The following is a 41,270-nucleotide window of genomic DNA, read 5'->3' as shown; positions in this document are numbered from 1 at the left end:
AAGGATCGCAAGTAAGACCGGCTGCCGGATTGCCCGCGGGTTGCATGACCCGAGCCTGCGGGCAAAGGGGGTAGTTGGTCGCTGACACGGGACCACTACCCCTTTTTCATACTTATATAGATTTCCCTACACCATGAATTCTGCAAACCGCAAACCGCTACCGGGCACCAAGCTGGATTACTTCGACGCGCGCGCCGCGGTCGAGGCCATCCAGCCGGGTGCCTACGACAAGCTGCCGTACACGTCGCGCGTGCTGGCAGAAAACCTGGTGCGCCGCTGCGATCCCGCCACGCTGACGGATTCGCTGAAGCAGCTGATCGAGCGCAAGCGCGACCTCGACTTCCCGTGGTTCCCGGCACGCGTGGTGTGCCACGACATCCTGGGCCAGACCGCGCTGGTGGACCTGGCCGGCCTGCGCGACGCCATTGCCGACCAGGGCGGCGACCCCGCCAAGGTCAACCCGGTGGTGCCGGTGCAGCTGATCGTCGACCACTCGCTGGCGGTGGAATGCGGCGGCTTTGACCCGCAGGCGTTCGAGAAGAACCGCGCCATCGAAGACCGCCGCAACGAAGACCGTTTCCATTTCATCGACTGGACCAAGAAGGCGTTCAAGAACGTCGACGTGATCCCGCCGGGCAACGGCATCATGCACCAGATCAACCTGGAGAAGATGTCGCCCGTTATCCACGCTGACAAAGGCGTGGCCTACCCCGATACCTGCGTCGGCACCGACAGCCACACCCCGCACGTCGATGCGCTGGGCGTGATCGCCATCGGCGTGGGCGGCCTGGAAGCCGAGAACGTGATGCTCGGCCGCGCCTCGTGGATGCGCCTGCCGGATATCGTCGGCGTCGAGCTGACCGGCAAGCGCCAGCCCGGCATCACCGCCACCGACATCGTGCTGGCCCTGACCGAATTTTTGCGCCGCGAAAAAGTGGTCGGCGCCTACCTGGAATTCCGCGGCGAAGGCGCCTCGAGCCTGACGCTGGGCGACCGCGCCACCATCTCGAACATGGCCCCGGAATACGGCGCCACCGCAGCGATGTTCTTTATCGACGAGCAGACCATCGAGTACCTGCGCCTGACCGGCCGCACCGACGAGCAGCTCAAGCTGGTCGAGACGTACGCCAAGACCGCGGGCCTGTGGGCGGATTCGCTGCAGAACGCCGAGTACGAGCGCGTGCTGAAGTTCGACCTGTCGAGCGTGGTGCGCAACATGGCCGGCCCGTCCAACCCGCACAAGCGTCTGCCGACCTCGGCGCTGGCCGAGCGCGGCATCGCCGTGGACCTGGACAAGGCCCGCGCGCAGGAGGCCGAGGGCCTGATGCCCGATGGCGCGGTGATCATCGCCGCCATCACCAGCTGCACCAACACCAGCAACCCGCGCAACGTGATCGCCGCCGCGCTGCTGGCGCGCAATGCCAACGCGCGCGGCCTGGCGCGCAAGCCGTGGGTCAAGTCGTCGCTGGCGCCTGGCTCCAAGGCGGTCGAGCTGTACCTGGAAGAAGCGAACCTGCTGCCTGATCTGGAAAAGCTCGGCTTCGGCATCGTCGCCTTTGCCTGCACCACCTGCAACGGCATGTCCGGCGCGCTCGATCCGAAGATCCAGCAGGAAATCATCGACCGCGACCTGTACGCGACGGCCGTGCTGTCCGGCAACCGCAACTTCGACGGCCGCATCCACCCGTACGCCAAGCAGGCCTTCCTGGCCTCGCCGCCGCTGGTGGTCGCCTACGCCATCGCCGGCACCATCCGCTTCGATATCGAAAAGGATGTGCTGGGCACGGACCAGGACGGCAAGCCGGTCTACCTGAAGGACATCTGGCCGACCGACGAAGAGATCGACGCCATCGTCCGGCAGAGCGTGAAGCCCGAGCAGTTCCGCAAGGTCTACGAGCCGATGTTCGCGCTGACCGCGTACACCGGCGAGAGCGCCGCGCCGCTGTACGACTGGCGCCCGCAGAGCACCTATATCCGCCGCCCGCCGTACTGGGAAGGCGCGCTGGCCGGCGAGCGCACGCTGCAGGGCCTGCGTCCGCTGGCGGTGCTGGGCGACAACATCACCACCGACCACCTGTCGCCGTCGAACGCGATCCTGCTGAACAGCGCGGCCGGCGAATACCTGGCCAGGATGGGCCTGCCGGAAGAGGACTTCAACTCGTACGCGACGCACCGCGGCGACCACCTGACCGCGCAGCGCGCCACCTTCGCCAACCCCACGCTGATCAATGAAATGGCCGTGGTCGACGGCCAGGTCAAGAAGGGTTCGCTGGCGCGCATCGAGCCGGAAGGCAAGGTGGTGCGCATGTGGGAAGCGATCGAGACCTACATGGACCGCAAGCAGCCGCTGATCATCATCGCCGGCGCGGACTATGGCCAGGGCTCGTCGCGCGACTGGGCCGCCAAGGGCGTGCGCCTGGCGGGCGTGGAAGCGATCGTTGCCGAGGGCTTCGAGCGTATCCACCGCACCAACCTGATCGGCATGGGCGTGCTGCCATTGGAGTTCAAGCCGGGCGTGAACCGCCTGACGCTGGGGCTGGATGGCACCGAGACCTATGACGTCATCGGCGAACGCCAGCCACGCGCGACGCTGACGCTGGTGGTGCATCGCAAGAATGGCGAGCGCGTGGAAGTGCCGGTGACCTGCCGCCTCGACAGCGACGAGGAAGTGTCGATCTATGAGGCTGGCGGCGTGCTGCAGCGGTTTGCGCAGGACTTTTTGGAGTCGAACAAGGCGGCGGCGTAAGCTGAAGCTGCTACCGAAGCCGGTGGTGTGCTCCCCTCTCCCGCTTGCGGGAGAGGGGGTGGGGAGAGGGCAGGCGTTTGCAAGCATGAGGTCGCGTCACTTCGTGGCTACGCCGCCCCTCTCCCCCGCCCCTCTCCCAGGGGGAGAGGGGAGAAAACAAGCGCTTCGCTTTGCTTCCCCGCATTGGATTTCCAATTTGTACAGAGGCCCCCGGCCTAACCAGGACTAAACATTCCCATGGCCCACGTACCCCAGATCAAGATCCCCGCCACCTACATCCGCGGCGGCACCAGCAAGGGCGTGTTCTTCCGCCTGCAAGACCTGCCCGAGCGCGCGCAGGTACCCGGCCCCGCCCGCGACGCGCTGCTGATGCGCGTGATCGGCAGCCCCGACCCGTACGGCAAGCAGATCGACGGCATGGGCGGTGCCACCTCCAGCACCAGCAAGACCGTGATCCTGTCCAGGAGCACGCGCCCGGACCACGATGTCGACTATCTGTTCGGCCAGGTCTCGATCGACCAGTCATTTGTCGACTGGAGCGGCAACTGCGGCAACCTGTCCGCCGCGGTCGGCCCGTTCGCCATCAGCGCCGGGCTGGTCGACCCGAGCCGCATCCCGCAGAACGGCGTCGCCGTCGTGCGCATCTGGCAGGCCAATATCGGCAAGACCATCATCGGCCACGTGCCCGTCACCAACGGCGAAGTGCAGGAAACCGGTGACTTCGAGCTTGACGGCGTGACCTTCCCGGCCGCCGAAGTGCAGCTCGAGTTTATGGATCCCGCCGCCGAGGAAGAAGGCGCCGGCGGCGCGATGTTCCCGACCGGCAACGTGGTCGACGACCTGGAAGTGCCGGGCGTCGGCACGCTCAAGGCGACCATGATCAACGCCGGCATCCCGACCATCTTCGTCAATGCCGAGAGCATCGGCTATACCGGCACCGAGCTGCAGGACGCCATCAACAGCGACACCAGGGCGCTGGCGATGTTCGAGACCATCCGCGCCTACGGCGCGCTGCGCATGGGCCTGATCAAGGACGTGGACGAGGCCGCCAAGCGCCAGCACACGCCCAAGGTCGCCTTCGTGGCCCGGCCGGTGGACTACACCGCCTCCAGCGGCAAGAAGGTGGCCGCGGCCGACGTGGACCTGCTGGTGCGCGCGCTCTCCATGGGCAAGCTGCACCACGCCATGATGGGCACGGCCGCCGTTGCCATCGGCACCGCCGCGGCCATCCCCGGCACGCTGGTCAACCTGGCCGCCGGTGGCGGCGAGCGCAACGCGGTGCGTTTCGGGCACCCGTCCGGCATGCTGCGCGTGGGTGCCGAGGCCCAGCAGGTCAATGGCGAATGGGTCGTAAAGAAAGCCATCATGAGCCGCAGCGCGCGCGTGCTGATGGAAGGCTGGGTGCGCGTGCCCGGCGACGCGTTCTGAGCTGGTTGCAAGCGAAAACGCCGGTGCCGGCGACAATCGGCCGGCCCGGCAAAGTATGCGCCTGAAGTTATGGCGAAGCCGGTTTTATGCCGAATCGGCATAACCCTTGCGCCGCCCTTCCACCGCGAATTTCTCCTCACGTATAGTCTCTGCCGCTGCCTGAACCGGACCCTGCACCCCAGGCCCGGCCGCGGCAGCCACCGACTGAACACGGACGGCACCATTCCACCCATAAGGTATGTCGTGCCGCTTCCAGTACGGGCCACACGTTCGTATAGATACCGAGGAGAACCATGAAACATTCCGCCCGCGTCACCACGCTGGCCGCTGCCCTGTTGTCGGCGAGCCTGATCACCGGCGCCGCCCACGCCCAGCTCGCGCCCGCGGCCCAGCCTGCCGCCGCCGCTGCCACGGCCCCGGCCCCGGCCGAAGCGCGCAAGGCCAACATCGTCATCATCGGCACCGGTGGCACCATTGCCGGCGCCGGCGCCGCGGCGACCAACACCGCCGCCTATCAGTCCGCCGTGGTCCCGGTCGACAAGATCATCGCCTCGGTGCCCGAAATCTCCAAGGTCGCCAACGTCAAGGGCGAGCAGATCTTCCAGATCGGTTCGGAAAGCTTCAACAACGAACGCCTGCTCAAGCTGGCCAAGCGCGTGTCGGAACTGCTCAAGCAGCCTGACGTCGACGGCATCGTGATCACGCACGGTACCGACACCATCGAGGAAACCGCTTATTTCCTCAACCTGACGCTGAAGAGCGACAAGCCGGTGGTGGTGGTCGGCTCGATGCGCCCGGGCACCGCGCTGGGTGCGGACGGCGCGCTGAACCTCTATGACGCCGTGCTGGTCGCCTCCAACCCGGCGTCCAAGGGCAAGGGCACGCTGGCGGTGCTGAACGACGAGATCCACACCGGCCGCGACGTTTCCAAGACCAACACCTTCAAGACCGAGACCTTCCGCTCGCCGTTCGGCCCGCTGGGCTACGTGGTGGAAGGCCGCACCCTGTTCTACCGCCTGCCGGCACGGCCGCACACGCTGCAGACGCAGTGGGACATCGACAAGATCGACAAGCTGCCGGAGGTCGCCGTGGTCTATGCCTACGGCAACGCCAACCCGGCCGCGGTCGACGCCGCGGTGAAGAGCGGCGCCAAGGCCATCATCTACGCCGCCACCGGCAACGGCAGCGTCGGCGACTACATGGTCGAGTCGCTCAAGGCCGCGCGCGCCAAGGGCGTGCAGATCGTGCGCGCGTCGCGCACCGGCAGCGGCGTGGTGGTGCGCAACGCCGAGCAGCCCGACGACAAGTACGACTGGATCGTCACCGACGACCAGCTGCCGCAGAAGGCGCGCATCCTGATGGCGCTGGCGCTGACGCAGAGCAACGACAGCAAGGCGCTGCAGCAGGTGTTCTGGAAGTACTGATCCAGGGCAGCACGGATCCGCGCGCCGCGCAGGGCTACACCCGGCGGCGCGCACCCCACCCTGATCAGCCGCGCCGCTGCGTCCCCGTGCTTCATCGCCTCCGCCACGACCGTGCCCGGCATACCGGCCGGCCGGTCGCGCCAGTGCAACTGGCGCGCTGAGGGTGAAGGCAAACGGTTGGCGGTTAATTGCGTTAATAGCAGCGAACAGCGCGCGCAGGTGCAGCGGCTCAGAACATGGCGCTGCTCATCAAGGCCCTGGCGACCAGCACGCCCTCGTCAGCCGCTTCGGCGTACACGGAAACGTCCGTCACCACTTGCCGGCGGCCGCGCCGGGCCACCGACGCCACCGCCCGCAGCGCGGCACCTTGCGCCGGCGCCAGGTACTGGATCGACAGCGCAGCGGTCGCCCCGCCCTTCACCTCGTCGGCACTGGCACCCGACGCCGCCGCGGCCGCGCCGGCGATGTCGATCAGCGTGGCAATGACACCGCCGTGGACGATGCTGCCGTGGGTCACGTTGGTCGGCAGGAACGGCATCTCCAGCTCGACATGGTCCGGCGCCAGGCTGGCCAGCCGCACGCCGAGGGCGCGCGCCACGGGAGATCCCTGCAGCACGTTATCGACCATGACGCGCATGCGCGGATCGACGCCGGCTGGTCGGCGGTCTTGGGAAAGGGGCACGGCGGCGATGGTCTGGGGCATGGCTGGACTCCTGAATAGGCGCGATTCCTGCCCCAGCGTAATGGCCCGTGCCGCGTGGCTCAATGACGTGCGAGGTAATCCCCGGTCCCACGGTGCGGCCTTTGGCCGGGCTGCCGCTCCGCTGCCGATATAATGGGCGGCCGTTTTACCCTCCGCCCTCCCGCCACCATGCCGTCACCTCTCGAATCCGCCGCGCTCCGCCCAGAACCGGACCACGGCAGCACGGATTCCACGTTGTCCGAGCGCCCGGACAGCCCCTGCATCGGCATCTGCTCGACCCTGTTCGACGAGGTGTGCCAGGGCTGCGGCCGCACCGCGGCCGAGGTCAGCAACTGGGTATTTTTCAGCGACGAGGAAAAGCAGCTGGTGTGGGAACGGATCACACGCGAAGGCACCGGCAAGCGATTCCGCCAGGGCTGAGCCGCGCTCACCCGTAGCCCGTCATTCGCCGGACAGGCGCCGCTCCATCGCTTCGACTTCACGCCGTTCCAGGCGCTGCCGTGCCAGCTTGCGCCAGCTCTCAGCCAGCGGCGCCAGGGCGGCCATTTCTTCCAGCGCGGCATAGTCGAGCCGGTCGACATACAGTACCTGCAGCAGGCGGTGCAGCGACCATTCGGGACAGGGCCGCGCCACCAGTTCCAGCCCATCGCCAGCGGCCACCTCGCCGGTTTCCAGCACGCGGTAGTACCAGCCGGTGCGCAGGCTCTGCTGCACGGCGCGCGACATGCCCGCATAGCCGAAGCGGTGATTGAGCTTCCAGCACGGCTGGCGCGCCTGCGACACCTCGACCAGCGCCGTGCCCAGGCGGAAGCGGTCGCCAATGCAGACGTCCGCTTCGGTCAGGCCCGTGGTGCTCAGGTTCTCGCCGAAGGCGCCGGGCGCGTCGAGGACGCCGTCGCCGGACGCTCCCTGCTCTTGCAGCGCCCGCCGCCACGCGGGGTAGTGGTCGAAGGCATAGTGATGCAGCGCCTTTTCCGGGCCGCCATGGTGCCGCGGATCGCCCTGCCCGTCGCCCTCGAGCCCGGTGGCGGTCACGCGGATGCGAGCGCGCGTTGCGGCCTTGGCAATGCCGCTGGGTACGCCCCCGGGGCCGAACGGGCGCACGGCGCCGGTCAGCACCGCATCGATCGGCACGCGGATGGCGGATAGCGGCTGGCTCATAGTCCGGCTTGCTCCAGCCAGCGCGCGAACATGCGTTCCCCCGCCGCCGCCACGGTGGCGCCGACCTGCGCGGTACGCGCGCGGATAGTGCGCGGATCGATGCCGGCCTTGCCCAGTTCGACGGTATGGCCGATCAGCCAGGCCTCGATATCGCGCGGCATGACCTCGGGATGGAACTGCAGCGCCAGCACCTGGTTGCCGATGGCATAGGCCTGGTTCGGCACCGCCGCGGTCGAGGCCAGCAGCTGCGCGCCGGCGGGCAGGTCAAAGGTGTCGCCGTGCCAGTGCAGGACTTCCCATTGCGCCGCAGCCAGCTCGGCCAGCGCCGAATCCTGCCCGGCCGGCGTGGGCGTGATCGGCGCCCAGCCGATCTCGCGCGGGCCGGGGTAGACCCTGGCGCCGGCGGCGCGCGCGATCAGCTGCGCACCCAGGCAGACGCCGATGAGCTTGCCGTCGGCGGCCAGGCGCTCGCGGATCAGCGCGATTTCCGCCTCCAGCCATGGATAGGCGTCGGTCTCGTAGACGCCGATGGGGCCGCCGAGCACCAGCAGCAGGTCGGCCGGCTCGCTGGCGATGGGGCCAAGATCATCGACGCCAGCCTGGAACACCCGCAGCGTGTGTCCGCGCGCGCGCAGGGCGTTGCCGATCACGCCCGCGTGCTCGAAGGCGACGTGCTGGATCACATGGGTGGTACGCGTTGTCATCAGGGGCTCCTGCCGGGACTGAGGGAGAGAAAGGCCCTCATGTTAGCGCCTGTCGCCAACTCCCGGCGGACGGCCTCGCCAGTTTGAGAACCTTCCCGGCGAGGCATGCCGCGGCCCGCGCTATTTTGTCGCAGGCGCCAGCACCAGGGCGTCTGCCGCGCCCTGCGGATCCCGGGTTGCCGCCGGCGGCATGGTGACGTACTCCACCGCCGCCCACTTGCCGATCCAGTCGCGGTAGCGCGGCAGCAGCGCATTGCCGGACTGCCCGGTGGAGTCCATGAAGCGCGACGCCGCCAGGTCGGACAGGTCATAGAGCGCGCGCACGCTGGCCGCATGGGTGTTTTCGAACGGCGCCTTGTCGTCGCGCAGGTTGTGCCGGCCGACGTTGACGGTGTAGGTGTCGCCACCGGTCGGCACGCGCAGGTTGAACAGCGGCGCCAGGTACCCGACCTTGCCGAACGGCCGGTGCTCCAGCCGCGCCGCATGGGCCTCGCCCCAGCGCCAGCGCGCGGGATCGTCGCCATAGCGGCGCGACAGGTCCGCCATGGCCTGGGTCCAGGCATCGGCCACGGCATCGTCGCAGCTCTCGGCCGGGCCGGTATGGGGACGGTCGCACCAGAACGCGCCCAGCTTGCGCGGATCGCGCAGGATGTTGAGCATGGGCTGCTGCACGTTGCGCTGGTCCCACAGGCGCACGAAGATCGCCTCGCCGGTCTTCTCCTCGAACAACCGGCGCGACAGCTCGCGCAGCCATGCCGTGACCACCAGCGGCTCGGCGCGCGCGGGGTCCATGGTGCCGTCCCACTGGCGCAATGCCTGCAGCAGCGCGCGTTCGCGCGTCGGGCGCGCGGCGTCGTTGCTGACCGGCGCGGCCAGCAGCAGCGGCAAGACATCGCGCACCGCCAGCGAGACCACGTCCTTCTGGATCGCGGCGAAGCTGTCGAAGGTATGCCTGGGCGTGGCCGCCAGCAGCGTGCGGATGCGGTCGAAGCGATACGGCACCGTCCATTCGCTGGTGATGAAGTACGGATAGTCGGGTGCGACGATGCGCTGGTTGGCCGTCACGATCACGCCCCCGGCGGGGTTGTACTGGTGCGGCAGCGCCTCGAACGGGATAAAGCCGGTCCAGTCGTAGCGCGCGTCCCAGCCGGGCGCCGGGGCCAGGCCCTTGAGGTCGTTGTCGGCGCGCCGCAGCGGCACGCGGCCCGGCGCATAGAAGCCGATATTGCCGTCGACGTCGGCATAGACGATGTTCTGCTGCGGCGAGTGGAAGTCGCGCAGCGCGTTGGTGAAGCTGTTCCAGTCGCGCGCCTGGTTCAGCCGCAGCCCCGCCAGGAAGGTGCCGTCGTCCGGGCGCAGCGCGGTCCACTGGAACGCCACCACGTATTGCGCGCCCAGCGGCGCCGCGGCGCTGGCGAGCGACTCGGCCACATCGGAAATCACCGGGCCGTGGCGCGTGCTGCGGACCTTCAGCGTCACGTCGGCGGCGCCCTTGACGCGGATGGTCTCGGTACGGGTCTCGAACGCGGCCCATCCCTGCGGCGTCTGGTACTGGGTGTCATTGCCCGGACGCACGCGTTCGATATACAGGTCCTGCACGTCCGGCGCGGTATTGGTCAGCCCCCAGGCGATCCGGTCATTGTGGCCCAGCACCACCAGCGGCATGCCGGGCAGCGTCGCCCCGGCCACCTCGAGCCCGGGCGCGCTCAGGCGCGCGAAGTACCACAGCGCCGGCGCCTGCAGGCCCAGGTGCGGATCGTTGGCCAGCATCGGCTTGCCCGATTGCGTGTGCGCGCCCGACACCACCCAGTTGTTCGAGCCCATGCCCTCGACATAGCCCGGCGGGGCCTTGTCGCCGACGCTGGCCATCGCACTCGCCAGCGGCGCCAGCTGCCGGTACAAGTGGCCGTAATCCATGGTGCGTACCGGCTGCTCGCCCGGATACGGCGCCAGCAATTCGCTGATGCGGGCCATTGGCAGCACCTGCGCCAGCCGCATGCGCAGCGTCTCCTGGGTCCAGTTGCCGCCCAGGTCCCATGCCATCATGGTCTGCCAGCCCAGCGTGTCGGCCGGCTCCCAGCGCTCCGGCCGGATGCGCAACAGCAGGAACTCCGGCGGCAGCGGGCCCTTGCGCTGGTCGATCCATGCATTGACGCCGTCGGCATAGGCCTGCAGCGCCGCGCGCGCCTCGGGCGAGGCCTGCGCGAAGATGGCCTCGGCGTTGCGCCGCACGCCCAGCGTGCGCAGGAACTTGTCGTTATCGACGGCAGACGGGCCCAGTATCTCCGCGAGGCGGCCGGCGACGATGCGCTTGTTCATCTGCATCTGCCACAGCCGGTCCTGCGCGTGCACGTAGCCCAGTGCGAACCACGCATCGGCCTTGCTGGCGGCGCGGATATGCGGCACGCCATGGCGATCGCGCACCACCGTGACCGGTTCGCGCAATCCGGCCAACACCTCGTGGCCCGACACCGGCGGCTGTGCCGCGTGGCGATACCAGGCCAGCGCGCCCGCGGCGGCCGTCACCGCCAGCCCCAGCAGCACTGCCAGCCATCTGGTCAGCCGACCGAACCCGCGCATCGTTGCTCCCCCTTTTCTCGTTGTCATGTTGTTCCGCGCACTGTCGCGCATTATCCGCGCATTTTCCACGTACTCCGCGCACGAAAAAAATGCCCGGACCGGCCGGGCATTTTCCACGCTGCGGTGCTGCTTGCCCGCGCGCCCGTCAGGCGGCGGACTTCTTCAGCTGCAACGACTTGTACTCGAGAAATTCCTCCAGCCCATACTTGCCGGCTTCGCGGCCGTTGCCGGACTGCTTGAAGCCGCCGAACGGCGCCTGCATGTTGAACGGTCCGCCGTTGATATCGACCTGGCCGGTGCGGATGCGGCGCGCCACGCGGATCGCGCGCGCCTCGTCGCCGGACCAGACGCCGCCGCCGAGGCCATAGATGCTGTCGTTGGCGATGCGTACCGCGTCTTCCTCGGTGTCATAACAGATGATCGACAGCACCGGCCCGAAGATCTCTTCCTGCGCCACGGTCGCGCGTGGCTCGACGTTGCCCAGCACGGTCGGCTTGACGAAGAAGCCCTGGTCCAGCCCTTCCGGGGTCTCGGGGCCGCCGGCCACCAGCTCGGCGCCCTCTTCCAGGCCGCGGCGGATATAGCCGGTCACGCGGTCCTTCTGCACCGCGGAGATCAGCGGGCCCAGCTTGCTGGTTTCCTGCAGCGGATCGCCCACGGTAAAGCCTGCCACCACCTGCTGCGCGATCGCCTTGACTTCGTCGTAGCGGGCGCGCGGCACCAGCATGCGGGTGTGCGCCGAGCAGGTCTGGCCGGAGTTGAGGAAGCAGGCATTGATGGTGCCCTTGACCGCCGACGGCAGGTCGGCATCGTCGAGGATCACCGAGGCCGACTTGCCGCCCAGCTCCAGCGCGACGCGCTTGACGGTCTGCGCCGCCAGCTCGGACACGCGCTTGCCGGCACGGGTCGAGCCGGTGAACGACACCATGTCGACTTCCGGATGGCTGGCCAGCACCTCGCCCACCACCGGGCCGTAGCCGGTCACCAGGTTGAACACGCCCGGCGGCAGCCCCGCGGCGTCGATCACCTCGGCCAGCACGAAGGCGTTGAGCGGCGCCACCTCGGACGGCTTGAGCACCACGGTGCAGCCTGCGGCCAGCGCCGGCGCGACCTTGAGCGTGATCTGGTTGAGCGGATAGTTCCACGGCGTGATCGCGCCGACCACGCCTACCGGCTCGCGCACCACCAGCGAATTGCCGACTTCTTCCTCGAAGCGGAAGCCCTCCACCAGCCTGGCGGCCTGGCCCCAGTTGTAGACCGGGCCGCCGACCTGGATCGCGCGCGCCAGCTTGATCGGCATGCCGACTTCGCCGGCGATCAGCTGGGCCAGTTCTTCGCTGCGCGCCTTCAGCCCTTCGGCGATTTTGGCGATATAGCCGGCCCGCACCGACGGCGGCGTGGCCGACCAGCCCTCGAAGGCGGCGCGCGCGGCCTGGATGGCGTCTTCGGCGTCGCGCGCCGAGCCTTCCGGAATGGTCCCCATCACCGCTTCGGTGGCGGAATGGATGACGTCGATCTTGCCGGTGCCGTGGGGTGCGACCCACTTGCCGTTAATAAAGAGTTTGTCTCGTTGTTGCATGGCCACAGTTCTCGGTTTGGTGAATTGGCGATTGCAATTTTTTGTTACTTTTATGGTGCACGCACATTGTAGAGCGGATTCCGGCCCATGTTATGGCGCTGCGGAAAATGGCGCCGGCCGCGCCTGCCGCTCGGCACAAGAAGCTGGCGATAATCGGCCGCGGGTGACAGACGGGAGACACGCGACTCGTGGGCGGGGAACGCCACGGCGCGCGCGCATAACAAGACTAAGGGGGCGAAGGCATGGTCGATCCGATCTACCGCAAGACGGAGGCGGGGCAGGACGAAATCCGCAGCCGCGCGCGCAAGCTGGACCACAAGCTGCGCGCGCTGCTGCTGATGGTCAACGGCGAGCGCCGCGAGCAGGCATTGCTGGCGCAGGTGGCGGGCATGGGGATCGGCCCCGAGGCCATGGCATCGCTGCTGGCCGAGGGGCTGGTCGAAGCCGTCGCCGAGCCGGCACAGCCGCGCGCCGCCGCGCCGCAAGAATCCGCGCGTGTCGCGCCGCCGGCTGCCGACACCAACCTGTTCTCGGTCTACGCGATGCGCCATGCACCACCGCCCGAGGTAGCGGCGCCGCCGCACACAAGTACAGTCGCCGCCCACTCGCCCGCCGAGATCCAGGCATACCAGCGCCTCTACCACTTCTATACCGACGTGATCGGGCAGCATCTCGGGCTGCGCGGCTACATGCTGCAGGTAAAGGTGGAGAAGGCCGCCGACCTGCCCGCGCTGATGGCGCTGCGCGAACCGCTGCACGCGGCGCTGCTCAAAGTGCGGGGCGACATCACCGCCCGCGCCATCATGGCGCAACTGGACCAGGTCCGCGACGGCAGCGCCGCCTGACACGCCACGCCAGACAGCAAAAAGGCCGCCCGGAGGCGGCCTTCAGCATGCAGCGGGGCGCGGCGCTCAGCCGTCGATGCCCTGCGACTGCAGGTACTCGTCGTACGTACCCAGGTAGTCGGTCAGCGTGCCGTCGGTACGGACTTCGATGATGCGCGTGGCCAGGCCGCTGACGAACTCGCGGTCGTGCGAGACGAAAATCAGCGTGCCCTGGAACTTGTCGAGCGCGATCTGCATCGACTCGATCGATTCCATGTCCATGTGGTTGGTCGGCTCGTCCAGCGCCAGCACGTTGTGGCGGCCCAGCATCAGCTTGCCCCAGATCATGCGGCCCTTCTCGCCGCCGGACAGCACCTTGACGTTCTTCTTGATGTCGTCGGCCGAGAACAGCAGGCGGCCAAGGGTGCCGCGCAGCGAGGTCTCGTCGTCGCCGGCCTGCGTCCACTGGCTCATCCAGTCCATCACGTCGCGGTCTTCCGGGAACTCCTCGTAGGTGTCCTGCGGCATGTAGCCGACGTTGGCGTTCTCGGCCCACTTGACCGTGCCGCGGTCGACCTCGACCCCGCGCTGCACGCCGGTCTGCACCGCGCCATTCAGCAGGCTGCGCAGCAGCGTGGTCTTGCCCGCGCCGTTCTCGCCGATGATGGCGACGCGCTCGCCGGCCTGGATCGCCATCGACAGGTTGTTGATGATCTTGCGGTCGTAGCTCTTGGTGATGCCTTCGACCTCGACCGCCAGGTTGTGCAGCTTTTTCTCGAACTCGAAGCGGATGAACGGGTTCTGGCGCGACGACGGCTTGATGTCCTCGACCTTGATCTTCTCGATCTGCTTGGCGCGCGAGGTGGCCTGGCGGGCCTTGGACTTGTTGGCCGAGAAGCGGCGCACGAAGTCCTGCAACTCGCTGATGCGCTCCTTGGCGCGCGCGTTGGCGGCCATCTGGCGCTCGCGGGCCTGCATCGACGCTTCCATGTATTCGTCGTAGTTGCCCGGATAGACCTTGAGCGTGCCGTAATCCATGTCGGCCATGTGGGTGCAGACCGAGTTCAGGAAGTGGCGATCGTGCGAGATGATGATCATGGTGGAGTTGCGCTCGTTGAGCACGGTCTCCAGCCAGCGGATGGTGTTGATGTCCAGGTTGTTGGTCGGCTCGTCGAGCAGCAGCACGTCCGGATTCGAGAACAGTGCCTGCGCCAGCAGCACGCGCAGCTTCCAGCCCGGCGCGACGTCGCTCATCGGGCCCTGGTGCTGGGCGGTCGGGATGCCCACGCCCAGCAGCAGTTCGCCCGCGCGCGACTCGGCGGTGTAGCCGTCGTATTCGGCGTACTTGGCCTCCAGCTCGGCGGCCTTCATGTAGTCTTCGTCGGTCGCTTCGGGGTTGGCGTAGATGGCGTCGCGCTCCTGCGCGGCGGCCCACATTTCGGTGTGGCCCATCATCACCACGTCGAGCACGCGCATGTCTTCATAGGCAAACTGGTCCTGGCGCAGCTTGCCCAGGCGGATGCCCGGCTCCAGCATGACGTTGCCCGCCGACGACTCGAGGTCGCCGCCCAGGATCTTCATGAAGGTGGACTTGCCGCAGCCGTTCGCGCCGATCAGGCCGTAGCGGTTGCCCTCGCCGAACTTGACCGAGATATTCTCGAACAACGGCTTGGGGCCGAACTGCATGGTGATGTTTGCGGTAGAAAGCACGTCTTGAACCTTGTCTGGAGATTGTGGCGCCGCGGCGCGGGCCGGAAGGATTCCGGCGGCCATGGCAGGCGCTGCGGCACGGGCCACGCCGGGTTCACGCGAGAACCCGGCAGGAAATCAGGAAATAACCGCGCATTCTATCATCCGGACGCATTCCTTGCGACCGTCGCGCGCGGCTACGGGCCGCTGGCTCAGGCCAGCGGCGGCAGCACCGGGTAGCCCGAGAACGCCATGCTGAAGCCGTCGGCGCGTGCCGACAGCCGCACCTGCGCACCGACCGGCAGGGTCAGCTTGCGGGCGCAATGTCCGAACGGCAAGCCGGTCAGCACCGGCACCGTCAGCTGCTCGCGCAGGTAGGCCACCACGGCGTCCATGTCGTAGCCGTTGTCGTAGTCGGTGACGCGGTAATTGGAGAAATCGCCCAGCACGATGGCCCGCTGCGCGCCCAGCACGCCGGCCTGCTGCAACTGGACCAGCATGCGCTCGACCCGGTAAGGAGGCTCGTTGATGTCTTCCAGAAACAGTACCCCGCCCTGAACTTGCGGCATGAACGGCGTGCCCAGCAGGCTGCACAGCATCGCCAGGTTGCCGCCCCACAGCGTGCCCTCGACGCTGCCGGAGAACGGCTGGCCGCCGGACTGCGGCGCGACGATGTCGACGCGGTAGGCAGGATTGCGCAGGATGCCTTCGAAGTGCTCCCACATAAAGGCATCGACGCCCTCGGCGCCAAAGTCGGCCAGCAGCATCGGTCCGGCAAAGGTGACGCCGCCGGTGGCCGCCAGGTAGGCCAGCTGGAATGCGGTGAAGTCGCTGTGGCCGACGATGGGTGTGCCGCTGGCGCGTGCCTGCCCGGCAATGCGGGCAAAGTCGACCTGCGCCAGCAGGCGCGCGATGCCATACCCGCCGCGCACCGCCAGCGTCAGTTCGTGCGGCACGCCAGTACCGATCGCGTGCAGGTCGGCCAGCCGCTCCGCATCGGTGCCGCCGAAGCGCAGGTAGCGCCGCGCCAGCACGTCGGGGTTGGTCATGTGGTAGCCATGGTGCTTGAGCCAGGCACAGCCGCGCGCGGCGGTGGCGACATCGTGCGGATACCCGGACGAGGCGATCAGTCGGACTTCGGTATGCGGCCTGCTGTTCGGCGTGCTCATGCTTCAGTGTCGTGGTTCTGGTCGGGTCCGGCGGCCGGCTGGCGTGCCGCCTTCTGTGCAGCCTTCTGCGCGCGGCGGCGGGCGCCGAAGAAATCCTTCAGCATCTGGCCGCAGTGCTCGGCCAACACCCCGCCGGTGATGCTGGTCTGGTGGTTGAGCTGGGCCTGTTGGAACAGGTTGACCACGCTGCCGGCGGCGCCGGTCTTCGGATCGCTGGCACCGAACACCACATGGCGCAGCCTTGCGTGCAGGATCGCGCCGCTGCACATGGCGCACGGCTCCAGCGTCACGTAGAGCTCGCACTCGGGCATGCGGTAGTTGCCGATGACCTGGGCCGCGGCGCGCAGCGCCTGCATTTCGGCGTGCGCCGACGGATCGACCGAGCGGATCGGCAGGTTGTGGCCGCGCGCGATGATGGTGTCGTTCCAGACCACCACCGCACCCACCGGCACCTCGCCCGCGGCTTCGGCCAGGCGGGCCTCTGCGAGCGCGGCGCGCATGTAGCGCGCGTCGCGCTCGGCGGCTTGCGCCGGATCATCCGGCAGCGCGCGCGGCGCGCGCAACGGCAGGGGTGGCGGCAGCGGCGGCGGCTGGGTCATTCGTCGCCCGCTCAGTCCTGCGCGGGCAGCACCACCGGCGCGCTGACCTCGGCCCAGCAGTTGGGCGTTTCGAACAGGACCAGCCTGGTCAGTTGCAGCTGGTGGCCGAAGCAATCCTTGAACACCGGCGCCAGCATGTCGAAGGCCACCTGGGCCAGGTTCTCGACCGTCGGGATCGCGTCCAGCACCACGGTCTTGTGCCCTTCCATCGATTGCAGGAAGTTCAGCAGCGCGGTGTCGCCGCGATAGATCAGGAAGGCATGGTCCCACTTGCTGACCAGGTGCTCGTTGGCGAGCGCCTTGATGTCGCCGAAATCCAGGATCATGCCGTCATCCGAGGCGCCCTCGCGATGCAGCACCTCGCCCGACAGCGTCAGGTCCAGCCGATAGCGGTGGCCGTGGATATTGCGGCACTGCCCGCAGTGGTTGGGGATGCGGTGGCCGGAATCGAACTCCAGCCGGCGGGTGATGGAAACTTGTTTGCTCATGTGTACCGGCGCCGGTGCCGGCCGCCTGCGTTGAAGCGGACGCCGCGCGTGCGTCCGAAGCCTCTATTGTGGACTGAATTGCCTGCGTGATGCTGGCCTAATGGCTGGCCTCGTGGCTCGCGCGGGCTGGCCCGCGGCACTGCCGCTCAGCGGATCCCCAGCAGCTTGTGGGTCTGCAGCGACAGCCGCCATTGCGGGTGGCGCTGGCAGAAGGCCACCGCGGCGGCGGTATTTTCGCGCGCCAGCGGACCGTCCATGGCCTGCACCAGGAAATGGCGGAAATCAAGCTTCTCGTATGCGGCAAAGTCCTGCCCTTCCTGCGGGATCACCACCTTCAGCTCGTCGCCGCGCGTGACCACCAGCTCCGAACCCATCTTGGGGCTGACGCAGACCCAGTCGATGCCGGGCGGCACGGCGATGGTGCCATTGGTCTCGATCGCGATTTCGAACCCGTGCGCGTGCAGCGCGTCGATCAGCGGCGCATCGAGCTGCAGCAGCGGCTCGCCGCCGGTGCAGACCACCAGCGGCTTGCCGCCGGCGCCTTGCGGCCACTCCGACGCGACCACCGCAGCCAGTTCCCCGGCGCTACGGTACTTGCCGCCGCGCGTGCCATCGGTGCCGACGAAATCCGTATCGCAGAACTGGCACACCGCGCTGGCGCGGTCCTGCTCGCGGCCGCTCCACAGGTTGCAGCCGGCAAAGCGGCAGAACACCGCGGCGCGACCGGCGTTGGCGCCTTCGCCCTGCAGCGTATAGAAGATTTCCTTGACGGCGTAAGTCATGCGTGGGGGTCTCTCTCGGACCGTAAACAGCGGTTCGGCAGCGCTTGCTGGCCGGGGTTCAGTAAAGGATGGGCAGGGCCGGAGCCGGACCTCGTGCCGCGTGGTCACATTGGCGCGTGGTCGCGCCCTCGATGTGGACCGAAACGTATCGATCGGGGCGGCTGTGCTGGCAGCGCGGGTGCTGCCGGGTGGGGCTGTCCTGGCCTGTCGCAGGCTGCGCCCGGCATTGGGCCGGACGTGCCGCAAGTATACCAGAGGCCCCAGGGTTTCCGCTTGGCCGGCGCAGCCCGGTCCGCCCCGGCACAGGTGATGTACAGCGCTCGCGCCGGGCCCACGCCGGCCCGGCCCGCGCCGGCCCGTTGCGTGCCTACTTCAGCCCGAGGTAGTCGCGCTTGCCGATCTGCACGCCCTTGTGGCGCAGGATGTCGTAGGCGGTGGTCACGTGGAAATAGAAATTGGGCAAGGCAAAGCCGAGCAGGTAGGACTTGCCGTCGAAGCGCAGCGGGCCCTGCGGCAGCTTCAGTTCGACTACGCGCTGTTCGCTGCCTTCCAGCTGCGCCGGCGTGATTTGCTCCAGGAACACGATGGTGCGGCCGATGCGGTCCTGCAGTTCAGCAAAGGTGGTTTCGGTATCGGCAAACGACGGCACCTCGATCCCGGCCAGCCGCGCGGCGCAGCCCTTGGCGGCATCGCTGGCGCGCTGCACCTGCGCCGGCAGCGGGTCCATGTCGGCGATCAGGCGGGCCTGGATCAGGTCGCCCGGATCCATCCCCTGCGCCTGCGCGTGCGCCGCGCCCTTGGCGAGGATCGCGTCGAGGTGGCCCAGCGCGCGGACAAACGGAGGGATCGAAACGTCGTACATCGAAAGTGCCATGGAGAGTCTCCTGTGCAGGGGGGGTTCTTGTCTTGCGGCCCCTCGGGCATGCGGACCGCAGCCGCGAGCATAGACCGGATCGGCCCTCGCTGCCTGACCATGCCCCGCTGGCGGGCATCCTGATTTAACATAGCCAGCCACCGCCCCCGCAATCCTGCAATCCTGCCGCCCTCCCCGTCCGCGCCCGACATGAACGCGCCGTTCCCTCTCCGCACGGAATGCCCGCCCGGTGCCTGCATCTGCGGGCGTGAAGCGCTGCTGAGCGACCCCGATGCCGACCTGCGCGCGCTGCGCCTGACGCGCGCCGAGGAAAAGCGGCTGGTCGAACGGCTCGAGAACCTGACCAGCCTGGCCGAGCTGCAACGGATGGAGGGCCTGATGCAGGCCCAGCTCGGCATCGTGCTTAGCATCACGCCCAGCGCGCGCGGCGTGCGCACGGTGCGCGGCATCAGCATCCAGGTGCTGGAGCAGCCCGGCCTGTGCCGCAAGATCCGCCAGTCGATCCCGTCGGCGATCCGGCGCAGCATGGAGGCGCACCCCGAGATCGCCTACGCGATCGTCGATGCGCACGACCTGCTGGGCGGGGCCTGAGCGCGCCGCTCAGCCGTTGCTGTCGGCAAGCCGCAACGCGTGTTCGCGCACATCCGCCGGCCAGTCCGCGATGTGCCGGGCGAATCCCGCCAGATCGTTGGCGAACAAGGCCCGGCTCGCTTCCTCGAAACCGGCCAGGTCGCCGGCAATCGCCACCATGAAGTGATAGGCACGCTCGCTGGCGGCACGGCTGCGGTCCTTGCCGGCGTGATCGCGGCGCGCCTGCTCGACCAGCTTGCGCAGCGCCACCGACGCGCCGCCGGGCTGCTCCGCCAGCCATTCCCAGTGGCGCGGCAGCAGCGTCACCTCGCGCGACACCACCCCCAGCTTTGGACGGCCACGGCCGCGCGGTTCGGCCGCTTGCGGGCCAGCGCCACCCTTGCCGCCCTCCCCGGCCAGTTGCGCTGCGCGCACTGTCGACCGCTCAAGCAACTCGTCAACGGTGCCGCTGGTATCCAGGTCGATCGAGCGGCCGGTGCTGTCGTCGAAGACCAGCACCGGACCGGCCGCGCCGTTGTCCAGGGCCCGTCTAAGCGCCAGCGCGTTGTCCGGCAGCGGACCCGAGGCAATGCGGCGGTGGCCGTCGAAGGTGGTGAAGTGAGGCGGCGTGGGCGCGGTCATGGCAGGTCTGCGAAAGAGAAACAGGAACATTGCCAAATATTACCCGGATAAAATAAGAAGTCAATATTACCCGGGTAATTTATGTCGATCCGTCCATGCGGGTGTAGGACCGCGCCCGATACCTGCGCTGGCATCACTGACCTATCACTGAGACATAGGCAGAACAAGCGGAGGTCGGTCGGCATGACGATTTCATACTGGGCAGCCGGGACAACCCTTTCCAGCCCGCCCCTGGACGGCGACGCGACCTGCGACGCCTGCGTGATCGGCGCGGGCATCGCCGGGCTGTCGGTCGCCTATGAACTGGCCGCCGCCGGACAGGCCGTGATCGTGCTCGATGCGCACGGGCCTGGCGCCGGTGAAACCGGCAGGACCACCGCGCACCTGATGACGGCCTTCGACGATTATTTTTTCTACATCGAACGCCACCTCGGGCATCAGGCGGCGAGGCGGGTAGCCCAGAGCCACGCGGCGGCGGTGGCGCGGATGGAGTCGATCTGCGCAGCGGAGGCCATCGATTGCGACTTCCGGCGCGTCGACGGCTTCCTCTTTGCCGAATCGTCCGAGGGCGAGGACCTGCTGTCGAAGGAACTTGAGGCCGCGCACCGGGCCGGCCTCGACGACGTCGAGCGGGCCAGCGACGTGCCCACCGGCAAGGTGGCGCTGCGCTCGGCACTGCGCTTCCCGCGGCAAGGGCAGCTCCACCCGCTGAAGTACCTCGGCGGCCTGGTCGACGCGATCCAGCGCCGCGGCGGCAGGGTGTACGGCAAGACCCGCGCCATGGAGGTCGAAGACGGCCGTCCCGCCACCGTGCGCACCGACAGCGGCGCGCGCATCGAGGCCGGCAGCGTCATCGTTGCCACCAATACGCCGTTCATCGACCGCTTTGCCATCCATACCAAGCAGGCCGCGTATCGGACCTTCGTGGTGGGCATGAAGGTGCCGCGCGGCAGCATGCCGCTGTGCCAGTTCTGGGACACGCTCGATCCCTACCATTACGTGCGCATCGCCGGCGACCTCGACCCCAGCTACCAGTTGCTGATCAGCGGCGGCGAGGATCACAAGGTCGGCCAGGCGGACGATGCCGGGCAGCGCTTTGGCAGGCTGGTCGACTGGACCCGCCAGCGCTTCCCGGTGGTCGACGAACCCGTGTTCGCGTGGTCGGGCCAGGTGATGGAGCCGGTCGACGGGGTCGCCTTTATCGGCCGCAACCCCGGCGATACCAATGTCTATGTCGTCACCGGCGATTCCGGCAATGGCATGACCCATGGCGCCATTGCCGGCATGCTGATCCGCGACCAGATCACCGACCGCACCAATGACTGGGCCGATCTTTACGATCCCTCGCGCAAGTCGGTGACGGCCGTGGTCGAGTATGCGCGCGAGAACGCCAACGTGGTGGCCCGGTACGCCGACTGGCTCGGCAAGGACGACGGCGTGGCGCTCGATGCCATCGCCCCGGGCGACGGGCATGTGGTCAAGGCCGGCGGTCGCCACGTGGCCGCGTTCCGCGATGCGGATGGCGCCCTGCACACCTTCGACGCGACCTGCCCGCACCTGAAATGCCTGGTCCAGTGGAACAGCCTGGAGCAGTCCTTCGATTGCCCCTGCCATGGCTCGCGCTTCGGCGTCGATGGCTCGGTGCTGCATGGTCCGGCGAAGGGTGGACTGGAGCCCGTCAACCTGACACGGGACGACCAGCGCCATCATTGAACGGGGAGGCACGCCGCGCCAGCATTGCGATGGCGCGGCGAACGCACGGGCCCGTGCGCGCCCGCAACGTAAAGGAGTCGCCATGCTCACTCCCGCCAGCATTGCCAAGCACCCGATCCATCCGATGCTGATCACCATCCCCATCGGCTTGTGGATCTTTTCCTTTGCCTGCGACCTGATCCGCTATTTCGGCGGCACCAGTCCCAACTGGCCGGTGGTGGCGCTGTATGCCATGGTCGGCGGCATCATTGGCGCGTTGCTCGCGGCCCTGCCCGGACTGATCGACCTGCTGTCGCTGCCCAGCGGCATCCGCCGCATTGCGCTGCTGCACATGGGCATCAACCTGACGGTGGTCGCGCTCTATGTGGTCAACGCCTGGTGGCGCATGCGCGGGGCCGGTGCCGGCGCCATCGTGCTGTCGGCGATCGCCATCGGCCTGCTGGTGGTGTCCGGCTGGCTGGGCGGGAAGATGGTGCATGTCCATGGCGTGGGCGTGCAGACCCCGCCGGCACCGCTGCGGTGACGAAGCTGGCCCCTACAGCAGGTCGCGCAGCTTGTAGTACCACATGCCGAGTACCAGCGCGGGAGTCCTGAACAGCGCCCCGCCCGGGAAGCGGTGATGCCGGATACGGGTAAACACATCGAATCTCGACGCATCGCCGCTCATCGCCTCGGCAATCAGCTTGCCGGCCATGCCGGCAAACGACAGCCCGTGGCCGGAGAACCCCTGCGCATAGTAGAGGTTGGTGCCGATGCGGCCCAGGTCGGGCGCCCGGTTCATGGTGATATCGACGAAGCCGCCCCAGGAATAATCGATATTCAGGTCCGCCGTCTGCGGGAAGACCTGCAGCATACGCGCGCGGATGCGCTGCACCAGGTTTCCCGGCGGGCGCGCGCTGAAGGTCTCGCCGGCGCCGAACAGCAGGCGGTTGTCGGCACTGAGACGGAAATAGTCGACGATCAGGTTGTTGTCGGATACCGCGACCCGGCTGGGCATCAGTGCAGCGGCACGTTGCGCGTCCATCGGCTCGGTCGCGATCATGTACGTCCCCACCGGCATGATGCGCGCGGCAATCTCCGGCGCGAGGTGGTCGCCGAACTCGCCCAGGTAGACGTTGCCCGCCAGCACCACCTGCCGGCACCGCACTTCGCCCTCGGCTGTCTTCACCACCGGCGCCTGGTCGCGCTCGACGCGATAGGCGGCCGAATTCTCGAACACCTCGACACCCTGCCGCCGCGCCGCGTCGCCCAGCCCCAGGCAGTACTTCAGCGGATGCAGGTGGCCCGAGTGCGGGTCATACGCCCCGGCGACGAAGCGGTCGCTGGCGACGTGGCGGCCCAGGTGCGGACGTTCGACCCATTCGAGCGGATAGTCATAGCGCTCGCGCATATGGCGCACCCAGCGGCGCAGGCCGTCGACCTTGTGCGCCCTCGGCGCCAGCGTCATGTAGCCGCGCACGTGGTCGCAGGCGATGCCGTAGGTGGCGATGCGCTGCTCCAGCAGGCGCATGCCCTCGACCGATGCATTCCAGGCCGCCTGCGCGACCTCGGCCGGGCACTGGCGCTCGATCGCGCCCTCCCCCTCGGCGCCGAAGCCCACGATGGCCTGGCCGCCATTGCGCCCGGAAGCGCCCCAGCCGATCCGGTGCGCCTCGAGCAGCGCCACATGAAAGCCGCGCGCGGCCAGTTCGAGCGCGCAGGACAGGCCGGCGTAGCCGCCGCCCACCACGCACACCTCCGCATCCGTGCGTCCCTGCAATGGCTGGCTCGGCGCCGGCCGCGCGACGCTCGCCTCGTAGTACGAGTTCTCGATGACGCCCAGTTCTTTTTGCAGCAGCCCCGACATCGCCTTCGGCTCCGGTTGCGCCTGGCCTGCGCCTATGGCACGCGCACGTTGACGAACTGCCAGGGGTCTTCGTCGCCCGCTTCCGGATACAGCTGCGAGTGCTGCGCCAGCGGCGTCCAGTCGCCATAGACGCCGACCAGCTCGCCCAGGTAGGGCCGCGCGATGCGCAGCACGGTTTCGTAATCCAGGTCATCGGGCTCGACCACGCCCGCGCGCGGATGCTCCAGCGCCCAGACCACGCCGCCCAGGATGCCGGCAACCACTTGCAGGCTGGTGGCGGTGTTGTGTTCCACCAGCTGCCGGGCCTGGTCCGTGGCCAGCCTGGAGCCGTACCAGTAGGCGCCGCGCGCATTGCCCATCAGCAAGACCCCGAGCTCGTCCCTGCCGGCGACGATGTCGTCGCGCAGGATGCGCTGGTGGTCCTGCTTGCGCCCGCCGTTGCCCATCAGTTCGTCGATCGACAGCAGCGCGTCGTCGCAAGGATGGTAGGCGTAGTGCACCGTCGGCCGGTAAACGACTTCGCCGTTGTCGCGCAGGGTCAGGTGATCGGCAATCGAGATCGATTCGCCGTGCGTGATCAGAAAGCCGTGGTAGGGGCCGCCCAGCGGGGTCCAGCTGCGCACGCGCGTGCCGAATCCCGGCCGCGTCAGGTACACCGCCGCATCCGAGCCGAACCCGTGCCGCCGCGCGTCCGCCGGCCAGTGCCGCTCGTGCGTGCCCCAGCCCAGTTCCGCCGGCTGCAGCCCTTCCTCGATGAAGGCGTCGACCGACCACGTATTGATGAACTCGTTGGCAACCTTGCGCCGGTCGCCCACCTGCGTGTCCTGCTCGGCGATGTGGATGGCGCGGATATCGAGCTGGCGGGCCAGTGCCGCCCAGTCCTCGAAGCTTGCCGGCCGCTCATGGTCGACGTCGTTGTCCGCAGCGATATTGATCAGCGCCTGCTTGACCAGTGCCGACACCAGGCCGGGGTTGGCGCCCTGCGTCAGGATCGCGGTGGGGCCGTCGCGCTTGTCGAGGCGGAACGCCAGCACGCCTTCGCGCAGGGCATAGTTGCTGCGGCGTGACAGCGGCGCGTCCGGGTCCGTGGCCGCGCCTGCCCACGGCTCGATCGAGGTATCCAGGTACAGCGCTCCGTGCTCCCAGCAATAGCGCACCAGCGCCTCGCTCGAGACATTGACCGACAGGTTCAGCAGGAAGTCGCCCTCGCCGACGAGGTCCTGCAGCACCTGCTTGTGGTTCTCTTCGGTCAGCGCCTTGATCACCACGCGGACGCCATGACCCTGCGCGACCGAAAGATCGTTGCCAGCCGGACAGATCACGGTGATCTGCCCCGGCGTGATGTCGAGATGGCGCAGCAGCACCGGCAACACGGAACGCGCGATGCTGCCGAAACCAACGATCAGCATGCGGCCGTCCAAGCGGCCGAATTTCTTGAAAGTGGTTGCCGGCGCGTCCATCGCGTGCTCCCGAGATACCGCTGCCGCGGAGATGACTTTTATTTCTCATAAGCAATCCGCATGCCGGTCGCCGGTGGTTGCGCCATGCGCAGCGATATGCCGCTGCCTGTTGCCGCGCACACCGACCGATGTGGCCTCAGGTAACTATTGCCGCCTAACACCGGCAAACGTTGCAACGGTGTGCGCAGCAGCATGCGCGCCGGGCTGGAACGCCCCTTGCGGCTACCGTGCTTCCAACGCAAGGAGACGACGATGAAAGCTCGGACATGGATGATGGCATGGCTTGCCTGCACGGCGCTGGCGAGCGGTGCGGCCCTGGCGCAGGGCGCCGGCGGTGCTGGCGGTGGCTCAGGCGGGAGCTCCGGCGGCGGCAGCGCCGGCACGGGGCCGTCAGGGACGCCGGGCACGCCGGGCAGCCCGGGCACGCCCGGCACCGGCACCAGCATGACCGACGGCGGCGGCAAGGCCGCCAGCGGCGACACGCACGGCAGCTCGCGCTCGTCGGCCGGCAAGCGGCATGGCACCGATGCCGGGGCCGGCCGCGCGGCGGGGGCCTCGGGCGTGGCCGCGCCCTCCGGCTCGACCGGTTCGCCGTCCGTGACCGGCTCGGGAACCACGCGTAGCGGCGGGCTGGACGCGCCCAGCACGGGCACCGGCGGTACCGGCACTACCGGACCGTCGGGCGGCGCGCCCGGAACCGGCATGGGGCGCTGAGCGTGCTGACTGAGCGTGCTAACTGAGCGTGCTCGCTGAGCGTGCTGACTGAGCGCGGACAGCAGCACGGGCGCGAGGCCCGCCGGCTAGAACGGCGCCGCGAACGTCAGCCGCACGCCCTGCTGCAGCCCGCCCATGCCGACCATCACGTTGTAGTCGAGCCCAAACGTCATCGCGCGCGTGCGCAGCTTGCCGCCCAGCCCCAGTTGCAGGCGGTCGCGCCCGTATGGCGCGTTGACCACCGTGTAGGCGGGGCCGGTGCCGGCAAGGTCAGCATAGGCCAGCCCGGCCGCACTCTGGCCGCTGAAATCATGCTGGTACTCCAGGCGCGCGTACGGCAGGAACAGGCCCCAGCGCGTCGCGGTGGCGTACTCCGTGCGCAGCCCGAGGGTGCCGGACACCGTGGTCACGGTCTGGCCAAAATACTTCAGCGCGCTGAAGCCAGCGCCGGTCTCGGTGAACGGGTCGAGCGTACTGTCGGACACCGACAGCCGTCCGTACGGCGAGACCAGCCAGGCTTCGCTCCGATACTCGTATCCCGCCGACAGCGAGGCAAAGACCTGGTGGCCATCGCGCTTGCCGTAGGCGAATGCGCTTTCGTCGCCCACCCAGCGGCGCGAATCGAAACTGAGCGAGCCGTAGCCAGCGACGCCGTCGATAAACAACGACGGCTGCGGCCGGTAGCTGCCGTACAGCGCGGCGCTGAAACTGTCCGCGGTGCTGCGCGTGCCGGCCGAACCCACGTCGGTACTGTCGCGGCCATAGCCGAAGCCGATGCCGAGCGTGAGCTGGTCGGAGAAGCGATAGTCGACCCCGGCGGTCACGCCACCCGTGGTGAAGCGGAAGCCCGAGCGTTGCGTCCCCGCGTTGGCGAAGCCGAAGTCGACGGTGCCCGCGGTCCAGAACGCCAGGCGCGCGTCGTCGGTGTCGTCCGCGCCAACCGCGTCAGCGCCGCTGCCGGGGTCCGCGCCGCCGGGAAGGTCCGGGGCGTTGCCGGCGCCAGCGCCGGCCTCGGCGGTCGCGCGCGCGGCACGGGAGTTGGTCGCGGGGTCGGGCCCGCGTCCGCGCTGGCCTGTCGAGGCCGTGCCGCGCAGGCAGGCATCGCGCGCGGCGAAGCCTTCGACCGCCTGGCAGCGTTCCGGATCGGCTTGGGCGCGCGGCATCACCACCGAGATCTGGTTGCCTGACGGCGCCCTGCCCTTGCCGTGCAGCGCCTCAAGGCGCTGGTTGTAGTTGGCGATCTGCGCGGTGGCAAAGCGCCGGGCCGCCTGGATCTGGGCGTTGACCAGCCCCACCACGTCAGGGTCGGTGGACGGGTCCCGGCGCGCCGCCACGGCCACGTGGATCAGCGCCGGCGACGACGTCGCCACGGAATTGCTGAGCGTATAGCTCACCACTGCCGTACCAGCGAAAGCGGCCGCGGGCACGAAGTTGACGGTGTAGGCGGCGGCGGGCTGCCTGCCGTCGGCGGCCGGCGTCTTCGGCGCGGCGCTGGCGACGGTGGCGGTGCCGGCATCGGCGGGCACCACCGAGACGATCGCGGCGCCGGTAAACGGTCCCCCGCTGGCGCCCTCGGTCACGTCGATGTCGACGGGGCGGCCCGCCAGCGTCGACACCTGCTTCTGCGCCACCGGCACCGGCACCGCATTGACCGTCACGGTTACCGGCACCGGCGCAGAGGTCCCCGCGCTGTTGACCAGCGCATACGTGAAGGTGATTGGGCCCGACGCGGTCGGCACCGGCGTATAGACGATGTCCAGTCCGTTCACCACGGCGCTGCCGCTGCTTGGTGGCGTGACGATGCTGACGCCGGAGAAAGGCCCGTTGGCGGCGTTGGCGGCGGCATGGATCGTCACCGGCGCATTCGACGGCGTGGTCACCGCCACCGGCGGCGCCGAGGGCATGCCCTGTCCCGTCGCCAACGTATAGACGCGGCTGATGCTGTAGGGTGCGCCGGTGCCGGTGCTGCTGTCGGTCACGCGCACCGTGAAGGTATGCGTGCCGGCCGCCGACGGCGTACCGCCCAGCACACCGGTGGACGGGTTCAACGACAGCCCTGACGGCAGGGTTCCGGCCGCCACGGCAAAGGTGTAAGGCGCGGTGCCGCCGCCCGCCGTAAACGCCTGGCTGTATGCCACCCCTGCCACCGGCGCCGGCAGCGACGCGGGCGACAGGCTCAGCGCGGGCGCGCTGACGGTCAGCGTGTAGGCCTGGCTGCCGGTAAAGGGGCCGGTGCCGGTGCTGCTGTCGGTGGCGCTCACGGTGAAGTTGTGCGTGCCGCCGCCCGTCGGCGTGCCCGACAGCACGCCGCCGGTCGACAGCGACATGCCGGCGGGCAAGGTGCCCGCCGTGATCGCGAACGTGTACGGCGCCGTGCCGCTGCTGGCCGTGAAGGCCTGGCTGTACGCCGCGGCGACGGTGGCCTGCGGCAGCGTGGCCGGCTGGATGGCAATGGTCGGCGCACCGATCGCGACGCTGTACGCGCGGCTTCCCGTAAAGCCCAGGCTGTCGGTCGCGCGGATCGCGAAGTTGTAGTTGCCCCCGGCCACCGTGGTGCCGGCAATGGCGCCGGTACTGCCATTGAGCGTCAGCCCGGGCGGCAAGGCGCCCGCGACCACGCTGTACGTGTAGGGCGCGGTGCCGCCGCTCGCGCTCACGCTCTGGCTATACGCGATGCCCAGCGCGGGATTGGCCAGCGTGGCCGGTGTCAGCGTGACCGTCGGCGCCGCGATGGTCAGCGCATAGGCGCCGGCCACACTGTACGGCCCCGTCCCGCCGCTGCTGTCGTTTGCCTGGATCGTGAAGGACACGGTCCCCGCCGTGGCCGGCGTACCCGACAACACGCCCGTCGCGGTGTTGAACGCCATCCCTGCCGGCATGGTGCCGCTATTGACCGTGATCGCGTAGGTATAGGGTGCGGTACCTCCGCTCGCGACGAAGGCCTGGCTGAACGGCGTGCCGGCCGCCGCGCTAAGCGGCCCCGGCGCCGGCGACAGGCTCATCGCCGCGCCGCCCACCACCATCGACAGCGTGCCGCTGGTGACGCTGAAAGGCCCCGTTCCCGTGCTGCTGTCCGTGGCCCGCACCGTGAAGTTGAAGGTGCCGCCCGCGATGGGCGTCCCCGCAAGCACACCCGCACTCGACAGCGCCATGCCGGGCGGCAGCGCGCCCGACGCCACCGCATAGGTGTACGGCCCGGTTCCGCCCGTGGCCGCCGCCAGCGACTGGCTGTAGGCGCCGCCCACCGAGCCCGGCGGCGGCGATGCCGGCGCGTAGATCAGGTTCGGGTTCGCCACCGTGATCGTCACGGTGGCGGGGGCGGACGTGCCGGAGGCGTTGGTGGCGGTATAGGTGAAGCTGTCCGGTCCCGCGTAGGACGAGGTCGGCGTATAGGTGATCGAGGTACCGGTGGCGATCGCCGTGCCGTGGCCGGGCGGCGACGCCACGCTGACGCTGGAGGCCGTGCCGCCGGTGAGGTTCAGCGTGATGGGGTTGCCCGCGCTGCCATACGCCACCGTGGCGCTGACGTTATTGGCCACCGGGGGCGCCGAGACATAGGTGAAGCGGTCGGCGGCGCTGATGGCGCTGGTGCCGGCGGCCGTGGTCACGGTCACGTCGACGGTGCCGGCCGTGCCAAGGGGCGCCGTGGCGCTCAGCGAGGTGGCGCTGTTGACCACGAACGATGCGGCCGCGGCACCGAACCGGACCGCGGTCACGCTGACGAAGTTGGTGCCGGTAACGGTCACGGCGGTGCCGCCGCTGGCCGGGCCGGAGGAAGGCGTCACCCCGGTCACCGTCGGCGGGCCGGCCGTTACGTTGAAGTGCACCGTGCCGGCGGGCGACCAGGTCGCGCCGTCGTCGCTGGTATAGAAGACTGCGGTGTCGATGCCGACGAAACCGGCGAGCGGCGTGTAGACAAAGCCGTTTTCGTTCTGGCCGTTCGGCAGGTTGCCGTTGTAGACGTACACCGTGCCGCTCTGGGTTGTTGGGGTGGCCAGCGTCGAGGCGCCCGAGTTGCCATTGCCAATGGCGTCGTAGGCAATGCCGAACTGGTTCGGATCGCACGCGGTATAGTCCGCCGCGGTAAAGGCATAGACCTTCTGCTGGTTGGACGTTGCGGCGATGTTCAGCGTGCACGAGACCGCAAAGGCCGGCGCGGGATACCCCAGCAGCAAACCCAGCCACAGCGCCACCAGTAGCGACCACAGCCGGCAACGCCAGCCCTGCCAACTGCGATGGACGCGTGCGACGGCCCCCGCCGTCTGCCCGGCACGCTCAGCGCCGGCGCAACCCCTGGCTTGTCTTGACACCCGATTTCTCCCGACACCCGCGGCTTGCGGCGGGTTGCCATTGCCGTCGTCGAGCGCGGCGCGCCAAGGCTTGGCCGGGCGCGGCTCGGGACGGGCGTTGTTATTTTTGTTGACTTTCCGCTGGCATCGCCAACACTTCGGTCTGTCTGTGAATTGCGCGGGATGGTTGCGGAACGGGCCGCGGTACTGAAGCGGCCCGGTGCAGAAAATACGTCAAATCGATCAATACGTAATTGATCAAATTTGATACCAGATATCAAATTTAATTAAATCAGTATCGGTGCGACGCCGTCGGCAGGCAGGCGCCGCGTCTTTTGGGGTGTTGTTCAACCGGGGAGGCAGATCTTGGACCAGTATCTGGGGGAAATCCGGCTGTGCGCGTTCGCGTTTGCGCCAAAAGGATGGGCGTTGTGCAACGGCGCCTTGTTGTCCATCGCGCAGAACCAGGCGTTGTTCAGCCTGCTCGGCACACAATACGGCGGCAACGGCACCACCAATTTCGCCTTGCCCGACCTGCGCGGCCGCACGCCGCTGCACCGCGATCCCGACGGCATCGCACAGGGCCAGATGGCCGGGGTCGAGGCGGTCACGCTGACCACCGCGCAGGTGCCAGCCCACACCCATCCGTTCAACGTCTCTTCCAGCCCGGCGACGGCGCTGAACGTCGGCGTGTCGCAAGACCGCGTGCTGGCGGCCAGCAACCTGTACAACCCCAACGATCCGTCGGTCTCCGGCCCCGGTGAACTGCTGTACGGCACGCCCGACTCGCTCACGCCATGGCTGGACGAAGCCTGCGGCAGCACCGGCGGCGGGCAGCCGCACGACAACATGCAGCCGTCGCTGGTGCTGAACTACATCATTTCGCTGGCCGGCATCTATCCGAGCCGGGGTTGAGGAGACATCATGGCGCAACCGTTCGTGGGCGAGATCCGCATGTTTGCCGGCAACTTTGCACCGGCGGGATGGCAATTCTGCGCTGGCCAGACGCTCAGCATCGCCCAGTACGAGATGCTGTTCTCGCTGCTGGGTACTATCTACGGCGGCGACGGCACCACCACCTTCAGGCTGCCCGACCTGCGTGGCAACCTGCCGCTGGGCCAGGGTGCGGGGCCGGGACTGAGCGAACGCACCATCGGCCAGGCCTTCGGCAGCCCGAACATAACGCTGCTGCCGGGCCAGATCCCCGGGCACACCCATTCGATCCAGGCCACCAACACCATGGCCTCGACGGTGACGCCGGGACCGGGCGTACTGCCGGGCACCACGCCGTCGCCCAACGCGTTCTACGACGCCGGCACCGCCAACCCGCCGGGCAAGAACGCCTTTGCAGCCGGCACGCTCGGCATGAGCGGCGGCACGCAGCCGCACAGCAACCAGATGCCGACGCTGTCGCTGAACTACATCATCGCCACGGATGGCATCTATCCGTCGCAAAGCTGAGCACCGGGCGCAAGCCAACCTGGACCACGGAGGCCATATGTCAGACCAGTACCTGGGAGAAATCCGCATCTTCGGCTGCGCCTACCCGCCGGCCGGCTGGGCCGCGTGCGACGGCCAGCTGCTGGCGATCCAGCAGAACACGGCGCTGTTCTCGCTGCTCGGCACCCAGTACGGCGGCAACGGCACCACCAACTTCGCCCTGCCCGACCTGCGCGGCCGCGCGGTGACCGGGCCGGTCGACAACCAGCCGGGCAATCCGCAGGGCGCGGCCACGGTCACGCTCACCGCGGCGGAAATGCCCGCCCACAACCACGCGGTATACGGCGACACCGCGCGCGCGGTGTCGACCGAGGCCAATGCCAGGCTGCCCGCCCGCTTCATGCTGCCCAACAACCAGAGCTGCATCCCCGTCAACGCGTCGCCGGCCCCTGCCATGACGACGTTGTCGCCGCAGGCCGTGGGGGCGTCCGGCGCGAGCCAGCCGCACGAGAACATGCAGCCCTATACGGCGCTGATGTACTGCATCGCGCTGACCGGCGAGTATCCGCCACGTGAGTAGGCCAGCGATGCCCGCCGTGGACGTGCCAGCCATCGACGTGCCCGGCATCGCGCTGCGGCCGGTCGCCGGCACTGACGAAGCCTTCCTGGCACGCCTGTACGCCTCCGGCCGGGACGCGGAAATGCACCGCACCGGCTGGAGCGAGGCGCAGCGCGCCTGCTTCCTCGCCATGCAGTTCAACGCCCAGCAGCGCGCCTACCAGGCCTACCCGGATGCCGAGTTCCTGCTGTTGCTGCGTCACGGCGAGGCCATCGGGCGCCTCTACCTGCAGCACAACGCCGGCTCGCTACACGTGATCGACCTGTCCCTGCTGCCCGAACACCAGAACCAGGGCATCGGCGGCGGCGTGCTGGCGGCGGTGCTGGCGCTGGCCGCGAGCGCACGCAAGATTGTGGACCTGCACGTGGAACGGCACAACCGCGCGCAGGCCTTGTACGTTCGGCACGGGTTCCGGACGGTGCAGGACAACGGCATCTATCGACGGATGGTCTGGGACGGTCCACGCTCCGTTGCCGAAAGGCCCGCGCAGGCCTGAGTTAAACGCCGCTTACTGCCGGCGGCCCTCATCCCGCGCTGCCCGCCCTGCCCGCTCGCCCTAATCCCGATGAGTAATGGCGAGCGGCATGGCGCGATCCTATATTGCCCCAGCAGCATGCATGTCCGGCGCAACGCGCAACGCAAAGCGACATTGCTGCACGGAGCGCGGGCCACAGCAATTACTCAGCCGCCAGCCGCGCTTCGGTTCCGCATCCCCATCAATAAGGCGGCACATTGTTGCAGGGGTGAATGCCGTTCCCGTTGCTTCATGACCGATTCAAGATCCGAGGGGTAACACCATGAACGCTCCAACCGTCAGTGCATTCGATTTCTCGTCGCCCGGCGCCGTGCAGTTCAATGCCGGGGCGCCAGCCATCATCCTGGAGGCCAGCACCGTGCACGTGCTGGCCTGGATCTACGTGGACAGCGCGGGGCTGCCCGCCGACCAGAAGGTGTTTTCGCTCAGTCAATCGCTGATCCTGGGCGTGGGCACCGGCGATGGCGCCGTGCCGATGCTCTATCCGGAGGTGTGGGACAACGCCGGCAACCGCTACACCTTCCAGGCCGGGCAAATCCCGACCGACCAGTGGAGCCTGGTGGAAATGATCTGGACCCAGGGCCAGAGCCTGGTGGGACTGGTCAACGGGGTGCAAGTGCAATCGGTGCCGGTGTCAGGCAATCCGCTGCAGCCACCGGTGGCCGACGGCACCAGCTATGTGGGCGCGTTCTGGGACAGCTACTCGTATCCGTTCTGCGGCATGGTGCAGTCGGTGCTGCTGACCAACGGCGCCGACCAGACCGCCACCCAGGGCTTTGCGCTGCAGCCTTCGGGCGCGATCAGCAACTGGGGACCGAGCGCCCCGGTGTTCATCGGCGGCGCCAGCACCGTAACGCTCGACACGCCGCCGGCAACGCCCTACGGCGCGGCGGACCAACCTCCCGCGCCGAGCTACGTCGGCGAGCAAATGCCGGCCACGGTCGCTGCCACCACGCCGTTCGCCATGCTGGTGCCGGGCACGGACAGCAGCACCTACACCATCCTCAGCATCAGCCAGGCGTGGCAGCAGCTGGTGGAGTTGACCGGACAGCCCGGCCTGGACACCGGCTACGAGGTCGACGTGACCACCGGCGTCAGCATCACCGACAGCGAAACCCAAACCCTTGGCGTCAGCCTGGGGCTGGAATCGGGTTTCGACATCGGCGTGTTCAGCGCCAAGGTCAACCTGACGCTGTCCTATTCGGTGTCGTTCACCGAGGAGTTGTCGATCAGCGAAGCCACCACGATCGCGAAGAAATTTGAAATCGACAAGCCCGACGTGACCACGACCGGAGTCTGGTGGCAAGCCGTGCCGACCCTCACCACGTTCCAGGTGGTCGACAACATGAACACGGTCGGCGCCAGCGTGCAGGATCCGCTGCCGGAGATCGCCGCCACGGTCTATCCGCCGCAAAGCCAGCGCACGCTGAAGACCGGGACCAGCCCGCTGGCCGGCAAGGCGAGCGCGGCGCGCCCGTCGCTCAGGCCGTAGCGGTCCGGCCAGCCACGGCCAGCGCCACGCTCAGGCGGCTGCCCCTTGCGCGGGAGCGGCCGCATGCAGTGTCCACAGCGGCGGCCATTGCGAGATCGGCGGCACGGCATGCGCGATCGCCACCACGCCATGCCGGCCGCCCGCGCCGATCTTGTCGTAGATCACGCGCGCATGCACCTTCACGGTGTCGACGCTGACGCCGAGGATGGCCGCGATGTCCTCGTTCGACTTTCCTTGCGCCAGCCATCCGCACACCTCGAGCTGGCGCGGCGTCAGCGTCGGGAATGCCAGCCGCAGGCGTTCGGCCGGCCCCAGCCTGGCGACGGTGCGCTGCTGCGCCTGGCGATAGCAGCGCAGCAAGTGCGGGCGCAGCGCCTGCAGGCGGTCGCGGTCGCCGTCGCTGAACGGCGGGCTGCCGCTGACGCGAAAGCTCGCCACGGTGACCGCATAGCCCTCGTGCTGGAACACGATCGCGAGCAGCCGCCGCGCATTCGACGGCAGCAAGGCTTCCCGCGCCATCGGCAGCGCCATGAACTCGTCATCGCTGAAGAAATCGGATTCGCGCAAGGCGCGTTCGCCATAGAACGCCGGATCGTACTGCCAGAACGGATGGCTGTGCTGGTGCCTGGCAAAGGCCTGCATGCCACGCGCTCGCGCGGTGGGGTCGTCGTCCACCGAGACCAGCGCGCGGCACTCCTGGCTGCGACGGTGAAATTCGGCATAGCAGACGACGTCGCCATCGGTGAGCCTGGCCACGCTGGGGAACAGCACCTCCGGCAGCTTCAGCAGGTCGGGCTCGTGCTCGTACAGGGAAATCACTTCATCCCGGAATGCCTGCAGCTTCTTGTCCTCGGATGTCAGGACGGTCGGTGTGGGGCGCATGCTTGCCTTTCGCCTGGGGCACAAGGGTAACGACAAGAATGATGAAAATGCCAGACCGTCGGATTGTAGCGTGCCGCACGCGGAGGCGACATGCAGCGGCGCCATACGATTGAGCCGCCCACCGCAGCGAGTGCGACCAGTGCCGAACTTTGTCCCCGGCCCCGGGTTCTAAATTTTTATATGCTGAGCAAATTGTCTGCCACATTGTCTGGGAAGCGGCACACCCTCCGGCACGCGATCTGGTTCTGGCTGGCGGTGGGAACCGTGGCCGTGCTGGTGGTCGCGGTCGCGATGTCGCCCGCCTTCAAGGATCTGGTCGAACAGGCGGTCGACTGGGCGCGCGAGATCATGGCACAGCACCCCGTGGCGGGGGCGCTGGTCTTCTTCGTGTTCTCAGCCGTGTCGGCGATGCTGGCCTTTGCCTCGAGCGTGGTGCTGGTGCCGGTGGCCGGCGAGGTATGGGGCAAGCCACTGACGGTGCTGCTGCTGTGGGGCGGCTGGCTGGTGGGCGCGTGCGCGGCCTTCGGCATCGGCCGCCTGGCCGGTCCGCTGCTCGCCCGTATCGGCTACGCGGACAAGCTGGAGAAATACCGGGGCTATGTCTCGACGCGGATGAGGTTCTGGGCGGTGCTGCTGTTCTGCGTCGCGGTGCCTTCGGAAATCCCCGGCTACCTGTTCGGCACCATGCACTACCCGTTCCTGAAATTCCTCGCGGCCATGGCCCTCGCCGAAGCGGGCTATGCGTTCGGCATCGTCGTCGCTGGCGAAAGCCTGGCCATCGACCAGCCCCTGCACTTCCTGATTGCCGTAGCTGTCCTGGCAGTGGTCGCGGTCGCGGCCGGCCTGGTGCTGCGTGCGCGCAAGCACCGGTCGCGCCGCCTGCAGCGCTAAGCCGACGCGTATGCGGGCGTTGGCGCCACCGTGGCAGGTTGCCTGCGCCGGGCACTCACAGGTTTTCCCCTGTAACCCAATCAATACAGGTAATAGCCTGTTTTCATAAATAACAGGCCAAAGCTTGTAAATGCACCTGACAGGCAATATCCTGTATCTATCCGGCCGCCGGCCGGGTCCGGGACCGCGCCATGCACTACCCCATCAAGACCGCCAACCAGTTGCGTCCGATTCTGCAGGGCTTCCGCAAGTCGCGTGGCATGACCCAGGCCGTGATGGCACAGCACCTCGGGGTCACGCAGCAAACCTATGCCGAACTGGAAGCTAACCCCGCCGCCGTCAGCGTCGACCGCCTGCTGCGGGTGCTGCGCGTGCTCGGCGTCGAACTCGTGCTGTCGCAGGCGGACGCTGGCGCCACCGCGCAGCCCGCCCCAGTCCGACCCCAGGCCAAGCCCAGGGCGCCGGCAAACAAGACCGAGCAGCCGGCCCGCCCCGCGACTGGCCGGCGCCCGCGCGAGGACTGGTGACCATGGCGCGCGCACGGCAAGGCAACCGGCTCGACCTGTGGATGAACGGCATCCCGGTCGGCCATTGGGAAACCGGCGCCGCCGGTGACCGGCTGGTCTATCGCGAAGACTGGATCGCCGACCCGCAGGGACGCCCACTGTCGTTGTCGCTGCCGTTCACGCCTGGCAACCAGCCGCATCGCGGCCCGGCTGTGGCCAACTATTTCGACAACCTGCTGCCCGACAGCGATGTCATCCGCCGCCGCATCGCGGCACGCTATCGTGCCGGCGGCACCGACGCCTTCGCGCTGCTGGCCAGGGTGGGACGCGACTGCGTCGGCGCGATCCAGATGCTGCCGCCTGGCGAAGTGCCCGAGGCACTGCAGACGGTCAGCGGCCGCACGCTCAGCGACGAAGACATTGCGACGCTGCTGCACGAAACCACGTCGGCGCCGGTGCTCGGGCATCGCGAGCCCATCGACGACCTGAGGCTATCGATCGCCGGCGCGCAGGAGAAAACCGCGCTGCTGCGCTGGCGCGGACAATGGCAGCTGCCCCAGGGCAGCACGCCGACCACGCATATCTTCAAGCTGCCGCTCGGGCTGGTGGGCAATATGCGCGCCGACATGCGCACCTCGGTGGAAAACGAATGGCTGTGCGCGCAGATCGTGGCGGCTTATGGCCTGCCGGTGGCGCAGTGCGAGATCGCCCGCTTTGCCGGCACCAAGGCGCTGGTGGTCGAACGCTTCGACCGCAGGCCGTCGAGCCGCGGCACCTGGCTGCTGCGCCTGCCGCAGGAAGACATGTGCCAGGCCACCGGCCTCTCGGCCTTGCAGAAATACGAGTCCGACGGCGGACCCGGCATCCGGCAGATTGCCGAGATCCTGTCCGGCTCGCGCGCGGCGGCCGCCGACCGCCGGCATTTCTTCATGGCTCAGGTGGTGTTCTGGCTGCTGGCGGCAACCGATGGCCATGCCAAGAATTTCAGCATCAGCCACTTGCCGGGCAGCCAGTATGAGGCGACGCCGCTGTACGACGTGCTGTCGGCGCATCCGGTGATCGGCCGCGGCCGCAACCAGCTGGCGCCGCAGAAGGCCCGGCTGGCGATGGCGCTGCATGGCCGCAACAGCCACTACGCCATCCACGAAATCCGCCGGCGCCACTGGTTTGCACAGGGACAGCGCATCGGCTTCTCTCCCGCCGAGGTAGAGGCCATCCTGGACCACGTGACCGGGCAGACCGCGCAGGTGATCGACACGGTCGCGTCGGCATTGCCGGCGGACTTTCCGCTGGATGTGGCCGACGCGATCTTCGACGGCATGCGCCGGCACAACCGCAAGCTGGCGGCGCGGGCCGAGGCGGACCTGTGAGCGCGGGCGGACGCCAGCGCAGGCATCGGGAACGAAACCGGAAGGAAAATGGTGCCCATGGGCAGGATCGAACTGCCGACCTCTCCCTTACCAAGGGAGTGCTCTACCACTGAGCCACATGGGCGGGTGTTCCGGCGTGGGACCACGCGGAATCATCTGGAGCGGGAGACGAGTCTCGAACTCGCGACCTCAACCTTGGCAAGGTTGCGCTCTACCAACTGAGCTACTCCCGCGTACTTTGGCTCCCCGACCTGGGCTCGAACCAGGGACCTGCGGATTAACAGTCCGTCGCTCTACCGACTGAGCTATCGGGGAACATATCGCGTTTTCGGCGAAGCGCGGATTCTACATCAACGTTGGCGGATCTTGAAAGGGGGCAACGACAAAAATCCGCAGAACGTCGCTGGATCGTCTGGCCTGGTGGCGTCGATGCTCTGGTAGCAACTGACATCTTCCAAGAGGCCGTTGCAGCATCACCGCTACCGGAGGATCCGCAACTTGTGCACATTGTGCACGCCGAGCGTCCGTCCGCTTGTCCCCATCCACCCGTTACGCTTGAATCGGGTCACCCTTCCGGCAGAGGAAGGATGGAGACAAAGATGCCAATTCCCAACACGGCGCGGCCCCCGGCACGCGCTGGCCGCGCCGCTCTGGCGCAGCTGCTTGAGCCCGCCTCGATCGCCATCATCGGCGCCTCGCGCGATACCAGCCGCATCGGCGGCGTGGCGCTGGACCACCTGCAGCGCCTCGGTTACCAGGGCGAGGTTTACCCGGTCAACCCGCGCTATGCGGAGATCGACGGGCTGGCCTGCTATCCCGATGTGGAATCCCTGCCGGCAGTGCCGGACGTGGCGGTGCTGGCGCTCGGCGCCGACGAAGTGCTGCCGCAATTGCAGCGCTGCCACGCCCGCGGCATCCGGGCCGCTATCCTCTATGCATCGGGCTTTGCCGAGGCCGGCGAAGCCGGCGTCGCGCGCCAGGACGCGCTGGCCGCCTTTGCGCGCGAAAGCGGCATGGCCATCGCCGGGCCCAACTGCATGGGGCTGGCCAACCTGACCACGCGCGCCATCACCGCTTTTGCCACCACCTTCCGCGCCTACCCGCCGCAGGACGGCCCCGGCACCGTCAGCCTGCTGACGCAGAGCGGCAATGTCTGCGCCATCGTCTATGCCACCGGCAGGCAGATGGACGTGGGCTTCCACCAGTTCATCAATACCGGCAACGAAGCCTGCCTGGACTATGCCGACTATCTCGGCTACCTCGCAGACGATGCCCAGACCGGCGCCGTGGTCGGCTACGTCGAAGGCCTGCGCAACGGACCGCGGTTTATCGACGCCGCGGCGCGGATGCGCGCGGCGGACAAGCCGCTGATCGTGCTGAAGGCCGGCGAAAGCGAGGCCGGTTCGGCCGCGACCCAGTCGCACACCGCCGTGCTGGCCGGCAACCAGGCCATCTACCGCGCCGCCTTCGCCCAGGTCGGCGCCATGCAGGCCAGCGATCCGACCCACCTGACCGACCTGGCCTACCTGTCGGGGTTCCGCCAGCGCAGCGCCGGCCGCCGCGTGGTGGTGGCATCGGTGTCGGGCGCGATGGGCGCGCTCTCCGCCGACCTGCTCAGCGCCGCCGGCCTGGACGTGCCGGGCCTGCCCGAGCCGGTGCAGCAGCGCCTGCAAGCGGCCGTGCCGGAGATCGGCTCGGTGGCAAACCCGGTCGACCTGACCGGCCAGTTGTTCAACCGCAGTGGCCTGGCGCACGCAGTGCTAGACCAGCTGGCGGCGTTCGACGGCGTCGACGTGATCTTCCTGTACGCCACCGCCTACCTGCTCGACCGCGTAGCGGATGAACTGATCGACGTGGCGTGCAAGACCGGCCGGCTGATCGTGGTCGCGACCACCGGCGAGCCGGCCAGCCGCGCCCGGCTGGCGGCGGCCGGCGTGGCGCTGTTCCCGGACGTGGCGCGCGCCGCCAAGGCGTTGGGCACGTATGTCGACTGGCTCGGCACGCAGGCCCGGACCGCGCACTGGATCGGGCTGCGCGCGCGCGCCACCGATCATCCGCGGGCCGCGGAACTGCCCGCCGCCGCGCTGGATGAGTATCAGGCCAAGCACTGGCTCGCAGGCTACGGCGTGCCAATCGGCGTGGAAGCGGTCGCGGCCACTCCGGCCGATGCCGCGCGCGCCGCCGCGAGCCTCGGCTTCCCGGTGGCGGTCAAGGTGCTCAGTCCCGACATCGCCCACAAGACCGAGGTCGGCGGTGTGCGGCTGGGACTGCGTGATGCGCAGCAGGTACAGGAAGCCGCCGCAGAAGTGGTTGCCGCCGCGACGCACGGAAAGCCCGATGCGCGCCAGCGCGGCGTGCTGGTGCAGCAGATGGCCAGCGGCGTGTGCGAGCTGATCGTCGGCGTGACGCGCGACCCGGTGTTCGGCCCGGCCATGACGGTCGGCCTGGGCGGGGTCTTTACCGAGGTCTTCCACGACGTGGCGCACCGCCTGCTGCCGGTGGACCGCGCCATGGCCCGCGAGATGCTCGCCGGCCTGCGCGGCTACCGGCTGATGACCGGCTTCCGCGGCAAGCCCGCCGCGGATATCGACGCGGCCGCGGACGCCATTGTCGCGCTGTCCGACGCCGCGCTGGCGCTCGGCGACTCGCTCGCTGAAATGGAAGTGAATCCCCTGCTGGTGCGCGAAGCCGGCCGCGGTGCGGTCGCGCTCGACGCACTGGTGCTGACGCAGCAGCCGAACCACGACGGAGACCGGCAATGAGAGACGACACCATCGACACCCGCCGCCGCGACACGCTGGCGCTGCTGGGCCTGGGCGCGCTGGCGCCGCTGGGCGCACTGTCTTCCGGCGCGCGGGCGGCCGATTTCCCTGCGCGCCCGGTCACGCTGATCGTGCCGTTCGCCGCGGGCGGCGCCACCGATACGCTGGTGCGCACGCTGGCCGACAGCGCCGGCAAGACGCTGGGCCAGCCCGTCGTCGTCGAGAACAAGCCCGGCGCCGCCGGCGTGCTGGGCGCCAACGCGGTCGCGCGCGCCAAACCTGACGGCTACACGCTGACAGTGATCCCGGAGCCCGTGTTCCGGCTGCCCCACCTGCAGAAAACGCAGTACGACCCGCTGCGCGATTTCACCTACGTGATCCACCTGACCGGCTACACGCTGGGCGTCGCGGCGCGCGCCGACGCGCCGTGGCAATCGTGGCAGGAAATGATCGACGATGCGCGCCGCCGTCCCGGCAAGATCAGCTACGGCAGCACCGGCACCAACGGCACCATGCACGTGACCATGGAAGAGATCGGGCAGAAGCTCGGCGTCCAGTTCAATCATGTGCCGTACAAGGGCGAGTCCGAGATCATCGCCGCGCTGATGGGCGGGCATATCGACCTGGGCGTCACGGCCGGCGGCATCGGCCCCTATGTCGACAGCGGCAAGGCGCGCTGGCTGGTGCTCTGGACCGCCGGGCATTCGCGCCGCTGGCCGCGCGTGCCGACGCTGCGCGATGCCGGCGTGGACATCGTGTCGACCTCGCCGTTCGGTATCGCCGGCCCGC

Annotated in this window: 35 protein-coding genes and 3 tRNA genes (1 of these 38 only partly in view); 19 read left to right on the top strand and 19 right to left on the bottom strand. The window is 68.5% G+C overall.

Features of this window, described 5'->3' with window-relative positions; all coding sequences use genetic code 11:
• The first annotated feature begins 133 nt into the window (after nucleotides 1–133).
• The 3 genes from acnD (at nucleotide 134) to MKD50_RS08630 (ending at nucleotide 5,598) form a co-directional block, all read left to right on the top strand.
• Nucleotides 134–2,746 (top strand): Fe/S-dependent 2-methylisocitrate dehydratase AcnD, encoded by a 2,613-nt coding sequence (gene acnD / locus MKD50_RS08640; protein ID WP_252666876.1) that lies wholly within the window; start codon nucleotides 134–136, stop codon nucleotides 2,744–2,746.
• Between the two features lie 237 nt (nucleotides 2,747–2,983).
• A complete protein-coding gene (gene prpF, locus MKD50_RS08635) occupies nucleotides 2,984–4,174 on the top strand; it encodes a 2-methylaconitate cis-trans isomerase PrpF (RefSeq protein WP_252666875.1) in 1,191 nt (396 codons plus the stop codon).
• A 293-nt stretch (nucleotides 4,175–4,467) separates the two neighbouring features.
• Nucleotides 4,468–5,598 (top strand): asparaginase, encoded by a 1,131-nt coding sequence (locus MKD50_RS08630; protein WP_252666874.1) that lies wholly within the window; start codon nucleotides 4,468–4,470, stop codon nucleotides 5,596–5,598.
• A 229-nt stretch (nucleotides 5,599–5,827) separates the two neighbouring features.
• Here the strand turns inward: MKD50_RS08630 and MKD50_RS08625 are convergent, their stop codons facing one another.
• Entirely contained in the window at nucleotides 5,828–6,301 is a 474-nt protein-coding gene (locus MKD50_RS08625) for a PaaI family thioesterase (protein WP_252666873.1), read from the bottom strand.
• A gap of 168 nt (nucleotides 6,302–6,469) precedes the next feature.
• On the opposite strand from MKD50_RS08625, the gene MKD50_RS08620 reads away from it, so the two are divergent.
• Entirely contained in the window at nucleotides 6,470–6,721 is a 252-nt protein-coding gene (locus tag MKD50_RS08620) for a DUF1289 domain-containing protein (protein ID WP_115703563.1), read from the top strand.
• A 21-nt stretch (nucleotides 6,722–6,742) separates the two neighbouring features.
• On the opposite strand, the gene MKD50_RS08615 is transcribed toward MKD50_RS08620, so the two are convergent.
• From MKD50_RS08615 to MKD50_RS08600, 4 genes are all read right to left on the bottom strand, one after another.
• Entirely contained in the window at nucleotides 6,743–7,462 is a 720-nt protein-coding gene (locus MKD50_RS08615; protein WP_252666872.1) for an MOSC domain-containing protein, read from the bottom strand.
• Nucleotides 7,459–8,166, bottom strand: coding sequence for a glutamine amidotransferase (locus MKD50_RS08610; RefSeq protein WP_115703188.1), 708 nt, complete (start codon nucleotides 8,164–8,166; stop codon nucleotides 7,459–7,461). Before MKD50_RS08610 ends, MKD50_RS08615 begins: the two co-directional genes overlap by 4 nt.
• A 120-nt stretch (nucleotides 8,167–8,286) precedes the next feature.
• Nucleotides 8,287–10,746: a penicillin acylase family protein gene (locus MKD50_RS08605; RefSeq protein WP_252666871.1), complete on the bottom strand. Its 2,460-nt coding sequence runs from the start codon at nucleotides 10,744–10,746 to the stop codon at nucleotides 8,287–8,289.
• A gap of 145 nt (nucleotides 10,747–10,891) precedes the next feature.
• A complete protein-coding gene (locus MKD50_RS08600; protein ID WP_240074582.1) occupies nucleotides 10,892–12,325 on the bottom strand; it encodes an aldehyde dehydrogenase family protein in 1,434 nt (477 codons plus the stop codon).
• A 242-nt stretch (nucleotides 12,326–12,567) separates the two neighbouring features.
• Here MKD50_RS08600 and MKD50_RS08595 point away from each other — a divergent pair, with 242 nt between their 5' ends.
• Entirely contained in the window at nucleotides 12,568–13,170 is a 603-nt protein-coding gene (locus MKD50_RS08595) for a hypothetical protein (RefSeq protein ID WP_252666870.1), read from the top strand.
• A gap of 66 nt (nucleotides 13,171–13,236) precedes the next feature.
• Here MKD50_RS08595 and MKD50_RS08590 read toward each other — a convergent pair whose 3' ends face one another.
• From MKD50_RS08590 to MKD50_RS08565, 6 genes are all read right to left on the bottom strand, one after another.
• Entirely contained in the window at nucleotides 13,237–14,859 is a 1,623-nt protein-coding gene (locus MKD50_RS08590) for an ABC-F family ATPase (RefSeq protein ID WP_115703196.1), read from the bottom strand.
• A gap of 191 nt (nucleotides 14,860–15,050) precedes the next feature.
• Nucleotides 15,051–16,007, bottom strand: a complete 957-nt coding sequence (gene ldcA, locus MKD50_RS08585; protein WP_252666869.1) for a muramoyltetrapeptide carboxypeptidase — start codon at nucleotides 16,005–16,007, stop codon at nucleotides 15,051–15,053.
• Nucleotides 16,004–16,606, bottom strand: coding sequence for a tRNA adenosine(34) deaminase TadA (gene tadA, locus MKD50_RS08580; protein WP_371925306.1), 603 nt, complete (start codon nucleotides 16,604–16,606; stop codon nucleotides 16,004–16,006). Before tadA ends, ldcA begins: the two co-directional genes overlap by 4 nt.
• 11 nt (nucleotides 16,607–16,617) lie before the next feature.
• Nucleotides 16,618–17,094 carry a 6-pyruvoyl trahydropterin synthase family protein gene (locus tag MKD50_RS08575; RefSeq protein WP_115703200.1) on the bottom strand — a complete coding sequence of 159 codons (477 nt, stop codon included), beginning with the start codon at nucleotides 17,092–17,094 and terminating at the stop codon, nucleotides 16,618–16,620.
• A gap of 146 nt (nucleotides 17,095–17,240) precedes the next feature.
• Complete coding sequence (gene queE, locus MKD50_RS08570) at nucleotides 17,241–17,876, bottom strand: 7-carboxy-7-deazaguanine synthase (protein ID WP_252666868.1); 636 nt, start codon at nucleotides 17,874–17,876, stop codon at nucleotides 17,241–17,243.
• 367 nt (nucleotides 17,877–18,243) lie between these two features.
• Nucleotides 18,244–18,750: a DUF1993 domain-containing protein gene (locus MKD50_RS08565; protein WP_252666867.1), complete on the bottom strand. Its 507-nt coding sequence runs from the start codon at nucleotides 18,748–18,750 to the stop codon at nucleotides 18,244–18,246.
• Between the two features lie 189 nt (nucleotides 18,751–18,939).
• Between MKD50_RS08565 and MKD50_RS08560 the strand changes: the two genes are divergently transcribed.
• Nucleotides 18,940–19,341 carry a hypothetical protein gene (locus MKD50_RS08560; protein WP_115703206.1) on the top strand — a complete coding sequence of 134 codons (402 nt, stop codon included), beginning with the start codon at nucleotides 18,940–18,942 and terminating at the stop codon, nucleotides 19,339–19,341.
• A 9-nt stretch (nucleotides 19,342–19,350) separates the two neighbouring features.
• On the opposite strand, the gene MKD50_RS08555 is transcribed toward MKD50_RS08560, so the two are convergent.
• A complete protein-coding gene (locus MKD50_RS08555; RefSeq protein WP_252666866.1) occupies nucleotides 19,351–19,962 on the bottom strand; it encodes a DUF2239 family protein in 612 nt (203 codons plus the stop codon).
• Nucleotides 19,963–20,145: 183 nt separating this feature from the next.
• On the opposite strand from MKD50_RS08555, the gene MKD50_RS08550 reads away from it, so the two are divergent.
• Together MKD50_RS08550 and MKD50_RS08545 are read left to right on the top strand one after the other, a co-directional pair.
• The gene (locus MKD50_RS08550; RefSeq protein WP_252666865.1) at nucleotides 20,146–21,675 is read left to right on the top strand and encodes an FAD-dependent oxidoreductase; all 1,530 of its coding nucleotides are present in this window, start codon (nucleotides 20,146–20,148) and stop codon (nucleotides 21,673–21,675) included.
• Nucleotides 21,676–21,757: 82 nt separating this feature from the next.
• Entirely contained in the window at nucleotides 21,758–22,198 is a 441-nt protein-coding gene (locus MKD50_RS08545; protein WP_116356536.1) for a DUF2231 domain-containing protein, read from the top strand.
• Between the two features lie 12 nt (nucleotides 22,199–22,210).
• Here the strand turns inward: MKD50_RS08545 and MKD50_RS08540 are convergent, their stop codons facing one another.
• The gene (locus MKD50_RS08540; RefSeq protein ID WP_252666864.1) at nucleotides 22,211–23,521 is read right to left on the bottom strand and encodes an NAD(P)/FAD-dependent oxidoreductase; all 1,311 of its coding nucleotides are present in this window, start codon (nucleotides 23,519–23,521) and stop codon (nucleotides 22,211–22,213) included.
• A gap of 32 nt (nucleotides 23,522–23,553) precedes the next feature.
• Complete coding sequence (locus tag MKD50_RS08535) at nucleotides 23,554–24,981, bottom strand: homospermidine synthase (protein ID WP_252666863.1); 1,428 nt, start codon at nucleotides 24,979–24,981, stop codon at nucleotides 23,554–23,556.
• Between the two features lie 252 nt (nucleotides 24,982–25,233).
• Here MKD50_RS08535 and MKD50_RS08530 point away from each other — a divergent pair, with 252 nt between their 5' ends.
• Nucleotides 25,234–25,695 carry a hypothetical protein gene (locus MKD50_RS08530; RefSeq protein WP_240987549.1) on the top strand — a complete coding sequence of 154 codons (462 nt, stop codon included), beginning with the start codon at nucleotides 25,234–25,236 and terminating at the stop codon, nucleotides 25,693–25,695.
• A gap of 86 nt (nucleotides 25,696–25,781) precedes the next feature.
• On the opposite strand, the gene MKD50_RS08525 is transcribed toward MKD50_RS08530, so the two are convergent.
• Nucleotides 25,782–29,888, bottom strand: coding sequence for a putative Ig domain-containing protein (locus MKD50_RS08525; RefSeq protein ID WP_501993629.1), 4,107 nt, complete (start codon nucleotides 29,886–29,888; stop codon nucleotides 25,782–25,784).
• A gap of 462 nt (nucleotides 29,889–30,350) precedes the next feature.
• Here MKD50_RS08525 and MKD50_RS08520 point away from each other — a divergent pair, with 462 nt between their 5' ends.
• The 5 genes from MKD50_RS08520 to MKD50_RS08500 all read left to right on the top strand — a co-directional run bounded on the left by MKD50_RS08520 (nucleotide 30,351) and on the right by MKD50_RS08500 (nucleotide 34,070).
• Nucleotides 30,351–30,899 (top strand): phage tail protein, encoded by a 549-nt coding sequence (locus MKD50_RS08520; RefSeq protein ID WP_252666862.1) that lies wholly within the window; start codon nucleotides 30,351–30,353, stop codon nucleotides 30,897–30,899.
• Nucleotides 30,900–30,908: 9 nt separating this feature from the next.
• A complete protein-coding gene (locus MKD50_RS08515) occupies nucleotides 30,909–31,445 on the top strand; it encodes a phage tail protein (protein WP_115703218.1) in 537 nt (178 codons plus the stop codon).
• Nucleotides 31,446–31,482: 37 nt separating this feature from the next.
• Nucleotides 31,483–32,004: a phage tail protein gene (locus tag MKD50_RS08510; protein WP_252666861.1), complete on the top strand. Its 522-nt coding sequence runs from the start codon at nucleotides 31,483–31,485 to the stop codon at nucleotides 32,002–32,004.
• A 7-nt stretch (nucleotides 32,005–32,011) separates the two neighbouring features.
• Complete coding sequence (locus tag MKD50_RS08505) at nucleotides 32,012–32,539, top strand: GNAT family N-acetyltransferase (protein ID WP_256503675.1); 528 nt, start codon at nucleotides 32,012–32,014, stop codon at nucleotides 32,537–32,539.
• Between the two features lie 301 nt (nucleotides 32,540–32,840).
• Nucleotides 32,841–34,070, top strand: a complete 1,230-nt coding sequence (locus MKD50_RS08500) for a hypothetical protein (RefSeq protein ID WP_240074596.1) — start codon at nucleotides 32,841–32,843, stop codon at nucleotides 34,068–34,070.
• A 30-nt stretch (nucleotides 34,071–34,100) separates the two neighbouring features.
• On the opposite strand, the gene MKD50_RS08495 is transcribed toward MKD50_RS08500, so the two are convergent.
• Entirely contained in the window at nucleotides 34,101–34,952 is an 852-nt protein-coding gene (locus MKD50_RS08495) for a helix-turn-helix transcriptional regulator (protein WP_240074597.1), read from the bottom strand.
• Nucleotides 34,953–35,156: 204 nt separating this feature from the next.
• Between MKD50_RS08495 and MKD50_RS08490 the strand changes: the two genes are divergently transcribed.
• The 3 genes from MKD50_RS08490 to MKD50_RS08480 all read left to right on the top strand — a co-directional run bounded on the left by MKD50_RS08490 (nucleotide 35,157) and on the right by MKD50_RS08480 (nucleotide 37,719).
• The gene (locus MKD50_RS08490) at nucleotides 35,157–35,843 is read left to right on the top strand and encodes a TVP38/TMEM64 family protein (protein WP_252666860.1); all 687 of its coding nucleotides are present in this window, start codon (nucleotides 35,157–35,159) and stop codon (nucleotides 35,841–35,843) included.
• Between the two features lie 191 nt (nucleotides 35,844–36,034).
• Nucleotides 36,035–36,370 carry a helix-turn-helix transcriptional regulator gene (locus MKD50_RS08485; protein WP_115703227.1) on the top strand — a complete coding sequence of 112 codons (336 nt, stop codon included), beginning with the start codon at nucleotides 36,035–36,037 and terminating at the stop codon, nucleotides 36,368–36,370.
• 2 nt (nucleotides 36,371–36,372) lie between these two features.
• Entirely contained in the window at nucleotides 36,373–37,719 is a 1,347-nt protein-coding gene (locus MKD50_RS08480) for a type II toxin-antitoxin system HipA family toxin (RefSeq protein WP_252666859.1), read from the top strand.
• Between the two features lie 49 nt (nucleotides 37,720–37,768).
• Here MKD50_RS08480 and MKD50_RS08475 read toward each other — a convergent pair.
• The 3 genes from MKD50_RS08475 to MKD50_RS08465 form a co-directional block, all read right to left on the bottom strand.
• A tRNA-Thr gene (locus MKD50_RS08475) sits at nucleotides 37,769–37,843 on the bottom strand.
• A 33-nt stretch (nucleotides 37,844–37,876) separates the two neighbouring features.
• Nucleotides 37,877–37,952, bottom strand: a tRNA-Gly gene (locus MKD50_RS08470).
• Nucleotides 37,953–37,958: 6 nt separating this feature from the next.
• Nucleotides 37,959–38,034, bottom strand: a tRNA-Asn gene (locus tag MKD50_RS08465).
• Nucleotides 38,035–38,318: 284 nt separating this feature from the next.
• On the opposite strand from MKD50_RS08465, the gene MKD50_RS08460 reads away from it, so the two are divergent.
• Nucleotides 38,319–40,481, top strand: coding sequence for an acetate--CoA ligase family protein (locus tag MKD50_RS08460; protein ID WP_252666858.1), 2,163 nt, complete (start codon nucleotides 38,319–38,321; stop codon nucleotides 40,479–40,481).
• Nucleotides 40,478–41,270, top strand: partial view of a tripartite tricarboxylate transporter substrate binding protein gene (locus MKD50_RS08455; protein ID WP_252666857.1) — the 5' portion only. Its footprint extends 203 nt past the window's final position; only the first 793 of its 996 coding nucleotides appear in the window; the start codon lies at nucleotides 40,478–40,480; its stop codon lies beyond the right edge, outside the window. The genes MKD50_RS08460 and MKD50_RS08455 overlap by 4 nt, the downstream gene beginning before the upstream one ends.

It is taken from the genome of Cupriavidus mimosae (assembly GCF_023952485.1).
Taxonomy (GTDB): Bacteria; Pseudomonadota; Gammaproteobacteria; order Burkholderiales; family Burkholderiaceae; genus Cupriavidus; species Cupriavidus taiwanensis_C.
Note: the sequence above shows the minus strand (reverse complement) of the source record. Positions and strands in the feature narration are given on the sequence as shown.

Excerpts from the sequence above, each read along its gene's own strand:
- acnD (WP_252666876.1), top strand. The coding sequence starts at position 134 with ATGAATTCTGCAAACCGCAAACCGCTACCGGGCACCAAGCTGGATTAC.
- prpF (WP_252666875.1), top strand. The coding sequence starts at position 2,984 with ATGGCCCACGTACCCCAGATCAAGATCCCCGCCACCTACATCCGCGGC.
- MKD50_RS08630 (WP_252666874.1), top strand. The coding sequence starts at position 4,468 with ATGAAACATTCCGCCCGCGTCACCACGCTGGCCGCTGCCCTGTTGTCG.
- MKD50_RS08625 (WP_252666873.1), bottom strand. The coding sequence starts at position 6,301 with ATGCCCCAGACCATCGCCGCCGTGCCCCTTTCCCAAGACCGCCGACCA.
- MKD50_RS08620 (WP_115703563.1), top strand. The coding sequence starts at position 6,470 with ATGCCGTCACCTCTCGAATCCGCCGCGCTCCGCCCAGAACCGGACCAC.
- MKD50_RS08615 (WP_252666872.1), bottom strand. The coding sequence starts at position 7,462 with ATGAGCCAGCCGCTATCCGCCATCCGCGTGCCGATCGATGCGGTGCTG.
- MKD50_RS08610 (WP_115703188.1), bottom strand. The coding sequence starts at position 8,166 with ATGACAACGCGTACCACCCATGTGATCCAGCACGTCGCCTTCGAGCAC.
- MKD50_RS08605 (WP_252666871.1), bottom strand. The coding sequence starts at position 10,746 with ATGCGCGGGTTCGGTCGGCTGACCAGATGGCTGGCAGTGCTGCTGGGG.
- MKD50_RS08600 (WP_240074582.1), bottom strand. The coding sequence starts at position 12,325 with ATGCAACAACGAGACAAACTCTTTATTAACGGCAAGTGGGTCGCACCC.
- MKD50_RS08595 (WP_252666870.1), top strand. The coding sequence starts at position 12,568 with ATGGTCGATCCGATCTACCGCAAGACGGAGGCGGGGCAGGACGAAATC.
- ldcA (WP_252666869.1), bottom strand. The coding sequence starts at position 16,007 with ATGAGCACGCCGAACAGCAGGCCGCATACCGAAGTCCGACTGATCGCC.
- tadA (WP_371925306.1), bottom strand. The coding sequence starts at position 16,606 with ATGACCCAGCCGCCGCCGCTGCCGCCACCCCTGCCGTTGCGCGCGCCG.
- MKD50_RS08575 (WP_115703200.1), bottom strand. The coding sequence starts at position 17,094 with ATGAGCAAACAAGTTTCCATCACCCGCCGGCTGGAGTTCGATTCCGGC.
- queE (WP_252666868.1), bottom strand. The coding sequence starts at position 17,876 with ATGACTTACGCCGTCAAGGAAATCTTCTATACGCTGCAGGGCGAAGGC.
- MKD50_RS08565 (WP_252666867.1), bottom strand. The coding sequence starts at position 18,750 with ATGGCACTTTCGATGTACGACGTTTCGATCCCTCCGTTTGTCCGCGCG.
- MKD50_RS08560 (WP_115703206.1), top strand. The coding sequence starts at position 18,940 with ATGAACGCGCCGTTCCCTCTCCGCACGGAATGCCCGCCCGGTGCCTGC.
- MKD50_RS08555 (WP_252666866.1), bottom strand. The coding sequence starts at position 19,962 with ATGACCGCGCCCACGCCGCCTCACTTCACCACCTTCGACGGCCACCGC.
- MKD50_RS08550 (WP_252666865.1), top strand. The coding sequence starts at position 20,146 with ATGACGATTTCATACTGGGCAGCCGGGACAACCCTTTCCAGCCCGCCC.
- MKD50_RS08545 (WP_116356536.1), top strand. The coding sequence starts at position 21,758 with ATGCTCACTCCCGCCAGCATTGCCAAGCACCCGATCCATCCGATGCTG.
- MKD50_RS08540 (WP_252666864.1), bottom strand. The coding sequence starts at position 23,521 with ATGTCGGGGCTGCTGCAAAAAGAACTGGGCGTCATCGAGAACTCGTAC.
- MKD50_RS08535 (WP_252666863.1), bottom strand. The coding sequence starts at position 24,981 with ATGGACGCGCCGGCAACCACTTTCAAGAAATTCGGCCGCTTGGACGGC.
- MKD50_RS08530 (WP_240987549.1), top strand. The coding sequence starts at position 25,234 with ATGAAAGCTCGGACATGGATGATGGCATGGCTTGCCTGCACGGCGCTG.
- MKD50_RS08515 (WP_115703218.1), top strand. The coding sequence starts at position 30,909 with ATGGCGCAACCGTTCGTGGGCGAGATCCGCATGTTTGCCGGCAACTTT.
- MKD50_RS08510 (WP_252666861.1), top strand. The coding sequence starts at position 31,483 with ATGTCAGACCAGTACCTGGGAGAAATCCGCATCTTCGGCTGCGCCTAC.
- MKD50_RS08505 (WP_256503675.1), top strand. The coding sequence starts at position 32,012 with ATGCCCGCCGTGGACGTGCCAGCCATCGACGTGCCCGGCATCGCGCTG.
- MKD50_RS08500 (WP_240074596.1), top strand. The coding sequence starts at position 32,841 with ATGAACGCTCCAACCGTCAGTGCATTCGATTTCTCGTCGCCCGGCGCC.
- MKD50_RS08495 (WP_240074597.1), bottom strand. The coding sequence starts at position 34,952 with ATGCGCCCCACACCGACCGTCCTGACATCCGAGGACAAGAAGCTGCAG.
- MKD50_RS08485 (WP_115703227.1), top strand. The coding sequence starts at position 36,035 with ATGCACTACCCCATCAAGACCGCCAACCAGTTGCGTCCGATTCTGCAG.
- MKD50_RS08480 (WP_252666859.1), top strand. The coding sequence starts at position 36,373 with ATGGCGCGCGCACGGCAAGGCAACCGGCTCGACCTGTGGATGAACGGC.
- MKD50_RS08460 (WP_252666858.1), top strand. The coding sequence starts at position 38,319 with ATGCCAATTCCCAACACGGCGCGGCCCCCGGCACGCGCTGGCCGCGCC.